Source organism: Paraburkholderia phymatum (assembly GCF_038900715.1).
Classification (GTDB): domain Bacteria; phylum Pseudomonadota; class Gammaproteobacteria; order Burkholderiales; family Burkholderiaceae; genus Paraburkholderia; species Paraburkholderia phymatum_A.
The window spans coordinates 113874-170107 of record NZ_JAYMRZ010000014.1; the positions used below are offsets into that span (position 1 = coordinate 113874).

At 60.1% G+C, this 56234-nt stretch carries 55 protein-coding genes and 4 pseudogenes (2 of these 59 cut by a window edge); 44 read left to right on the forward strand and 15 right to left on the reverse strand.

Going from position 1 to position 56234, the window contains the following annotated elements:
• From VSR68_RS24495 to VSR68_RS24505, 3 genes are all read left to right on the forward strand, one after another.
• A protein-coding gene (locus tag VSR68_RS24495; RefSeq protein ID WP_342942311.1) for a DUF4153 domain-containing protein crosses the window boundary here: on the forward strand, positions 1 to 766 show its end. 1151 nt of this gene lie to the left of the window's left edge; 766 of the gene's 1917 nt are visible here — the last part of the coding sequence; its start codon lies off the left edge, out of view; its stop codon occupies positions 764 to 766.
• Between the two features lie 85 nt (positions 767 to 851).
• Positions 852 to 1142, forward strand: coding sequence for a tyrosine-type recombinase/integrase (locus tag VSR68_RS24500; protein WP_342942312.1), 291 nt, complete (start codon positions 852 to 854; stop codon positions 1140 to 1142).
• Between the two features lie 420 nt (positions 1143 to 1562).
• Positions 1563 to 2405 (forward strand): N-formylglutamate amidohydrolase, encoded by an 843-nt coding sequence (locus VSR68_RS24505; protein ID WP_342942313.1) that lies wholly within the window; start codon positions 1563 to 1565, stop codon positions 2403 to 2405.
• A 730-nt stretch (positions 2406 to 3135) separates the two neighbouring features.
• Here VSR68_RS24505 and VSR68_RS24510 read toward each other — a convergent pair.
• From VSR68_RS24510 to VSR68_RS24520, 3 genes are all read right to left on the reverse strand, one after another.
• Entirely contained in the window at positions 3136 to 3789 is a 654-nt protein-coding gene (locus VSR68_RS24510; protein WP_342942314.1) for a hypothetical protein, read from the reverse strand.
• Positions 3790 to 3830: 41 nt separating this feature from the next.
• Positions 3831 to 4427 carry a malonic semialdehyde reductase gene (locus VSR68_RS24515; protein WP_342942315.1) on the reverse strand — a complete coding sequence of 199 codons (597 nt, stop codon included), beginning with the start codon at positions 4425 to 4427 and terminating at the stop codon, positions 3831 to 3833.
• A 94-nt stretch (positions 4428 to 4521) separates the two neighbouring features.
• Positions 4522 to 5352 (reverse strand): oxidoreductase, encoded by an 831-nt coding sequence (locus VSR68_RS24520; RefSeq protein WP_342942316.1) that lies wholly within the window; start codon positions 5350 to 5352, stop codon positions 4522 to 4524.
• Positions 5353 to 5501: 149 nt separating this feature from the next.
• Between VSR68_RS24520 and VSR68_RS24525 the strand changes: the two genes are divergently transcribed.
• Positions 5502 to 6410, forward strand: coding sequence for an AraC family transcriptional regulator (locus VSR68_RS24525; protein ID WP_342942317.1), 909 nt, complete (start codon positions 5502 to 5504; stop codon positions 6408 to 6410).
• Positions 6411 to 6669: 259 nt separating this feature from the next.
• On the opposite strand, the gene VSR68_RS24530 is transcribed toward VSR68_RS24525, so the two are convergent.
• A complete protein-coding gene (locus VSR68_RS24530; RefSeq protein WP_342942318.1) occupies positions 6670 to 7623 on the reverse strand; it encodes an amidohydrolase family protein in 954 nt (317 codons plus the stop codon).
• Between the two features lie 122 nt (positions 7624 to 7745).
• Between VSR68_RS24530 and VSR68_RS24535 the strand changes: the two genes are divergently transcribed.
• On the forward strand, positions 7746 to 8630 hold the full coding sequence (locus tag VSR68_RS24535) for a LysR substrate-binding domain-containing protein (RefSeq protein WP_342942319.1): 885 nt from the start codon (positions 7746 to 7748) through the stop codon (positions 8628 to 8630).
• A 462-nt stretch (positions 8631 to 9092) separates the two neighbouring features.
• Here VSR68_RS24535 and VSR68_RS24540 read toward each other — a convergent pair whose 3' ends face one another.
• Positions 9093 to 9572, reverse strand: coding sequence for a lecithin retinol acyltransferase family protein (locus tag VSR68_RS24540; protein ID WP_342942320.1), 480 nt, complete (start codon positions 9570 to 9572; stop codon positions 9093 to 9095).
• 364 nt (positions 9573 to 9936) lie between these two features.
• Here VSR68_RS24540 and VSR68_RS24545 point away from each other — a divergent pair, with 364 nt between their 5' ends.
• From VSR68_RS24545 to VSR68_RS24625, 17 genes are all read left to right on the forward strand, one after another.
• Positions 9937 to 11652 (forward strand): sigma 54-interacting transcriptional regulator, encoded by a 1716-nt coding sequence (locus tag VSR68_RS24545; protein WP_342942321.1) that lies wholly within the window; start codon positions 9937 to 9939, stop codon positions 11650 to 11652.
• Positions 11653 to 12054: 402 nt separating this feature from the next.
• On the forward strand, positions 12055 to 12291 hold the full coding sequence (locus tag VSR68_RS24550; RefSeq protein WP_342942322.1) for a phenol hydroxylase subunit: 237 nt from the start codon (positions 12055 to 12057) through the stop codon (positions 12289 to 12291).
• Positions 12292 to 12360: 69 nt separating this feature from the next.
• Positions 12361 to 13365 carry an aromatic/alkene monooxygenase hydroxylase subunit beta gene (locus tag VSR68_RS24555; RefSeq protein WP_342942323.1) on the forward strand — a complete coding sequence of 335 codons (1005 nt, stop codon included), beginning with the start codon at positions 12361 to 12363 and terminating at the stop codon, positions 13363 to 13365.
• A gap of 16 nt (positions 13366 to 13381) precedes the next feature.
• Positions 13382 to 13651, forward strand: coding sequence for an MmoB/DmpM family protein (locus tag VSR68_RS24560; protein ID WP_342942324.1), 270 nt, complete (start codon positions 13382 to 13384; stop codon positions 13649 to 13651).
• Between the two features lie 19 nt (positions 13652 to 13670).
• A complete protein-coding gene (locus VSR68_RS24565) occupies positions 13671 to 15191 on the forward strand; it encodes an aromatic/alkene/methane monooxygenase hydroxylase/oxygenase subunit alpha (RefSeq protein ID WP_342942325.1) in 1521 nt (506 codons plus the stop codon).
• A gap of 50 nt (positions 15192 to 15241) precedes the next feature.
• On the forward strand, positions 15242 to 15601 hold the full coding sequence (locus tag VSR68_RS24570; RefSeq protein WP_342942326.1) for a phenol hydroxylase subunit P4: 360 nt from the start codon (positions 15242 to 15244) through the stop codon (positions 15599 to 15601).
• A 12-nt stretch (positions 15602 to 15613) separates the two neighbouring features.
• Positions 15614 to 16687, forward strand: coding sequence for a 2Fe-2S iron-sulfur cluster binding domain-containing protein (locus tag VSR68_RS24575; RefSeq protein WP_342942327.1), 1074 nt, complete (start codon positions 15614 to 15616; stop codon positions 16685 to 16687).
• A gap of 33 nt (positions 16688 to 16720) precedes the next feature.
• The gene (locus tag VSR68_RS24580) at positions 16721 to 17065 is read left to right on the forward strand and encodes a 2Fe-2S iron-sulfur cluster-binding protein (RefSeq protein WP_342942328.1); all 345 of its coding nucleotides are present in this window, start codon (positions 16721 to 16723) and stop codon (positions 17063 to 17065) included.
• A gap of 28 nt (positions 17066 to 17093) precedes the next feature.
• On the forward strand, positions 17094 to 18023 hold the full coding sequence (locus VSR68_RS24585; RefSeq protein ID WP_342942329.1) for a catechol 2,3-dioxygenase: 930 nt from the start codon (positions 17094 to 17096) through the stop codon (positions 18021 to 18023).
• 43 nt (positions 18024 to 18066) lie between these two features.
• Entirely contained in the window at positions 18067 to 19521 is a 1455-nt protein-coding gene (locus tag VSR68_RS24590; RefSeq protein ID WP_342942330.1) for a 2-hydroxymuconic semialdehyde dehydrogenase, read from the forward strand.
• Positions 19522 to 19529: 8 nt separating this feature from the next.
• Positions 19530 to 20351, forward strand: a complete 822-nt coding sequence (dmpE, locus tag VSR68_RS24595) for a 2-oxopent-4-enoate hydratase (RefSeq protein ID WP_342942331.1) — start codon at positions 19530 to 19532, stop codon at positions 20349 to 20351.
• Entirely contained in the window at positions 20351 to 21139 is a 789-nt protein-coding gene (dmpH, locus tag VSR68_RS24600; RefSeq protein ID WP_342942332.1) for a 2-oxo-3-hexenedioate decarboxylase, read from the forward strand. The genes dmpE and dmpH overlap by 1 nt, the downstream gene beginning before the upstream one ends.
• A gap of 14 nt (positions 21140 to 21153) precedes the next feature.
• Positions 21154 to 21345 (forward strand): 2-hydroxymuconate tautomerase, encoded by a 192-nt coding sequence (locus tag VSR68_RS24605; protein ID WP_342942333.1) that lies wholly within the window; start codon positions 21154 to 21156, stop codon positions 21343 to 21345.
• A 36-nt stretch (positions 21346 to 21381) separates the two neighbouring features.
• Positions 21382 to 22341 (forward strand): acetaldehyde dehydrogenase (acetylating), encoded by a 960-nt coding sequence (locus VSR68_RS24610; protein WP_342942334.1) that lies wholly within the window; start codon positions 21382 to 21384, stop codon positions 22339 to 22341.
• Positions 22342 to 22351: 10 nt separating this feature from the next.
• Positions 22352 to 23359: a 4-hydroxy-2-oxovalerate aldolase gene (gene dmpG, locus VSR68_RS24615; protein WP_342942335.1), complete on the forward strand. Its 1008-nt coding sequence runs from the start codon at positions 22352 to 22354 to the stop codon at positions 23357 to 23359.
• Positions 23360 to 23408: 49 nt separating this feature from the next.
• Positions 23409 to 24317 (forward strand): SphA family protein, encoded by a 909-nt coding sequence (locus VSR68_RS24620; RefSeq protein WP_342942336.1) that lies wholly within the window; start codon positions 23409 to 23411, stop codon positions 24315 to 24317.
• A 50-nt stretch (positions 24318 to 24367) separates the two neighbouring features.
• Complete coding sequence (locus tag VSR68_RS24625) at positions 24368 to 25189, forward strand: alpha/beta hydrolase (protein WP_342942337.1); 822 nt, start codon at positions 24368 to 24370, stop codon at positions 25187 to 25189.
• 66 nt (positions 25190 to 25255) lie between these two features.
• Here VSR68_RS24625 and VSR68_RS24630 read toward each other — a convergent pair.
• Positions 25256 to 25429, reverse strand: a pseudogene (locus tag VSR68_RS24630) (IS6 family transposase); the annotation flags it as partial.
• A 126-nt stretch (positions 25430 to 25555) separates the two neighbouring features.
• Positions 25556 to 26800 (reverse strand): FAD-dependent oxidoreductase, encoded by a 1245-nt coding sequence (locus VSR68_RS24635; protein WP_342942338.1) that lies wholly within the window; start codon positions 26798 to 26800, stop codon positions 25556 to 25558.
• Positions 26801 to 26991: 191 nt separating this feature from the next.
• Here VSR68_RS24635 and VSR68_RS24640 point away from each other — a divergent pair, with 191 nt between their 5' ends.
• A complete protein-coding gene (locus VSR68_RS24640) occupies positions 26992 to 27636 on the forward strand; it encodes an XRE family transcriptional regulator (RefSeq protein WP_342942339.1) in 645 nt (214 codons plus the stop codon).
• 361 nt (positions 27637 to 27997) lie between these two features.
• Positions 27998 to 28480: pseudogene (locus VSR68_RS24645) on the forward strand (transposase); the annotation flags it as partial.
• 260 nt (positions 28481 to 28740) lie between these two features.
• On the opposite strand, the gene VSR68_RS24650 reads toward VSR68_RS24645, so the two are convergent.
• On the reverse strand, positions 28741 to 29757 hold the full coding sequence (locus tag VSR68_RS24650) for an IS110 family transposase (RefSeq protein ID WP_342942340.1): 1017 nt from the start codon (positions 29755 to 29757) through the stop codon (positions 28741 to 28743).
• A gap of 130 nt (positions 29758 to 29887) precedes the next feature.
• On the opposite strand from VSR68_RS24650, the pseudogene VSR68_RS24655 reads away from it, so the two are divergent.
• The 3 genes and pseudogenes from VSR68_RS24655 to VSR68_RS24665 all read left to right on the forward strand — a co-directional run.
• Positions 29888 to 30514, forward strand: a pseudogene (locus tag VSR68_RS24655) (transposase); the annotation flags it as partial.
• 589 nt (positions 30515 to 31103) lie between these two features.
• Positions 31104 to 31841 carry an IS6 family transposase gene (locus VSR68_RS24660; RefSeq protein WP_342942341.1) on the forward strand — a complete coding sequence of 246 codons (738 nt, stop codon included), beginning with the start codon at positions 31104 to 31106 and terminating at the stop codon, positions 31839 to 31841.
• A 288-nt stretch (positions 31842 to 32129) separates the two neighbouring features.
• Positions 32130 to 32387, forward strand: a complete 258-nt coding sequence (locus VSR68_RS24665) for a hypothetical protein (protein ID WP_342942342.1) — start codon at positions 32130 to 32132, stop codon at positions 32385 to 32387.
• 162 nt (positions 32388 to 32549) lie between these two features.
• Here the strand turns inward: VSR68_RS24665 and VSR68_RS24670 are convergent, their stop codons facing one another.
• Positions 32550 to 33659 (reverse strand): porin, encoded by a 1110-nt coding sequence (locus VSR68_RS24670; RefSeq protein WP_342942343.1) that lies wholly within the window; start codon positions 33657 to 33659, stop codon positions 32550 to 32552.
• 200 nt (positions 33660 to 33859) lie between these two features.
• Positions 33860 to 34543, reverse strand: coding sequence for a nitroreductase (locus VSR68_RS24675; protein WP_342942344.1), 684 nt, complete (start codon positions 34541 to 34543; stop codon positions 33860 to 33862).
• Positions 34544 to 34889: 346 nt separating this feature from the next.
• Between VSR68_RS24675 and VSR68_RS24680 the strand changes: the two genes are divergently transcribed.
• The 4 genes from VSR68_RS24680 (at position 34890) to VSR68_RS24695 (ending at position 39459) form a co-directional block, all read left to right on the forward strand.
• On the forward strand, positions 34890 to 36008 hold the full coding sequence (locus tag VSR68_RS24680; RefSeq protein ID WP_342942424.1) for an iron-containing alcohol dehydrogenase: 1119 nt from the start codon (positions 34890 to 34892) through the stop codon (positions 36006 to 36008).
• Positions 36008 to 37444 (forward strand): amidase, encoded by a 1437-nt coding sequence (locus VSR68_RS24685; protein ID WP_342942345.1) that lies wholly within the window; start codon positions 36008 to 36010, stop codon positions 37442 to 37444. Before VSR68_RS24680 ends, VSR68_RS24685 begins: the two co-directional genes overlap by 1 nt.
• Positions 37434 to 38318, forward strand: a complete 885-nt coding sequence (locus tag VSR68_RS24690; RefSeq protein ID WP_342942425.1) for a tryptophan 2,3-dioxygenase — start codon at positions 37434 to 37436, stop codon at positions 38316 to 38318. The genes VSR68_RS24685 and VSR68_RS24690 overlap by 11 nt, the downstream gene beginning before the upstream one ends.
• A 94-nt stretch (positions 38319 to 38412) precedes the next feature.
• Positions 38413 to 39459, forward strand: coding sequence for a glutathione S-transferase family protein (locus tag VSR68_RS24695; RefSeq protein WP_342942346.1), 1047 nt, complete (start codon positions 38413 to 38415; stop codon positions 39457 to 39459).
• 121 nt (positions 39460 to 39580) lie between these two features.
• Here the strand turns inward: VSR68_RS24695 and wrbA are convergent, their stop codons facing one another.
• Together wrbA and VSR68_RS24705 are read right to left on the reverse strand one after the other, a co-directional pair.
• Positions 39581 to 40207 carry an NAD(P)H:quinone oxidoreductase gene (gene wrbA / locus VSR68_RS24700; RefSeq protein WP_342942347.1) on the reverse strand — a complete coding sequence of 209 codons (627 nt, stop codon included), beginning with the start codon at positions 40205 to 40207 and terminating at the stop codon, positions 39581 to 39583.
• A 26-nt stretch (positions 40208 to 40233) separates the two neighbouring features.
• The gene (locus VSR68_RS24705) at positions 40234 to 41184 is read right to left on the reverse strand and encodes a ring-cleaving dioxygenase (RefSeq protein ID WP_342942348.1); all 951 of its coding nucleotides are present in this window, start codon (positions 41182 to 41184) and stop codon (positions 40234 to 40236) included.
• Between the two features lie 259 nt (positions 41185 to 41443).
• On the opposite strand from VSR68_RS24705, the gene VSR68_RS24710 reads away from it, so the two are divergent.
• The 4 genes from VSR68_RS24710 (at position 41444) to VSR68_RS24725 (ending at position 45362) form a co-directional block, all read left to right on the forward strand.
• Positions 41444 to 42355: a LysR substrate-binding domain-containing protein gene (locus tag VSR68_RS24710; RefSeq protein WP_342942349.1), complete on the forward strand. Its 912-nt coding sequence runs from the start codon at positions 41444 to 41446 to the stop codon at positions 42353 to 42355.
• A gap of 872 nt (positions 42356 to 43227) precedes the next feature.
• Complete coding sequence (locus VSR68_RS24715) at positions 43228 to 43647, forward strand: hypothetical protein (RefSeq protein WP_342942350.1); 420 nt, start codon at positions 43228 to 43230, stop codon at positions 43645 to 43647.
• A 282-nt stretch (positions 43648 to 43929) separates the two neighbouring features.
• On the forward strand, positions 43930 to 44331 hold the full coding sequence (locus VSR68_RS24720; protein WP_342942351.1) for a CPBP family glutamic-type intramembrane protease: 402 nt from the start codon (positions 43930 to 43932) through the stop codon (positions 44329 to 44331).
• A 749-nt stretch (positions 44332 to 45080) separates the two neighbouring features.
• The gene (locus VSR68_RS24725; RefSeq protein ID WP_342942352.1) at positions 45081 to 45362 is read left to right on the forward strand and encodes a hypothetical protein; all 282 of its coding nucleotides are present in this window, start codon (positions 45081 to 45083) and stop codon (positions 45360 to 45362) included.
• Between the two features lie 530 nt (positions 45363 to 45892).
• Here the strand turns inward: VSR68_RS24725 and VSR68_RS24730 are convergent.
• From VSR68_RS24730 to VSR68_RS24740, 3 genes and pseudogenes are all read right to left on the reverse strand, one after another.
• Positions 45893 to 46093 (reverse strand): hypothetical protein, encoded by a 201-nt coding sequence (locus tag VSR68_RS24730; protein ID WP_342942353.1) that lies wholly within the window; start codon positions 46091 to 46093, stop codon positions 45893 to 45895.
• Entirely contained in the window at positions 46080 to 47048 is a 969-nt protein-coding gene (locus tag VSR68_RS24735) for a branched-chain amino acid ABC transporter substrate-binding protein (protein ID WP_342942354.1), read from the reverse strand. Before VSR68_RS24735 ends, VSR68_RS24730 begins: the two co-directional genes overlap by 14 nt.
• Positions 47045 to 47320 (reverse strand): annotated as a pseudogene (locus tag VSR68_RS24740) (4-hydroxyphenylpyruvate dioxygenase); the annotation flags it as partial. The gene VSR68_RS24735 and the pseudogene VSR68_RS24740, both read right to left, overlap by 4 nt.
• Before the next feature lie 401 nt (positions 47321 to 47721).
• On the opposite strand from VSR68_RS24740, the gene VSR68_RS24745 reads away from it, so the two are divergent.
• The 9 genes from VSR68_RS24745 to VSR68_RS24785 all read left to right on the forward strand — a co-directional run.
• Entirely contained in the window at positions 47722 to 49197 is a 1476-nt protein-coding gene (locus VSR68_RS24745) for an ABC transporter substrate-binding protein (RefSeq protein WP_342942355.1), read from the forward strand.
• 94 nt (positions 49198 to 49291) lie between these two features.
• Positions 49292 to 50452: an FAD-dependent oxidoreductase gene (locus tag VSR68_RS24750; RefSeq protein ID WP_342942356.1), complete on the forward strand. Its 1161-nt coding sequence runs from the start codon at positions 49292 to 49294 to the stop codon at positions 50450 to 50452.
• Positions 50433 to 50804, forward strand: a complete 372-nt coding sequence (locus VSR68_RS24755; protein ID WP_342942357.1) for a (2Fe-2S)-binding protein — start codon at positions 50433 to 50435, stop codon at positions 50802 to 50804. Before VSR68_RS24750 ends, VSR68_RS24755 begins: the two co-directional genes overlap by 20 nt.
• Entirely contained in the window at positions 50801 to 52198 is a 1398-nt protein-coding gene (locus VSR68_RS24760; protein ID WP_342942358.1) for an NAD(P)/FAD-dependent oxidoreductase, read from the forward strand. The genes VSR68_RS24755 and VSR68_RS24760 overlap by 4 nt, the downstream gene beginning before the upstream one ends.
• On the forward strand, positions 52195 to 53364 hold the full coding sequence (locus VSR68_RS24765) for an FAD-dependent oxidoreductase (protein ID WP_342942359.1): 1170 nt from the start codon (positions 52195 to 52197) through the stop codon (positions 53362 to 53364). Before VSR68_RS24760 ends, VSR68_RS24765 begins: the two co-directional genes overlap by 4 nt.
• Positions 53361 to 54302: an ABC transporter permease gene (locus VSR68_RS24770; protein ID WP_342942360.1), complete on the forward strand. Its 942-nt coding sequence runs from the start codon at positions 53361 to 53363 to the stop codon at positions 54300 to 54302. Before VSR68_RS24765 ends, VSR68_RS24770 begins: the two co-directional genes overlap by 4 nt.
• A complete protein-coding gene (locus VSR68_RS24775; protein WP_342942361.1) occupies positions 54299 to 55186 on the forward strand; it encodes an ABC transporter permease in 888 nt (295 codons plus the stop codon). The genes VSR68_RS24770 and VSR68_RS24775 overlap by 4 nt, the downstream gene beginning before the upstream one ends.
• The gene (locus VSR68_RS24780; protein ID WP_342942362.1) at positions 55183 to 56199 is read left to right on the forward strand and encodes an ABC transporter ATP-binding protein; all 1017 of its coding nucleotides are present in this window, start codon (positions 55183 to 55185) and stop codon (positions 56197 to 56199) included. Before VSR68_RS24775 ends, VSR68_RS24780 begins: the two co-directional genes overlap by 4 nt.
• Positions 56196 to 56234, forward strand: partial view of an oligopeptide/dipeptide ABC transporter ATP-binding protein gene (locus VSR68_RS24785; RefSeq protein ID WP_342942363.1) — the 5' end (the start) only. 945 nt of this gene lie beyond the right edge of the window; the window shows 39 of its 984 coding nt (coding positions 1-39); the start codon lies at positions 56196 to 56198; its stop codon lies beyond the right edge, outside the window. The genes VSR68_RS24780 and VSR68_RS24785 overlap by 4 nt, the downstream gene beginning before the upstream one ends.

Here is a 56234-nt window from a genome sequence, read left to right on the forward strand (position 1 = left end):
TTATGCGTGGGCGGCGCACGCGCGCACTGACACCCTCGCCAAGATCGCGCCTGTCAACGTGGTCGCGGCGTGGGTATCAGTCGCTGTCCTCGTCGCTGTATTCACGCCGCTGGCTGACCCGGCACGTCTGTCGGTGGACGACCAGGTAGAGCGTCTCCTCGCGGGTAGGGTTGAGCCCGAGAAATTCGATTACAACTTCTTGCGGTACAGATCCGCGAGATACGGTCTGCAGGCGCTCGCGCGCCTGCAGGGAGAGACCAAGGCACCCAATGCCGCGACCGTTCGCGAACTGAGCGCACAGGCTGCACGTCAGCCTGGTGGTCGAGGCCTGTTGGGCGCAGCCCGACCGAATGCCGCGACGCTCGCGCTCAACATCGTGTCGCGCACTCCCGGTCAGCCGGTTCCTGCGTCATTTCTCTCGACGGACTGGAAGCGGGTCACGCAAAACTGGATGCTTCCCGGTTGCCTGAACGTTGCGTCGGTGAGGTGTGACGCTTACCTCGTCGACCTGACCGGCGATCACAAGTCAAACGTTGTGCTCTTCCCGAACAGCGGAAGTATTGGATTTGTGTTTGACCAGGCCAGCGATGGCGAGTGGCAACTGGTGGGCAAGTTTTCGATCGCACCGGATTGCGCTGCGCTTCGTGATGCCTTGGCGAAGGGGGCGTTTCAGCTCGTTGAGCCGCGATTGCGAGACATTCAGGTCAATGGTCAACGCGTCGAAGTGGAGACGATGCCGGCGCGCGGCGCGGTGTGCTCCAGATAGCACGTACTTGCGTACGAGCGGTCAAGGTTAAAGAATGGCTTGCAGCCAAAGACGACGATGACACACTCATCGCGTTTCGGCAGGGATGGATCTTGCCGTAAGCCGCGCGAGCGTTGAGCAACCCAGCCTCCTCAAGAAGCACGTCTCACCACACATCTTGAGACATACAACTGCGATGCACTTGTTGCAGGCGGGCGTTGCGTTCAACGTGATCGCCTTGTGGCTCGGTCACGAGAGCCCGATGACAACCCATCGCTACGTCGAAGCAGATCTCGCGATGAAGGAGAAAGCGCTCGGTCGACTGGAAGCGCCCGACGCCAGGATTCGCCGGTATCAGGCATCGGACTCGCTGATTCGGTTCCTGCAGACGCTGTAACTATGCGTAGGCTTCCGCCAGCCGCGACCGCACCACGCAAGGGGCTGGCGGCACCCACGATGATCACCTGTGCATAGTTGCGACCTGAGCATAGGGGGCGAGAAGGATTCCACAAAGTGGTCCAACGTGGGTGCGGCGGGTCACGGACACTGCAAGAAAATCAGACGCCGATTGGTTGAGCGATTGAAGTGCGGGGCTTGTGAGAATAGCCGACGCGGACATCGACCGGAGTTCCCCGCATTGGGTATTTGGATTCGCTGCGGGGCATTGTATTTTTTCTCAATCCTCCGGCGATGCTTACGGATTGCAAATAAGCGACTTGCCAGACGGCACATAAAGTCCAGTCGCGAATATCGCATCAGGCGCGCGGATCCATGCCACCGTCCAGGGTTCCCCGACTTCACGCATGAGGGTAAGCAGATGTGCGACCTCGCTTACGAGCATCTATCGCGTACCGACTCGCCGGTACTGGTGGCCACCCCTCATACCGGTTCCATCGTACCGGCTGAACTGCTTGAATATCCCGCGTGGGTTCCCGTCAATGGGCGACTCGCCGATCCTGCCGGGGTGCAGCTTCAAAGGGCGGCTAAATCGAACTCTGTATCTTGCATTTCCGCCGTCTATCATCCATGCGCTATCGATCTCAACGTCGCAAGCGGCGTGGGTCTGCCGAAATCCCTTGTCTACGGGTCTCTGTGCCGGACGCAAACTTCGTGCGGCGAAGCGCTGTATCCGCCCGGTTCCGAGCCCACGGAAGCCGAAGTCGGCCGCCGTGTCTCCGCTTACTGGCGACCATTTCATTCCGCACTGGCTGCTGAACTTCTACGTTTGAGGCGCATGCACGACAACGTCCTGCTGCTCGTATCGCATGCGAGTGCATGGCTCTCTCCCTATCGTGCCTCGTCCGGTGTGTCTGACTGCAACGTCGGGACGAATGTCGGAGGCTCGTGTGACAGGCGACTCGTTTCTGCGTTGACTCGATCAGTCGAAGCTCATGCCCGTTCGTGGGTAGTGAACGGCAACATCGCGGATGCATTCGCTGCCCGGCGCTATGGCTTGCCAGCCAGCGGAATTCACGTGATAGAAGTCGAGATTGCCGCTCGATGGAGGGCTAAACTGAATTTGACGGATGGATCAGGTCCGGCACGCGAAGATCCGGCAATGGGCAGCCTCATCGCCAATCTACGGGATGCGATGTCATCGTTGTCTCGTGCAGATTGTCTTTCGGAGACGGCTTTCGCGTCGCCCGGAGAAGCAGACTAGCGACACCCGAAAACAGCGCACCAAAAAAATGACCTCGACTTTCTGAACAAGTCGAGGCCGCAAACATCGCCACCCTGACCCCCGTTGCGGAGACAGCCCATCTCCAACGGCGGATGACGTTGACCCGCGGATACCCATGAAGCCGCCGGCGTTCGGAGGTTCATCGGCTTGACGCGAACGTGACAGCCTGCGTGTCAATCCATGACGAGGACACTGGGCGTGATTTCAGATGCTGGTACGCTCTCTTCTAACGCATTCGGTTCGTCACTGCGTACCGCCGTTGCCGGCTCCGCTCGACAGCCTGCCTTGCAATGGATTTCATCGCGTCCATGCCTAGCGACTCAGCATAGTACAAAAAACAGGTACCTTAAGATAAGAAAAGTTTTTATCTTAGTGTGTCACGAACGCGGGCGAGAGCCTGCGGTGCTGTACTGGAGATGGGAGTCGGGCGGCCTTCCGAAATCGGCTTTCAGGAGCAGATATCAAACCGCCCAGTGCGGCTGCGGGCAAAAGACGTGGTCGTGAGTGACTGTGGAAAAGACATCATTTAGATGTCAAGTACGTGTTGAGAAGATGAGCGCAAGCAAACCGTCCGACGACGCATCGTTAGCTATACGGAACATCTCTTGTTTCCTTCCTTTGGGTCGAGTTCATGCACGACCTGCTGGAAGGCGAAATTTCAGGGGAAGCTCATTCTCGACCAAATGGTTTTTAACTCATTCCATGCCCCTCAGCTCTTGGCGTCAAGGGTAACCATTACCCACGGCAAGAACGTTTGCGTCAGCGGACCAATACATAGTGCAAACAACACCGTGCCGATATTGAAAAGCCCCATACCGGCCAGTAATAGACCCCCGATCAAGACCGTCACCTCAAGCACGGTACGCACGAGCCTCAACGACAATCCTGTTATGCGGTGAAAACCCGTCATGAGGCCATCACGGGGTCCCCGACCCAACTGTGCCCCGATGTATAGCGCCGAACCCAGCCCACATAAAAGAACTCCACCGATCGTGAACGCGAGGCGCAGACCAAAATGTTGAGGCGTTCCCAGCACCTGCATCGTGAAATCGGCTACAGCTCCAATAGTCACTGAATTGGCAATGGTGCCGAGGCCCGGCATCTCACGCAAAGGAATCCACAGCAACAGCACTGCAAGCGAAACACCGATGACGATCGAGCCGAAACTCAGATGGAGGTGTTTGGTCAAGCCGATGTGGAGTGCGTCCCAGGGTGCCAGCCCCAGGTTGCCACGAATCATCATCGCCATGGAGATGCCATAAAAGGACAATCCAACCATCAGTTGCACAAGCCGCCGCCCCAATTTCCCAGCGCGTAGCTGTTCAAGAGGTCCAAGTTTGGAAAGTTCAGTAAACCTATTCATATTCTTCCTCGTGGCAGCGCTATCCGCACTCACCCAGGTTTTTAAACCAATTTGTTTACCTCATCGAACTCGAACCGTGGGGCGCGCGGATACAGCGTTTGAGGATCACCGTAGCCCAGCGTCGTAATGAAGTTAACCTGTGTACGGCTCCCGGTGAAGAATTCCGCGTTCACACCTGCCTCATCAAATCCGGACATGGGATTTGTGTCTAGTCCAAGCAGTCGCGCAGCTATGATCAGATAAGCGGCTTGGAGCGTCGAATTGCGGAAAGCTGAATCCCGGATGAGCGCCTGATCGTTACCATACCAACTGCGAGCGTCGGCGTGCGGAAACAGCCGGGGCAGGTGTCGCACGAAGTCCTCATCCATACCGAAGATCGCAGCTGCAGGGGCGGCGCGTACCTTGGCTGCGTTGCCGGCATGGCATAGCGCGGCCAGTCGTTCTTTGGCGTCGCTCGTAACACACCACACGACGCGCAGAGGTTGCTGATTGGTCGATGTCGGTCCCCACTTATAAAGACTGTATAGCGCCTCAAGCGTCTCACGGGTGACAGGACGGTCAATGTAGCTGTTGTGCGTCCGCGCCTTGCGAAACACTCGATCCAGCATGTCATCGCTCACCAAGGAATTGAACGCCATATAGCAGTACCCTTTTTAACAATAATGCGAAGAGGTGCGGGCCACCTTGGCGGCAGCCCGCACGTTTTTGTCCTATTGCACCCGTGTGCGTTACTCAGCCATCCGTCGAACGCGTGACAGTCTCCCATTCACGGATCTCATCTTCGAGCGACGCCAACTTGCCTCGCACGAGACCCAGTGCATCGCTGCCGAGCAGGAGGTGCTTCGGTGGGGTGTCCGCCTCGATTGCTTCCAACATAGCCCTGGCTGCTTTCTGCGGGTCACCCAGCTGCTTGCCGCTTTTCTCCTCGCGGGCCTTGCGAATCGGGTCAAAGATCGCATCGTAGACCGGGATCGAACGGGGTGTCCGCACCATCGAGCGGCCGGCCCAATCGGTCCGGAAAGAGCCGGGTGCCACGGCGGTCACAGCGATGCCGAAAGATTCGACCTCTTTGCCAAGCGCTTCGGAAATGCCCTCCAGCGCGAACTTGCTGCCGCAGTAGTACGTAATACCTGGCATCGTGATATACCCGCCCATCGACGTAATGTTCACGATATGCCCACGACGGCGCCTGCGCATGAACGGCAGAACTGCCTTCATCATCGCGACCGCGCCGAACACGTTCACATCGAACTGCCGACGCAGATCCGACAATGGCGACTCTTCCATGACGCCCTCGTGCCCATAACCAGCGTTGTTGACCAACGCATCGATGGGTCCCACGTTGGCGTCGATTTCCGATACTACGCCGTCGATGGCGTCAAAATTCGTCACATCAAGAACCCGTGCAAACGCGCGTTCGGATAGCGATTCGAAATCGCTCTTCGCCTGCTCAGTCCGCACAGTCCCGACGACCTTGTAACCTGCGGCTAGCGCCTCTTGTGCCAGTGCACGGCCAAAACCGCTGCTGACGCCCGTAATGAGCAGAGTTTTACCGGATTCCATCGGAACATCCCTCCTCGTGATTGAAAAGTAGATGCTAATCTTGCAATCAAGGCTAGGAAATCCCGATTTCGCTAATTTTCTTGCACAAAACTATGAAGGCAAAATTCCATACTGCGCAGCCCGAACACTGCAATGGAAGCCAGAATCGCATGGCAGCACTGCTGCGCGCGTTGGCGCCCGACGAAGGCTATAACCTGACGGCACTGCCCAGCGTCCGTATCCTGCGTTCGGACCGGGCACTATCACGCACGCCGGTTTTGTATGATCCTGGTATCGTGATCGTGTGCCAGGGCCGCAAGCGAGGTTATTTCGGTGACCAGCTCTATCTCTATGACGAGCATCACTACCTCGCTGTGTCCGTGCCGGTGCCATTCACAATGGAAACCGACGCAACGGCAAAGCGCCCGCTACTTGCCCTGTACCTTCACCTCGACTTCAGCATGGCCGCCGAGCTCGCGGCGCAGATCGATCGCGAAGGCGAAAAGGAACACGTGCAAGCGCCGCAGAGCATGATGTCAACGCCGATGGACGAAGCAATGCAGTCGTCTGTGTTGCGCTTCCTCGAAGCACTGCACAAGCCGCTCGAAGCCGCCGTGTTGGGCCCAGGATTGCTGCGCGAACTGTACTTCCGTGTCTTGACGGGAGCACAGGGACGCTCGATGAGAGAGGCCTTGACGATGCGTGGGCAGTTCGGCCGAATCGCTCGATCCCTGCGCCTCATTCATACCCGCTATGCGCAGTCACTCGACGTGATGCTGCTCGCGGAGGAAGCAGGCATGAGCGTCCCGAGCTTCCATAGCCACTTCAAGGCTATTACACAGGTATCGCCCATGCAGTACGTGAAATCCACGCGCTTGCATCAAGCTCGCCTGTTGATGGTGCGCCAGGGTCTGAGCGCGGAGGCAGCGAGCATTGCCGTCGGTTATACGAGCCCTTCCCAGTTCAGCCGGGAGTTCAAGCGCCTCTTCGGTTCGACACCAGCTGCGGAGACAAGGCGTATGCGCGAAAACTTTGCCATTCCGGCATTTGTCGATGCGACGTATGTTTCGTCACACTGAATCTCACTTCCGGCGCTTGCCTTGAACCTTGGGCCATCCTGACAAGGCAATATCCGCTACCAACGCCCAAGGCTCACTACGCCGAACGCGGCTACGGCGGCACTGTGGACGCTACAACTATTTGAAGAAGATTTCGGCCGGAAAGCTCGACCGAGTCGAGGGTGGCACCGTCAATCTCAGGATACGTGCGCACAGTTGTGATTTGCAGAGGAGGTGGCAAAGCTTTACATAGCGACCCGCACCAGTCCTCGGGGACGTGTCACCGCGCCAGCTTCGCAAGGCGAGGGAACAGTTCGAGCGCACTGTCGCGGTTGATCGCCGCATGCTGTTCTGACGATAGCCCGTCGTAGGCATCAAACATCTCGGTGAACGACGCGCCCACCGACGCCGGCGCATATGGATAATCGCTGCCATACAGGATGTGTCCAGGTTTCGCGAACGCCGTGAGGCTCGGCAGCGCCACTGGACTCGAAGACAACGCCATGTCGAAATAGAAGCGCTGAAAGAGCACAAGGAGGTCATCCGTCAACGGCACGTCTGCACGCACGCTGGGCGCCAGTTCGGCGCAGCGGTATGCCACATACGGCAGAAACCCGCCCGCATGGGACAGGATCACGCGCACGTTCGGATAACGGCCAATCACGCCGTTGAGCACGAGCTGGACCGCGGCGCGCGTCGTGTCGAATGGATAGTCGAGCATCGGTCCGGGCATGCCCCTTAGCGTCTCGATGCCCGGCTTGGCCGGATGAACGAATACGACAGCACGGCGCCGGTCGAGCGCGGCCCACATGGGTTCGAATGCGGGATCGCCAGGATACTGGCCACCGTAGTTGCTGAGCAGGGCGACGCCGTCCGCGTTCAAAGCGTCGAACGCATGATCGATCTCGAGCAGCGCGCCGGTCATGTCCGGGAGCGGGATGGTGACGAAATGGCCGAAGCGCGCCGGATATCGGGCGACGATGTCGGCCGTGTATTCGTTCACTCGGCGCGCGATGTCACGCTTCTCATGGGCGGCCCATCCCTGCACGCCAGGTGCGGTCAGCGACAAGACGCCGGTGGCGATCTGCAGCTTGTCCATGAACGCGATAGCGCTCTCAGGACTCCAGGTAGGCATATGCCAGCCGGATGGATCGCCACCGTGCGACGGCAGCGCGTCGGCCCAGAACGGCGGGACGACATGTTGGTGGACATCAATACGGTTCTTCGCGGTCACGGTCGGCTCCTGTACGAATAACACTGGGGGTAGCGTCGTGACATCAGGATGCGCCGGCTTGCGTTTTCATTCCAATAGATTAAAGTTCGATATTAGTCACTTTAAGTAATCAATCGATTCACATGGACCTGCGTCATCTGCGCTACTTTCTCGCCGTCGCCGAAGCAGGGCATTTCGGGCGCGCGGCTGAGAGGCTGCACATCGTGCAGCCCGGGCTGAGCGTCCAGATCCGGGCGCTAGAGGAAGAACTGGGCGCCACGCTGTTCGTGCGAAGCACGCGCAAGGTGGCGTTGACAGACGCCGGCAAGCTGTTTCTGGTCGAGGCACGGCGGACGATTGAGCAAGCTGAGCGGGCCAAGCGCCTGGTCCAGCGCGCAGCGCGCGGGGAGACTGGTGTTGTACGGATCGGCTTCGTCGGCAATGCGGTCGCAGCAGGGACCTTGTCCGACGACTTGCTCGCGTTTCATCGCGCATGGCCGAACGTCGCGCTCGAACTGCACGAGATGGCACCCGCTGCCCAGCAGGAAGCGATCCTCGCGGATCGCCTCGACATCGGCTACTGCCCGGCGTTCGGCGTCGAATTCGATGCGAAGCTCGCGGTGCGCCTGGTCGGAAGTTGGACATGGGAGGTCGTGATGAACAGCAATCATCCGTTCGCGAACCGACGTTCCCTGTCCTCCGCCACGCTCGCTGACGAGCCGTTCATTCTCTATGCAGCCGACGAGGACGACGATGGTCAGCTCACGATCCTGCGTCAGGTGCTCGGAAAGGAACCTCGCATCGCACATAAGGTAAGCAGCACGCTGTCCGTCCTGGCACTGACGGGTGCAGGACTCGGCCTGGCACTCGCGCCCGCGCCGCTGAGCAAGATCGCAGCGCCGAATGTGGTCTACCGGAAACTTGCTGGGCGTGGCCCGAAGGCGGAACTGGTCGCGATCAGCCGGATCGGTGGAGAGTGGGGAGCCGTTCAGCGCTACCTTGAGATGCTGGGCAATCGTGCCGCGTGAACATCACCTCGCTGCGCTGATTGTCGTCACTAGCGAGCGATTGTCGTCGACGTGCAGATAAAGGCTGGTGATGCTGTGCGACGCATGCCCGAGGTTGGCGCGCACTTCTGCTGCGCCGGGTTCGCACAGTCGGGGCGGCCGCGCCGGCGAGACATCCTTGACGATCGTGTGCGGCGCGGCCCGCGTCAGCGGCCGATACGGAGCCTCCGGGTCTCTGCCGCTCCTCTCCTTTGCCCCGGGGCTGTGCTGCTGCCCGTCCTGCAGTCTGTCCCGCCGTAGTGCGCGCTGTCGGCGGGATATCCTGCGGCATTGGCGCGACGTAATCGTTGACCTGCTGCCAAAGGCCGGGCTCGAGATAGCGGGTGATTGCGGTATGGTCTTGCGGGGGCGCTGGGCACGCGTTCAATGCGGCACGGCGCGGTCATCCAGTGTGTAATGCATCGAAGCTGCGTGACGACTTCATCAAACTCGAACGGCCAAACGCGTCGTGCCCGCGAAGAGCGCTTTCGTTCCGGCATAGAGCAGGGCCTTTGCAACGAACTCGCGTCCGCGCTGCGCGAGGCTCGTCAATCGCTCGATCTGGCCGCTGCGGCTTTCGCCATACAGACACCATGCGCAAAAGTGCTCGCAGTTGTTGGTCATCAGCCGGTAGCGGTCTTCGCCGAGACGCTGATAGGCGCGGCGAACGGCATCCGCGCCGGCATAGCGCGCATCGGGCGCGCGCTCGACCCATATCGCGTGACCGCCAGCGAACTCGTCGCACGACACTTCTTCGACGGGCGCGCGTCGCAGCGAACGTGAAAGGCCCGCATAGTGAATCACCTTGCCATTGCCCGCATAGATGCCGTGATGCGTGTACCAGCGGCGTTGCGTGACGACATGAGCACCGACGACGAGGCCGGTATCGTCAGCCTGATCGAGTGTTTTCGTGGGGTCCGTCATCGCGTTCACCGCAGCCATAGCCAGTTTGCGCGATGCTCTGCATAGGCGGTGCCAATGGGCGTCCATCAAGCGCGAGCGCCCGATGCATGGCAGCCGGTTTGATCAATTGATCAAGCGGCGCGCGCGGTTCATGAGATCGTGAACGCGAGCCCGGCTTGTGAGCGGGAGGCGCGCCCGTTTTGACGAAATCGTTGAATCGGTTGGGACGCTTTGATCAAATGGTTAAACGCGTCTACGTGTAAACACTGGGCAGACCGTGCAGGGACGTTAAAGAACATCAGGCGTGCCCGCGCGAAAGCTGTTCGGCACAAACCTTGCCTACAATAGGCGTAAAAACGATTACTCGATCCAATAAGGAGACGTCGTGGGAGACAGCACCGCCCGATTTTCGGCGAGCATGCGCGAAGGTCTCGACAACCTGTCGCGTCGCCTGAAGTTCGTCATGCAGGAGGGGCATATCTGGCTCGACGAGAACCGTATGATCCTGCTTCATACGGCCGCGCTCGGCGCGTTGCGCAAGGAGCTCGTCGATACACTCGGACTCGAACGCACGCGCGGCCTGTTCACGCGAATGGGTTTTCAGTCCGGCGCGCGCGACGCCGAACTCGCGCGCAAGCTACGTCCGACGGCGAGCGACTTCGGCTTGCTCGAAATCGGTCCATGTCTTCACGTGCTCGAAGGCAATGTGCGCGTGACGCCAATAGATGTTCATATCGACATCGCGAAAGGCGAGTACTACGGCGACCATCTGTGGGAAGACTCGTTCGAAGCCGAAGTACACCGGCATCTGTTCGGTGTTGGCGACGAGCCCGTGTGCTGGATGCAAGTCGGCTACGCGAGCGGCTATACGTCGTCGCTGATGGGGCGCACGATTCTCTACAAGGAGACGGAGTGCGTCGGTTGCGGCGACCGCAATTGCCGTATCGTCGGCAAGCCGGTCGAGGACTGGCCCGACGGCGAACAGATGCTCAAGCTCTATCAACCCGACCCCTTGTTCGATACGCTGCTGCAGTTGCAAAGCGAAGTCGAGAGCCTGCGTTCGATGCAGGACGACACGGGTCAGCCCGAAGATCTCGTCGGCATCTCCGATGGTTTTATCGAAGCGTGGCGGCTCGCGCAGCGCGCCGCGCCGAGCGACGTGACGATGCTGCTGCTCGGCGAAACGGGCGTCGGCAAGGAACGCTTCGCGCGCGGTTTGCATCACGTGAGCCGCAGACGCGACAAACCATTCGTCGCGATCAATTGCGCGGCGATAGCAGAAGAACTGATCGAAGCAGAACTGTTCGGCGTGGAGCGCGGCGCGTTTACGGGTGCGCATCAGAGCCGCCCCGGACGCTTCGAGCGCGCCGACGGCGGCACGCTCTTTCTCGATGAAGTAGGCGAGCTTTCGGCGAATGCGCAGGCCAAGTTGCTGCGCGTATTGCAGGAAGGCGAGTTCGAACGCGTCGGTGATACGCATGTGCGGCGCGTCGATGTGCGCGTGGTGGCCGCGACCAATGTCGATTTGAACGATGCCGTGCGGCGCGGGACATTCCGCAAGGACCTGCTGTACCGGCTCAACGTGTATCCCGTCACGATTCCGCCGTTGCGCGAGCGGTGCGACGATATCCCGTTGCTCGTCGAGCGCTTTATCGCGAAGTACAGTGCGCGGCATGGCAAGCGCGTGCTCGGGCTGACCGATCGCGCGATAACGACATTGCGCGCTTATACGTGGCCCGGCAATGTGCGCGAACTGGAGAACGTAGTCGAGCGCGGTGTGATTCTCGCCGCGCCTGGCGCGCGCATTACCGAGTGCGATCTGTTCGCTTCGCCGCCTGCGGAAGTGGAGTGCGATACGGCTTCGCTCGATGCGAGCGGTCGTCCTTTGCGCCAGAACGCCAGTGCCGCCGACGCGCTCTTCGATCACATGGCGCGTGAGGGCATTCCGCTCGATCGCATTGAGAACATGCTGATCGAAACTGCCGTCGAGCGCGCCGCAGGGAATCTGAGCCAGGCGGCGCGGATGCTGGGGATCACGAGGCCGCAGTTGGCGTATCGGTGGCGCAATCGCGATAAGGCATCGGCTTCGGCCGACGAGTGACCCCTTATCTCGCTTGATCCCGTCATTCAGGCCGGTCCACGGGAGCCGGCCAATATTTCTTCAAGTGCTCGGGCACGCGTCTTTGCCACGCAGTGACAACCAGCACGTCACCACCCTCGCAGACATATAGCCCGAGCGGCGCGTTTGATCTTTTCATCAAGCGTATCTCTCCGCATCTTCATCTCACCACGCGCTAAACGGCCGTTGCGCCGCTCTGGCCGTGCGTCATTCGGATTCAATTGACCAAACGATGAAGCACGCGTCTCGTACTTGATGAATTGATCAATCGAAAAAGCAAAAAGCCTCGACGTACAACGCTATTCCAGATACCAACTCCTTGTCATGCCCGAAGAGACGTGCATGGCATACCTCCTGCATTAAAGGCTGCGACAGGAGGTCACGATGAATCATCCCCAACCGCTGTTCTCGAGTACTCGACGCTATGTGCGTATCACAAGCCGGCGCGACGACGGCTATGTCGAGTTCGACTTCTCTGTCGGCGATTCGGATCTCGCCGTCGAACTCATCATGAACGACACGATGTTCGAGCACTTCTGCCGCATCAACGAAGTACAGACGCTTGATGCCGAAGAAAGCGACTTCGAACGTTCGAGAGAACGCTGGCGCTTCGGAGGCTGAAGCCAAAAACAAACACCGCATATCAAGCGGATTCATTCGATATAGCACTGACAACACGGAGACAGTTTCATGCAGATCGAAATCAGGACGCTCAAGGTTCAGCCGTTGCGTCAAACCTATGGCCACGTCGCGCGCCGCTTCGGCGACAAGCCCGCGTCGCGCTATCAGGAAGCCACCTACGACATCCAGCCGACCGCGAACTTCCACTATCGCCCGACGTGGGCACCCGAGTTTCAGTTGTACGACACGGCCCGCACGCAGATCGTGATGAGCGACTGGTACGCGCTCAAGGACCCGCGCCAGTACTACTACGGCGCTTATGTCACGGCGCGCGCGCGTCAGCAGGAAGCGGCTGAGACAGCATTCGATCTGGCCGAGCGACGCGGCCTGCTGACTGGCCTCGCACTCGAATGGCAAGAGCGGCTGATTACGGGGTTGCTGCCGCTGCGTCATGTCGAGTGGGGCGCCAACATGAACAACATGCTGTGCGCGGATTACGGCTACGGCACCGCGATCACGCAAGCCTGCACGTATTGCGCGATGGACCGCCTGGGCATTGCGCAGTACATCTCGCGCATCGGCCTTGCGCTCGACGGCAACACGGGCTTAGCGCTAGAACGTGCGCGCGTCGCATGGCTCGAAAGCGAAACGTGGCAACCGATGCGCAAGCTGGTAGAAGACATCTTCGTCGTCGCGGACTGGTTCGAAACTTTCGTCGCGCAGAACCTCGTGATGGACGGCCTTGTTTATCCCCTCGTCTATCAGCACTTCGATGCGCGCGCGGCACGTGAAATCGGCGCGAATCTCGCGATGCTCACCGAGTTCGAGCAGCAATGGCAGAACGACCATGTGAAGTGGATCGATTCGGTGATCCGCACGGTGACAGCGGAATCGCCCGTCAATCAGCAACGTATTGCGGATTGGGCCACGCATTACCAGGCTCGCACGCTCGAAGCGCTGCGCCCGCTCACGGGCACGCTGCTCGGTGACGACGTCGGACGCGCGCTCGAAGAAGTCCGCACGCAATTCACCACCCGTCTCGCGAAACTCGGCGTCGTGCCGGTTAGCGCATAACCGATTCGAGTCCGTCATGCAGAACGTCTACATCGCATTGCAGAACACCGACGAAACGCGCGCCATCGTCGCTGCCATTACTTCGCAAAACCCTCAGGCCGCCGTCACCGAGTACCCTGCGATGGTGAAGATCGACGCGCCAGGCAAGCTCGTGATCTCGCGCGAACACGTGTCCGAAGAAATGGGCCGCGACTGGAACACCCAGGAACTGCAACTGAACCTCATCTCGCTGTCGGGAAACATCGACGAAACCGACGACGCCTTCACGCTGCACTGGCACGTCTGAGAACACCAGGAGACACACGATGGACGCACGCAAGAAACTCAATCTGAAAGAGAAGTACGCGCTGATGACGCGCGACCTCGGCTGGCAAACCACGTATCAGCCAATGGACGAAGTATTTCCGTATGACAAGTACGAAGGCATCGTGATTCACGACTGGGACAAGTGGGAAGACCCGTTCCGCATGACGATGGACGCGTACTGGAAGTACCAGGCAGAAAAAGAACGCAAGCTGTACGCGATCATCGATTCGTTTGCGCAGAACAATGGGCACATGAACGTATCGGATGCGCGCTATATCAACACACTCAAGCTCTTCCTGACGGGCGTCACGCCGCTGGAGTATTCGGCGCATCGCAATTACGCGCATCTTGGCCGGCATTTTCGCGGCGTCGGCGCGCGCGTCGCGTGTCAAATGCAATCGATCGACGAATTGCGCCACTGCCAGACACAGGTGCATACGTTGTCGCTCTACAACAAGTACTTCAACGGCTTTTCCGAGTGGCCGCACATGCACGACCGGGTGTGGTATCTGTCGGTGCCGAAGTCGTACTTCGAAGATGCCGCAACGGCCGGCCCGTTCGAGTTCATCACGGCCATCTCGTTCTCTTTCGAGTATGTGCTGACCAATCTGCTCTTCATGCCGTTCATGTCGGGCGCGGCCTATAACGGCGACATGGCGACGGTCACGTTTGGCTTCTCGGCGCAGTCCGACGAATCGCGCCATATGACACTGGGTCTCGAAGTGATCAAGTTCCTGTGCGAACAGGAACCTGTGAACGTGCCTATCGTCCAGCGCTGGCTCGACAAGTGGTTCTGGCGCGGCTTCCGGCTGCTGACGCTGGTCGGCATGATGATGGACTACATGCTGCCCAAGCGCGTGATGTCGTGGTCCGAGGCATGGAAGATCTATTTCGAGGATGCGGGCGGTGCGCTCTTTCAGGATCTCGAACGCTACGGCCTGCGTATGCCGAAGTATCACGAGATCGCGACGCAAACCAAGGACCGCATCACGCACGAAGCCTGGGGCACGTTCTACAACTACGCAGCGGCGGCGGATTTTCATACGTGGGTGCCGTCGGATGAAGAACTCGACTGGCTCTCCGCAAAGTACCCCGAGCATTTCGACCGGCTCTACCGGCCGCGTCTCGAGTACTGGCGCGAACAGCAGCAGGCGGGCAAGCGCTTCTACAACACGAATCTGCCGATGCTGTGCCAGACCTGCCAGATTCCATTGACCTTCAGCGAGCCCGACGATCCGACGAAGATCGCGTACCGTGAATCGACATATCACGGCATGAAGTTTCACTTCTGCTCGGATGGCTGCAAGGACATCTTCGATGGAGAGCCCGAGAAATATGTGCAGGCGTGGCTCCCCGTGCATCAGATCTATCAGGGCAATTGCGGCGGCGCGACGCTCGACGACGTGCTCGAGTACTACCACATCCGCAATGGCCACGAGAACCTCGATTTTGCGGGCTCACCCGATGAGCGCAACTGGAATGTATGGAAGGGCGCGGACCAGGAACAGGCAGAAAGCTGAAGCACTCAATGCAAGGCTTCAAGCACGATATCCAATGAAGGAGACATGACATGGCGACGATCGCCCTCAAACCCTATGCATTCGAGCCCGCCGACGCCGAAGCGAGGTTTCACGGCAACCGGCTGCTCTATATCGGCTGGGAAGACCACCTGATGTTTGCATCGCCGTTCTGCATTCCTGTATCGCCGGACATGACATTCGGTGCGCTCGTCTCCGATGTGCTGCCCGGTCTGTACGGCGTGCACCCGGACTTCGCGAAGATCGACTGGGACGACGCGCAGTGGCTGCGTTCAGGACAACCGTGGCAACCCGATGCTGCGTCGTCGCTCACCGATAACGGTCTGGTGCATAAGGATGTGATCCGTCTGCGCACGCCAGGGCTCACGGGCATCAACGGTTCGTACAGCTAGCAGGAGGCAGCGATGGACTACACCGTTCGTATCGAACCGCTCGGCCAGACTATCGACATCGCAGCGGGGCAGACGCTGCTCGATGCGTGTCTGCGTCAGGGCGTGTGGCTGCCGCATGCGTGCTGTCACGGCTTGTGCGCGACGTGCAAGGTGCAGGTCGTGGATGGCGAAATCGATCAGGGCAGTGCGTCGGATTTCGCATTGATGGACTTCGAGCGTGAAGAGGGCAAGTGTCTTGCCTGTTGCGCCACGCCGATGTCGGACCTCGTGATCGAAGCGGACCTTGAAGAAGATCCCGATGCGCAGAATTTGCCCTTGCAGGACTTCAAAGGCACTGTCACCGCGATCGACGATGTTACGCCGACCATTCGCGTGATCCGCATGGCCGTGCATGAAGCGCACCCTGTCCAGTTCCAGGCGGGCCAGTACCTGAACCTGAAGGTGCCTGGCTGCGACGATGCACGCGCGTTTTCGATTGCCAATGCGCCGCATGACGGGGAAATCGAACTGCATGTCCGGCGTGTGCCTGGCGGCGCGGCGACGGGCTGGCTGCATGATGAGTTGCAGCACGGCGCGCAACTCGAATTCTCGGCGCCGTTCGGACGCTTTTTCGTGCGCAAGCAGGCACAGGTGGCGACCATTTTTCTCGCGGGCGGATCAGGCCTGTCGAGTCCGAAGTCGATGATCGTCGATCTGCTGCATGAAGGCTCGACGCTTCCGATCAAGCTGATTCAGGGCGCGCGCAATCGCGAAGAGCTGTACTTCGCGGACTTCTTCGAAGAGCTCGCGCAACAGCACCCGAATTTCCGCTATCTGCCGGCGTTATCGGATGAACCGCAACACAGCGAATGGTCCGGCGCACGCGGCTATGTCCACGAAGTACTGAAGCAGCAATTCACCGATGCAGCCGGCGTCACGGATTTCCGTGGACATAAAGCCTATTTGTGCGGACCGCCGCCGATGATCGAAGCGTGCATCAAGACGCTGATGCAAGGGCGCCTGTTCGAAAAGGACATCTATACGGAGAAGTTCCTGTCGGCGGCCGATGCAGGCGAAGCAGCAAAGAGCCCGCTGTTTCGCATCTGACGTCGTCGCGACCCATTGAACGGAGCGGACGACATGACCTATCGGATCGAAGTCGAAAACACGGGCGATGCATTTGGCTGCGACGCGGATGCGACGGTGCTCAAGGCAATGGCGGCAGCGGGCGGGCGCGGCATTCCCGTCGGCTGTCGAGGCGGCGGATGCGGCGTGTGCAAGGTGCAGGTGCTCAGCGGCCGATATCACGCCTGCAAGATGAGCCGCGCGTGCGTGAGCGCCGACGACGAGGAACAGGGCACGGTGCTCGCCTGCCGTATCACGCCGTTGTCGGATCTGTCGCTGCGTGTAGTCGGAACGATGGCCCGCTGTATCGAGAAATCCCGCGCGAATGCACACATGCAAGCGCAAGCCCAGGCGCAGTAGACGGATCACAAACACCAGGAGATACATCATGGCATTACAAGGCGTGCTGAGACCCGGCCATATCGCGCTGCGGGTTCTCGAACTCGAACCAGCCGTGCGTCACTACACGGAAGTGCTCGGGCTGCATGAAACGGGACGCGATGCAAATGGCCGCGTCTATCTGAAAGCGTGGGACGAGCACGATCACCACAGCGTCGTGCTGCGCGAAGCCGATGAGCCCGGCATGGATTACGTCGGCTTTCGTGTCGACGGCCCAGCGACGCTCGACAGGCTCGCAATCGCGGTGAAGGATTCGGGGCTCGTCAGCGATTGCAAATGGATCGAAGCGGGTGAGCATTTGCAGACGGGCATGCGCTTTCGCTTCACGGTATCGACGGGGCACGCGATCGAACTCTTCGCGCACAAGGAGAAGATCGGCACGGCAACTGGTGATGTCAATCCCGACCCGTGGCCCGATGGATTGCGCGGCATGTCGCCGAGCCGCTTCGATCATTGCCTGCTGTATGGCGACGGATTCGACGACACCGTGAAGCTGTTCCGCGAAGTACTCGGCTTCTCGCTCACGGAACAGGTGGTTACGCCCGAGGGCTTGCAGATTGCCGCGTTTCTCACATGCTCGAACAAGGCGCACGACATCGCATTCATCCGGCACGGCGAAAAGAACAAGTTTCACCACGCATCGTTCGTGCTCGATTCGTGGGGCGACGTGCTGAGGGCAGCCGATCTGATTTCGAAGCGCGACGTCGCGCTCGATATCGGGCCGACGCGTCACGGCATCACGCGCGGCGCGACGATCTATTTCTTCGATCCATCGGGCAATCGTAACGAGGTATTTGCGGGCGGCTACATCCATTACCCGGACAAGCCTGTCATCACGTGGCACGAAAAGGATCTGGGGCGCGCGATTTTCTATCACGACCGCAAGCTCAACGATGCGTTCCTCACGGTGTTGACCTGATCTGCCGCCTCCTTGCGCACAACCTTTTGACAGTGGTGCATCCATGACTGAATTCAAGAACTTCATTGACGGCGAATGGGTCGCGACAGGCCGCACATTCGAGGACCGCAATCCCGTCGACAACAGCGTGATCGGCTTTGTTCACGAAGCGGGACAGGCAGAAGTCGATGCCGCCGTGCGAGCGGCGCAAGCGGCGTTGCATGGTCCGTGGGGCGGTTTCACGGTGCAGCAGCGCGTCGATCTGCTGTATGGCGTAGCCGACGAAATCAATCGCCGGTTCGACGATTTCCTCGCTGCGGAGGTCGCCGACACGGGCAAACCGCATGCGCTCGCAAGCCATGTGGACATTCCGCGCGGCGCGGCCAATTTCAAGGTATTCGCCGACATGATCAGGAACGTGCCGACGGAAAGCTTTTCGATGGCGACGCCCGACGGCGGACACGCGCTGAACTACGGCGTGCGCACGCCGCGCGGTGTGATCGCGGTGGTGTGTCCATGGAATCTGCCGCTGCTTCTGATGACGTGGAAGGTCGGGCCTGCGCTTGCGTGCGGCAATACCGTGATTGTGAAGCCGTCCGAGGAAACGCCCGCGACGGCCACGCTGCTCGGCGAAGTGATGAACAAGGTCGGCGTGCCCAAAGGCGTCTACAACGTCGTACACGGCTACGGACCTGACTCGGCGGGCGCGTTCCTCACCGCGCATCCCGGCGTGAATGCGATCACGTTCACCGGCGAGACGCGAACGGGCGAAGCGATCATGAAAGCGGCCGCCAACGGCGTGCGCCCGGTGTCGTTCGAACTCGGCGGCAAGAACGCGGGCATCGTGTTCGCGGACTGCGATTTCGATGCGGCTGTCGCGGGCATCGCGCGCTCCGCGTTCGAAAACACGGGACAGGTGTGTCTCGGCACAGAACGAGTCTATGTGCAGCGGCCGATCTACGAGCGCTTCGTCGATGCGCTGGCGGTGCGTGCCCGTTCGCTGCGCCCCGGACGGCCGCTCAATGAAGGCACGACGTTCGGCCCGCTGATTTCACAGGAGCATCGAAGCAAGGTGCTCTCCTACTACGCGAAAGCGCGTGCGGAGGGCGCAGTCGTCGTGACGGGCGGCGGCGTGCCGGACATGCCTGCCGGTCTGCAAGCGGGCGCGTGGGTCGAGCCGACGATCTGGACGGGCTTGCCGGAAACGTCTCCCGTGATACGCGAAGAAATCTTCGGACCGTGCTGCCATATCGCGCCATTCGACACGGAAGCCGAAGTGGTCGCCAAAGCGAACGACACACCATACGGACTCGCCGCCACCGTATGGACGCGCGATGCAGGTGTCGCGCATCGGATGGGCCGGGCGCTCGACGTGGGCATCTGCTGGATCAACGCATGGTTCCTGCGCGATTTGCGCACTGCATTCGGCGGCGCGAAGCAATCGGGCATCGGTCGGGAAGGCGGCGTGCATTCGCTCGAGTTCTACACCGAACTGCGCAATGTCTGCGTAAAGCTGTGAGGAATGCGATGACGACACAACTGAAATCAACGCTGACGCCCGCCGCCATCGAGCGTTACGGCGACGAGCTCTATCGCGCGCTGCGTGAAGCGCAACCCGTCGAGCCGCTGTCGGCGCGCGAGCCCGCGATCACCATCGACGACGCATACGGCATCCAGCTTCGCATGATCGAGCGGCGCGTGACGCTGGACGGCGAGCGCGTGATTGGCAAGAAGATCGGCGTGACGAGCCAGGCGGTGATGGACATGCTCGATGTACGGCAACCGGACTTCGGCCATCTGACTTCAGCGATGGTGTTCAATGACGGCGCATCGATCGGTCTTTCTTCGCTGATCGCGCCGAAAGCGGAGGGCGAGATCGCGTTCGTGCTGAAGCACGATCTCGCTGGCCCTGGCGTGACGAATGCCGACGTGCTGCGCGCGACGCAAGCCGTGTTGCCTTGCTTCGAGATCGTCGACTCGCGCATCCGCGACTGGAAGATCCGCATTCAGGATACGGTCGCTGACAACGCTTCGTCAGGCGTGTTCGTGCTCGGCGACAACGCGGTCGATCCACGTGAACTCGATCTCGCGCTCGTCGGCATGACGCTCGAAAAGAATGGCGAGATTGCCGCGACGGGTGCGGGCGCGGCGGCGCTCGGTCATCCCGCGAATGCCGTTGCGTGGCTCGCGAATACGCTCGGCCGCCTCGGCATGACGCTCAAGGCGGGCGAGGTGATTCTGTCGGGCTCGCTTGCCGCGATGGTTTCCGTGCAGGCGGGCGACGTGTTGAGGATGAGCCTGGGTGGCATCGGCGGCGTGTCGGTGCGTTTTGTCGAAGGAGAGCGGTGATGACGCTGAATGACGCAACGATTGAACGCCTTGCAGCGCGGCTCGATGATGCCGAATTGCATCGCAACGCCATCGTCAAGATCACCGACGAGCATCCTGAACTCGACTGGGCCGATGCGTACGCGATTCAGGATTCGTTGCGTGAGCGCAAGGCGGCGCGCGGCATGAAACTGGCCGGGCTGAAGATGGGACTGACATCGCACGCGAAGATGCGGCAGATGGGCGTGACCGACCCCGTCTACGGATTTCTCACTGACTACGGTGCGTGCATGGACGGTGCCGCGATCGACACGTCCTCGCTGATTCATCCGAAAGTCGAAGCGGAAATCGCCTTCGTGACGTCGCGCGAACTGACGGGCCCGGGTTGTCATATCGGCGCCGTGCTGGCCGCGACAGATTTCGTCTTGCCCGCCGTCGAAGTGATCGACTCGCGGTACGAGAACTTCCGCTTCGACCTGAAGAGCGTGATCGCCGACAACACGTCGGCGGCGCGCTATGTGATCGGCGGGCGGCATCGAAGCGCGCAAGGCATCGACCTGAAAAACCTCGGCGTCGTGATGGAGAAGAACGGCGAAATTGTCGCGACGGCGTCGGGCGCGGCCGTGCTCGGCCATCCCGCAGCGAGCGTCGCGATGCTCGCGAACATGCTGGGCGCGCGCGGCCAGTCGATTCCGGCGGGCACGCTGATTCTGACGGGTGGCGTCACCGAGGCCATCGCTGTCAATGCAGGCGACGTGGTGACGGTGCGCTTTCAGCACCTGGGATGCGTATCGATGCGCTTCATCTAGACACGGAGACGAACATGCCCATCATGAACGTTCATCTGCTCGAAGGCCGCACAGACGAACAGAAGGCACGCCTGATCGAAGCGCTGACCGAGGCCGCGATGAACGCCATCGACGCCCCGCGCGAATCGATCCGTGTCCTGCTGATCGAAATACCGAAGGCCGACTTCGGCATTGGCGGCAGAACCGCACAAGCGCTCGGACGCTGACTGGCGACGCATATCGACCTCGAAAAGGAAACATACATGACAACCTTGTCAAACGATAACAGGCTGCTGAAGGCGGCCATCATCGGCTCCGGCAACATCGGCACCGACCTGATGATCAAGATCTTGCGCCACGGGCGGCACGTCGCGATGGGCGCGCTCGTCGGCATCGATCCGCAATCGGATGGCCTTGCACGCGCGCAACGGCTCGGCGTGGCGACGACGGCGGGCGGTATCGACGGATTACTGGCGTTGCCGGGCTTCAGCGACATTCGCATTGCTTTCGATGCGACATCTGCGGGCGCGCACGGGCGGCATAACGAAGTGTTGCAGGCGCACGGCCTCAAGGTGATCGACCTGACGCCCGCAGCAATCGGCCCTTATGTGATTCCTGCCATCAACCTCGACGCCGAACTCGACGCGCCGAACATCAACATGGTCACGTGCGGCGGGCAGGCAACCATTCCGATGGTGAAGGCTGTATCGAATGTCGCAAAGGTGCACTACGCGGAGATCGTCGCATCGATTTCGAGCCGCTCGGCAGGACCCGGCACGCGCGCGAACATCGACGAGTTCACGGAGACGACCTCGAAAGCAATAGAAGTGCTGGGCGGCGCGACGCGCGGCAAGGCGATCATCATCCTGAACCCCGCTGAACCGCCGCTGATGATGCGCGACACCGTCTTCACGCTATCCGATCCCGCCGATCGCGATGCAATCGAAGCGAGCGTCAATGAAATGGCCGCGCACGTGCAGCGTTACGTGCCTGGCTACCGGCTCAAGCAGCGCGTGCAGTTCGATGTGTTCGACGAGCGCAATCCGCTCAACGTGCCGGAGCTTGGCTGGATGACGGGCCTGAAGACGTCGATCTTTCTCGAAGTGGAAGGCGCGGCGCACTACCTGCCTGCGTACGCTGGCAATCTGGACATCATGACGTCGGCGGCTCTTGCGTGCGCCGAACGTATCGCTGAAACGCGGCTCGCGCCGCTCGCCGTGTGAGAGGCACGAGATGAACGATCGCAAACTCTATATCTCCGATGTAACGCTGCGCGATGGCAGCCATGCTATCCGTCATCAGTACAGCATCGCCAATGTGAAAAGGATTGCGAAGGCACTCGACGATGCCCACGTCGATTCGATCGAAGTCGCGCACGGCGACGGTCTGTCGGGTTCGAGCTTCAACTACGGGTTCGGCGCGCATAGCGATATCGAGTGGATTGCCGCCGCGGCGGAAACCGTAGCGCACGCGAAGATCGCGACGCTGCTGCTGCCCGGCGTCGGCACCGTGCACGATCTGCGCAATGCGTACGATGCGGGCGCGCGCGTCGTTCGTGTTGCGACGCATTGCACGGAAGCCGACGTGTCGAAGCAGCACATCGAATACGCGCGCGAACTCGGCATGGACACCGTCGGCTTTCTGATGATGAGCCACATGACGACGCCACAGGCGCTCGCGCAGCAGGCAAAGCTGATGGAGCGATTTGGCGCGACGTGTGTGTATGTGGTCGATTCGGGCGGCGCGTTGTCGATGGAGGCCGTGCGTGAACGCTTCCGCGCATTCAAGGATGTGCTGGATGCGAACACGCAAACGGGCATTCACGCGCACCACAATCTGTCATTGGGCGTCGCGAATTCGATCGTCGCCGTCGAGGAAGGTTGTGACCGAATCGACGCGAGCCTCGCTGGGATGGGCGCGGGCGCGGGCAATGCGCCGCTCGAAGTGTTCATCGCGGCTGCCGACCGGCTCGGCTGGAACCACGGCTGCGATGTGTACGGCCTGCTCGATGCCGCCGACGATATCGTGCGGCCGCTTCAGGACCGCCCTGTGCGCGTCGATCGCGAAACGCTTGCGCTCGGTTATGCAGGCGTCTATTCGAGCTTTCTGCGTCACGCCGAAGCGGCCGCTGCGAAATACGGCCTGAAGACGATCGACATACTCGTCGAACTTGGACGCCGCCGCATGGTTGGGGGACAGGAGGACATGATCGTCGACGTCGCGCTCGACCTCGTGAAGTGATGCGCTAAAGCGCTGTATCTCTCACCAGAACAAATACCCGGAGACGTCAATGAAATTTCGAATCGCCGTCAGGCGAGGGACGCTGCTTGCCTACGCGTGCGCAACCGCGATGTTCTGCGCGAGCGCGCGGGCCACGGAGGGCGGCAGCGACACGATCGGAGAAGGTGCAGAAGGCTTCTTTGCGGGCGCACTGCCGCCCGCAGGGTTCTACGGCCTGCTGTACTACACGCACTATCACGCGAGTCAGTTCAACGACTCGCACGGCAACGGTTCGATACCCGGATTCAAGCTCGACGCCGATGTGCTGATTCCGCGTCTGATCTATATGTCGAACCTGTCGGTGCTCGGCGGCCGGTATGGCGCGTACGCATTGCTGCCGATGGAGCGTCTCTCGCTGTATGCAGGCGGTTCGTCTTTCGACCGGACCAATCTCGGCGACCTGATCGCAAGCCCCGCGATGATTGCATGGGGCAGCGGATCGTTGCGCACAGTAGCCGCGCTCGAATTCGTTTTTCCAACTGGACAGTACGACAGGAGTTCGCCGTTGAATACGGGCAAGAACTACTACACGATTCGACCTGTTTTCGGCGTGAGCTGGTTTCCGTATCCGGGGTTCGAAATGTCGGCGAAGTTCACGTATAGCTTCAACACGACGAACACAGCAACCAATTACCACTCGGGACAACTGTTTCACCTCGACTATGGCGCGAGCTATGCGGTGACGACGTCGGCGCGTATCGGCGTTGCAGGCTATTTCGTCAAGCAGACCACTAACGACGTGCAGAACGGACAGCCCGTGAATGGCGATGGATTTCGCGGGCAGGTCTTTGCGATCGGTCCTGGCTTTCGCTATGAGTTCAAGAAGGGCAGCATCGACATTCGCGTCGTGAAAGAACTGTTGGTGCGCAATCGCCCTTCGGGTGAAGCGGTCTGGGCGCGCGCGGTGATTCCTTTCTGATATCGAGAAGTGGCCGTCGCTCGTGCGCGGCTGAGATGGAGCCTATTGACATGACACAGCGGAACGATCCGGAACTTGGCCAGCGCATTCAGGCAGCGGGCCTCGATACGAACTATCATGACCTCGGCAGTGGCAGCCCTGTGCTGCTCATACACGGTTCAGGGCCGGGCGTGACGGCGTGGGCGAACTGGCGTCTCACGATGCCTGCTCTCGCGGATACCCGGCGCGTCATCGCGCCCGACATGGCGGGCTTCGGTTATACCGAGCGGCGCGCGGGCGTGCACTACGACATGGATTTTTGGGTCACACATCTGATAGGCCTGCTCGATGCGCTGGAGATCGAACAAGCTGATCTGATCGGCAATTCATTTGGCGGCGCATTGGCGTTGGCGATGGTGGTGCGTTATCCACACCGCGTGCGCAAACTGGTGCTGATGGGGGCGGCGGGCGTGAAGTTCGAACTGACTCACGGGCTCGATGCGGTATGGGGCTATGAGCCTTCCGTCGAGAACATGCGCAGCATTATGGATATCTTTGCGTTCGACCGTTTGCGTATTACGCCCGAGCTTGTCGAATCGCGGTACCGCGCGAGTGTGCGGCCCGGGTATCAGGCGTCGTTCGCGTCGATGTTTCCTGCGCCGCGGCAGCGCTGGATCGATGCGCTTGCATGCGACGAAGATGCGCTGCGCCGCATTCGGCATCCAACACTGATCGTGCATGGACGCGAGGATCGTGTCATTCCGCTAGAGAACTCGCTGCGGCTCAATCAGCTAATCGGGCCTTCGCAATTGCACGTATTCGGACACTGCGGGCATTGGACACAAATAGAACATGGCGACGCGTTCAATCGCCTCGTCGATGATTTTCTTTGAAACCCGATAGAGGGATCTGGTGAAAATAGGTGGCGCGCCCAAGATGCCTCTTATGGATATGGATACCACCCAACGCAGGATCGTCGTATGAGCAAGCGACAGCCCTCGCTCGGCTATCATCTCGACGAGATCGCGCAGGCTGAGTTTGTACCGCAGATACCAGCGCACACAAAGAATGATCACGTCGCGGTCAAAATGACGACCCGCAAACAGACTGTCCAGATTCTTCCGTTTGCTCATCGCGGGCTGTCAAATTGGTCAGCCCGCCACTCTAACCGATTCATTGATCGCTATTTGCACCACAGCCCATATGAGTTGAACTAGGAGCGTTGAAAGAATGTTACTGAAAGCGAAGGCTTTGCTTCGTTAGCAGAATCGGTCCCAGCGGTAGGGCATCGTATTGACTCTGGGTGTCTTGCCGCCAACCAAGTCGGAAATGACACGTGCGGAACCGAAGGACATCGTCCATCCCATCGCCCCATGGCCGCAGTTGAGCCAGAGATTCTCGTGATTGCTACTGCCGAGAAACGGAAGGTTGTCGGGCGTCATAGGACGTTGGCCTACCCATTCGAGCGGTCGGTAGTTCGCAACTTCGGGCATGATGTCTGACGCAAACCGCTTCAGGTCAGCAAATCTCTTAGAAACCCGTTTCGGATTCGGGATGCCGATGTCAGCGAAGCCAGTGAATCTGACGCGGTCACCGTTGAATGAAGTCCAGGCAATTTTGTGCGGAATTGAAACCGCGCCGACCCGAGGAAGGCGCTCGAACTTTCCCGCGTAAGTGACGGAGTATCCGGAGACCGCGTGGATGGGGAGGTGGTAGCCGATAGGCCGGAGCAACGTGCTGGACGCGAGTCCCGCGGAGACGACCACACCGTCGACCTCGTAGCGCTGTTTTTCGGTGACCACCGCCTTGATGCGTTTTCCCGATACCTCAAAGTTTTCAACGCTCTCAGAGAAATGGACCTTCGCGCCGAGTGCAATTGCCTCTTGAAGTGCAGCTGCAGCAAACTGCGCCGCGTCACCGGTTCCATCGGTCGGGCTAAACACAGCTTTTGGGAACTGCAAGCGGGACTGTTTCAGGACTGGCTCACACGCGAGCACTTCGTCTGCGTTGAGGGAACGGAAGGGTTCACTGGCTTCGTTCAGCAATTCTGCGTCGTGTGAGCCGGGAGCCGTATCGGCTCCGTAGAGGTACAGGATGCCGTCATGTTGCCCCCCGTAGGTAGCGAGAGGGATGTTGACTTGAGCGAAGAGTTCGTCGCGCGAATACGCCGAAAGGGCCAGCGCGGCTCGAGAATTGGCGAACCAGCGTTCTCGCGTGCTTTGTCGGCTGAACAAGTAACCCCATTTAAGGAGTGATGGGCTCAGCGGCTGGCAGATGCCAATGCCGTCGCCAGCGCCGAGCGCTGCTTTAACCGCCATCCCCACGACGCCTGGTTCGGCCCAGCTAAAGCAATGTCCGGGCGAAATCAGTCCAGCATTGGCGTGACTGGCACCCGTTGATGCACCTCCTGCGCTCTCGAGCACGAGAATGTCATGACCTTCCCGGCTTAGAACCAAAGCAGTTACGGCGCCCGCGATACCCGCGCCAACAACCACAATTCGCATGGTGAATGGACTCCCGATAAAACGTATACTTGCGTCAACGAAATTAACAGCGCCAGATGGCATCCGCAGACAAGATAGCATATTTTGCGTATTCGCAAATTCACAAAGCATGTTTTCTTCGGAAGAATGTTCCGTCTGAACGACGGGACGAAAGGCGGGCTTCGTTATGAGGGTTTTCTGTGGCGACAGCATTGAATAGCAAATCCGAAGGGCACGGAGGGCTGGCGCCCGATGAACTGGGCAAGCGGTTGCGGACGGCGCGCAAAAGGCTTGGCTGGACCCTGCAGCAACTGGGGGAAAAAAGCGGGGTGTCCATCACGACAATTTCGCGGGCCGAGCGAGGTCAGTTAGCGCTCGGCTATGAGAATCTAGCGGCGCTAGGGTTGGCCCTCGATGTTGACTTGAGCGCGCTCGTTTCGAAGGACCAGGATGAGGCCGGTCGCGCGACGGGGCCGGTGGTCACTCGAAGCGGAGAGGGTGTCGCGTACAAAGGGCTCTCGTTCACCTACGAATTTCTGGCGGCAGGCGTTACCGGCAAGCCCTTCGAGCCGGTGTTGGGAACAATCCACGCCAGGGAGTTCAACGGGGAGGCAGACTATGCGCGCCACCTCGGTCATGAATTCGTGTATGTCGTGACCGGCGAAATTGAGGTCTATTTCGAGACGGGTGAAAGGGTGCGCCTAAACAAGGGCGACAGCCTTTATTTCAATAGCCGAATCGGCCACGCTTACGTCACCGTTAGCAAGCAACTGGCGAAAGTCGTCGGGGTAATTACCAACGAAAGTGACCAAATCGCGTTCGCGCGGCAGGGGCATCCGAGGGTAGCCCAGGACTGATACGGTCTCACGCGCTGCAGCGACGACGCCCATCGTACCGCTATCGGTACAGAACTAGAATTTGCGTATCCGCAAAACGCTGATATCGCGCCTGACATTGCGGATTGTACTAATTTTGCGTATGGGCAAAATTTTCGTCGAATGCAGCCGGTCTTATGGCTTTGCGCCGCGTTGCCCGGTACGAGTTAGAAGGAGTCCTTTAGAACGTGCCACGCACGTTTTCAGTAAACGCCAGTGGCTGCCATGGTCACGTGCGAACAGTCCGACAGCGCTAGCAGGCTGCGGAAGTACCGCTGAAACGCGTCATCGCGCAGGGTTCGTGAAGCGTTGATAGAAGGAGCCCAACTACCCCATGGAGATTATGCGCGGCGCCGACACATTCACCGAGAGTCTGTTTTCCATGCGCAAGCTGGACGACTTCATTCCGCCGTCACATCCGCTGCGTGCGATTCGCGTCATGGCGAACGAAGCACTCGCGAAGATGGATCGGCTGTTCGCCGACATGTACGAAGCCGACATAAAGGGCGGGCGGCCGAGCATCGCGCCGGAGAAGTTGTTGCGGGCGATGCTGATCCAGGTGCTCTACAGCATCCGCTCGGAGCGGCAATTGATGGAGCAGGTGCAATACAACCTCCTGTTTCGTTCGTTCATCGGCCTAGCGATGGATGACGTGGTGTGGGTGCCCACGGTCTTCACGAAGAACCGCGAGCGGTTGATCAAGCACGATGCCGTGATCGAATTCTTCAACGAAGTGGTGGCCATCGCTCAGAAGAAGGATCTGCTCTCGGGCGAGCACTTCAGCGTAGACGGCACGCTGATCCAGGCGTGGGCGGGACACAAGAGCTTATATGGACGCCTCCCGGTTTGCCAGATGATTTCGGTGTGACGGTGTAAAGGTCAGGCTGCAGACTTATATCCGGCCTATGAGGCGGACGCATGTCCGCTGGCCCTGATGGAATTCGCCGGGGAAGGCCTCATCTTTGTGGCGCCCTCGAAGGGCATGCTCTTGTTCAGGTTTGCTTCCCCGCGGTCCGACCTGTTCTGCCATCACGCGTACATCTACCTGCGCAACCTATTAGCGACCGCTCTCCGTTAAGTGGTGAACTACGCGGGATGCGCGGTGTAACCGGGTTGGTACACGCGATCGTGGGCAAGCAGTGCCCAGATCGTGCGGGCGATTTTATTGGCGAGCGCTACCACCGCGACGTTGAACGGCCGTCGCGCGAGCAGGCGTTGCGACGTTTCGCTTAGATGTTTGCTGCATGCGAGCACGGCGCGCGCTCCGTGAATCAGCAAGGTGCGCAGATACACGTCACCGCGCTTGCTGATGCCGAGCAGCTTAACCCGCCCGCCAGTGCCGCTCTGTCGCGGCACCAGCCCTAGGAATGCAGCAAATTCGCGTGCGCACCGAAACGCGCGTGCGTCGCCGATCGTGGCCACGGCTGCGCTCGCGCTAAGCGGTCCGACACCGGGGATCGCCATGAGGCGCTTAGCCGCTTCATTACCTCGTTGCCAAGCGGCAAGCCTGCGCTCAATCTCGGCGATGTCCTGCGTGAGCGCGTCAACACGCCGCAATTGCTCGCGAAGCGTATCAATCACGACCGCCGGTACCGTGTCGGCCAGTCGCGTGAGCGCTTGCGCCACCTCGCCCAGGCTGTGCCGATTCGCCGGCACAGCCGCGCCAAATTCGTAGAGTAGCCCATGCATCTGATTGATTTGCATCGTGCGTACTTTGACCAGTTGCTCGCGCACGCGGTGTAGCGTCAGCACGCTTTGTTGGGCCTCGCTCTTTACCGCGACGAACCGCATCTCGGGTCGTTGGGCCGCTTCCCAGATCGCTTGCGCATCGGCAGCATCGGTCTTGTTGCGCTTCACGAACGGTCTGACAAATTGCGGTGCGATGAGCCTGACTTCATGCCCCAGGCTGATTAATTGGCGGGCCCAGTAATGGGCGCTACCGCATGCTTCCATGGCGATGATTGCCGGCGGACGATTGGCAAAGAACCCACGTAGTTGGGCTCGCTTGAGTTGGCGGCGACCGATCTCACCCGTCTCCGTGTCAACCCAATGGACTTGGAACACGCGCTTGGCTAAGTCTAGGCCGAATGTCGTAGTTTTCATTCCAATCCTCCTAACTGTCGGTGGCCGTTTTCAACACCAACCACCAGTTTGGCACTCCGCTGTCGCCAGATATAGCGAGAGCTCCGCCGTGTCCGCTGGCTTGGCTTACCGACGCGGGGAGGGAGGCGTCCATACCATCTTCGTTCGCAAGGACGATGACGATCGGGATGACGAAGGCGGCAGCGCGGGCGACTTTAAAGGTAGCAATCGCAGCAACGAGACGCATCAGTCCAGTACCGATCCTGATGCGCGGCTCTACCGGAAAGGCAAGACGGGCAGCGAATTGCGATACATGGGCCATACGCTGACCGATAACCGGCACGGTCTGGTGGTCAACGCGCGCGTGACACGCGCTGACGGGCATGCTGAGCGTGAAGCGGCCAAGATCATGATCAACGACGCGCGGCAAGCACTACAGGATGCGCGCGCAGAGATCACGTTGGGCGCGGACAAGGGTTACGACGCACAGGAATTCATCGAGGCCTGCCACGAGATGAAGGTCACACCGCACGTAGCGCAAAACACCTCGGGGCGGCGTTCGGCGGTGGCCGATACGATTGCCTCGAGCGCGGGCTACGCCATTTCCCAGCAAAAGCGCAAGCTGATCGAACAAGGCTTTGGATGGGCGAAGACCGTGCGACGTATGCGCCAGGCGATGGTGCGCGGGTTGAAGAAGGTGGATCAGATGTTCGTGTTGAACATGGCCGAATACAACCTCGTGCGCCTGCGATCCCTGGCACAAGTCCGTCCGTGGTGACGGAAAACGCGGAAATGAGGCCGGGAATTGGCCTCAAAACGCTTGAAGGGACGTTGAATTCGCATTGAATCTGCACAATGCGAAAAATCTTGCGACGAGAGTCGCGTAATTGGAGCGGGGCCTCTTTAATTCGGGTGTACTTCAGCAGCCTGCTAGCAGTCCCTTCGTGGAACTGCAGAGGCTCTGCACTTCATGACACTCTGGTGCAGACACACAACAGACGCGCGCGACGATGAGGTCCTTATGTATGTCCGGTCCGGCACGGCGCGGATAGAGTACCTGCATGCTGCCCTCCTGAAACATAAAGAATGTCAGCGGCGATAACCCTCGTTATCTGATTCCGGTAAGCGTGCTCCGGCAGGGCGACACGTGCCCTCGGGCACAATTCGGGATACTCGCAGGGGTGCGGGTCCAACTCTCAAACGGGCTCAGTGCACCAGAAATGGGTCGACGTCGGCGACCGCTGCTTCGTGATCGCATTCCTTGCCAGGCTCGCCTGAAGCGGTCGTGTGCTTAATCCTTCGGGGTCGGGCAAAACCCCGATGAATGGCATTGTCACGTTGCTGAGCTGGTCGCGTAACATATCGTGATGAAAAAGACGAAATCGCTCTACCACGGCCATCGCTTCCCCGCGACGGTCATCAGTTGCGCGGTACGCTGGTATTTCAGGTTCCAGCTCAGTCTGCGCGATATCGAGGAGCTGCTGTTCGAGCGTGGCGTGGTCGTCAGCCATGAATCGATCCGGCGATGGATAGACAAGTTTGGGGCTGGTTTCGCGCATCGTGCGAAGGCTGCCCGTCGCCAGCTGGGCAGCACTTGGCATCTCGATGAGGTGTTCGTGTCATTGCGCGGTGAACCTTATGTGCTGTGGCGTGCCGTCGACCAGCACGGCATCGAGCTCGACATCCTGCTACAGAAGCGGCGCGACAAGGCCGCCGCGAAACGTTTCTTCAAACGTGTACTGGCGGCCTGTCCCGAGGTGCCGAAGAAGATCGTCACTGACCAGTTGCGCAGTTACCCCGCAGCAAAGGCCGAAATCCCGGAACTGGCGAACGTGAAGCATGTGTTCGTCAAGGCCGCTGCCCGCGTCAACAACCGTGCAGAAAACAGCCATCAACCCACGCGTGAACGCGAGCGACGTATGCGTGGTTTCTGCCTGCCTGGACGCACGCAGGCGTTCCTGTCGTGTTTCGGTCCGATCCGGCAACACTTCGCGCTTAAGCGTCATCTGCTGCGCGCTTCGCTTTATCGAAAGCAGCTAGCGACCCGGTTCGAAGCCTGGCGGCTTTTCACCGGTCTCACCCAAAATCCGTCTGCTGTTTTCTGAGCGATTGTTTCGCCTGCACACGATTCGTCCGGTGATCGGCAACGTGACAAAGCCATACGTTGCAATAGCGCAATCGTGCCCGGCTTGCCGTCGGCAAGCCGGGAAGCACGAACAGTTGCCGAGCATAATGTGAACGCTTCATGCGCGCACGAGTCCTTTCCTACGAGGAGTCTTTCGTTGGTTCGACGTCAATGTTTGGCGTGCTCCGGTGATTCCGTTCAGTGCAGTGATGTCTTTTGGCGATGGCGGACTGAAGTTTTTGCCTGGCGATCGTCGAACTCATGGGTCATGGCGGCCGGCGTTTTCGCGCACGTAGGCATCGCGCACGTCGCTGACGGCATGTTCTTCACTTGGTCGGCCACCGCGGGTAACCGCATTGTCGCTATGGGCAGCCACAACGACGGCTACAAGGCGTCGTATAACAACGAGGAAAATCTCAACTCGATCAAGGGGCGCCGAGCGGTGGCAGAAGCCTATGCCGCGCATTGCCTCAGTTCGTCGACGAAGACGTCAATGATCCTGACCGTGTTTTCCTGTCCGATCTAGTCATCGACAAAGTCGGGAAGTAGTGCGACTTGCTTGCGGTCATCGCCGCTCCAGCTGCAATGTTCGGGTGCTGGCAATGGAAAAGTGAAGGTGCCAGCGTGCGGGATCCGCCGCGGAACGTAAAAAAGAGACACTGGCGTCCTAACGTTGCCCTCAGCGTTCTCAAAAGCTCGTCTTCAACCCAACGCGCACGACGAGCTGATTTGGACCGCTCGACGCCCCGGACGGATCGAGCACGCCACTGATCAAAGCGTGCGCACCCGAGTTGGTACGTTGGTAGACCGCCTCTGCGTAAGCGATGGTGCGCTTGGAAAGAATATAGTCTGCGATCGCGCTGACTTGATGCGCGTGATTGTTAACGAGGAAATCGTTGCCCTTCATATACATATACCCTGTGCTGACGAGAAAGTCCGGAGCAAACCAGTACGTCGCGCCTATTTGCCCCTCGGCTATCGCACCCCCATTGAACGAATTTCGAACGGTAGTCACGAGAGCGGTCAATGTGATTTTCTCGAACTGGTAATGAGCGCCTACGCCCCAATTACGCACGCCTACCTGAGGCTGCCCGGCCGTGAAATACTTGACCTCCGTATACGCGGCACCGATGCCGAAAGGGCCGCGCTCATAGTTCAGTCCCGCGCTGACAGTATTGCCCGAACCCAACGATCCCGGAACACCTCCGAAGCCATATAGGGCGCCGAACGAGAACCCTGCGTACTCCACGGACTGATACTTCACCGAGCTGTTGACAGGGTGTCCGCCCGCCATGCGGTCCCAGTCGAAGCTCCCCGCGAACGGTGGATTGGCGGGAATCGCAATCTTGTTGAACGGACCCGCTCTAAATCCGTAAAGTCCAACGCTATACGCCGGATCATTGCCCTTGCTGAGCAATGAATCGACCATGAAGTCATACTGGTTGCCGAATGTCAGCGTGCCGAACTGGTCGCTCGCAATGCCGACATACGCATTACGCCCAAATAGCCCCTGCCACGGAATGATCGATCCATTACCGACGATAAACTGGTCAACCAGATTGAAAATTGCATGCATGCCGGCGCCGAGATCTTCTGTTCCGCGCAGGCCGAACAGATTCGGAACGAGGATGCCATCGTCAAACTTGAAGTTGGCATGACCTCCTTCGTTGCTGATGTACGAGATCCCTGTATCGAGCAATCCATAGAACGTGACACTTCCTGACGACTGCGCATGCGCAGCCGATTCCATTCCGATAAGAGAAATGACTACAGTGCCGTGCAAAATACTCTTCTTCATTGAAAGAGATCTCCGTTGCAAGACTGTTCGCGCGTGTTCGATCAGGCATTGTTGTTTTCGCGGGTCGTGGTCCCGGTCGCGGTCGCGTTCGAGCCCTCGACCAAGGAACACACGGTCGTGAATTTTCTTGTTGAAAAAGCAGGTACGACGGCGAGCACCGCGCTATGGTGCCTACCCCGACATGCAGAGGGCAGCGCGTTTCAGGCGTCGATAAACGACACGAACTCGTCGACTTCCAGCTTGTGAAGCACCATGTTGTTCTCGGGAATGCTGTTGTCTGCGTAACCCAGCGACATTCCGGCCACCACCATTTCTCCTTCGGGAATGCCGAGGCCAGCCCGCAGGACAGCGGATTGCAGCGACCAGATTTGCTGAGGACATGTGTCCAGCCCTTCGGCTCGCGCGGCCAGCATGATGTTTTGAAGGAAGCAGCCGTAGCACAGGAAGCTTGCCCATTCCAGGCGCCGGTCCATTGTGAAGATGAGCCCGACCGGCGCATCGAAGAACCGGAACTGACGCTCAACGTCCCGTCTGCGTCCGACTATGTCGCTCCTATGCACACCTTGTGCATCGCCCAGCATGCCGCGAAATGTATTGAAGCGGGACGAGAAAGGCGCCGGAAGTTCTTTGGGAAAGAATGGATACTCCGGAACGAGTTTCTCCGGACCAGCGCGATAGGCATCAACGGCTGCATCGGTGATCTTCTCGCGTGCTTGTCCCGTCAGTACATAGCATCGCCAGGGTTGGGTGTTGCTTGAACTGGGCGCGTACTTCGCAATCGAAAGAATTTCTCTGACCGTTTCGATCGACACAGGCCGATCCAAAAAGCCGCGTTTGCTTTGGCGCCCGCGAATCAGCTCTTCAGTGAACTTGGTCGCATCCATCTCAATGTCTCCAGTGTCATAGTTGGGTTGCATATGGAGAGCAAATCATAGACACCTCTCTTGTGTTGAGAAGTTAGCAATGCTTGCAAGCTACGTTCGAGATAAGTGAACGATTCCCGCCGAAGCGTCGTTGCGGAATGTTTGACACGCGGCGCCAAGGGTAAACATGAATGATTTCATCCACCAGATAGCCGGGCGCGAATTCGTCTTATCGATCGTGTGCGCAGCGTCCATAGTTATGGACGCTATGTTCAGGAAAGCGCCGTTCACGCGCGAACTCAAACCGCCTATCTTTTCACTCGAGATCGAAGCATCGATCCGCAAACGACATTGCAGGAGTGAGTGGATGAACCAGTTGAAATGCTTGCCGCAGGACGGGATTATCTGGGGGCACGATATCCTGAGGACCGTCGCTGCTTCCCTTGGAGACTACGGCATCAGCCGTCCGATCATCTTTACCGTGGAGTTCCTGGAGGCATTGAGCCGCGAGTACATACACCCTGGGGTTCGGGATGCCGTGGGTGTCTTCACCGATCTGCCGCCGCATGTTCCCGACTTCGCGGTGCGAAACGGTCTGGGTGCCTGTATCGACCGCGGCGCGGATTCGATCATCGCTTTGGGCGGCGGGTCGGTTCTCGATGCCGCGAAAGCGGCTTCCTACCTGCATTTCCAACAGACAGGTCGCCATCTTCCCATTGCCGCATTTCCAACGACCTTGTCCGGTTCCGAGTTCTCCCACTACTTCGGAGTGACGGAAACGGACGGACCGCAAAAGTTCAAGCGCAGCTACGCCGTGCGCGAAACCGTTCCCCGGCTGGTTGTGATCGATCCGCGCCTGGTCGTCGATACGCCGCGTGCGCTGTTGTTGAGTTCGGCCATCAAAGGCATCGATCATGCTGTAGAGGGCATGCGCAAGGTCGAAACTGATCACCCGCACGCAATTCTGGCCGCACGAGGCGTAGAGCGCTTTCTCAACGTTCTGGAGAAGTGGCCACAGAAGCTCGACACACGTCAGGCAATCGAGCGCGGATGGGTCTGCGCTGACGATCTCCTGCAGCTTCAACTCGGCGCGTGGCAGTGCTACTTCTTTCCCGCGTCGGTCATCTATGGCTTGAGTCATCGCATCGGGCACATTCTGGGCGGCACGTTCGGCCTGCCGCACAGCATGACCTCCTGCATCACGTTGGCGCCAGTCATCCATGCCTGCGCGGGCGCCTATGGCGACAAGTTCGAGATCTTCGCTGCGGGCCGCGGCAACAAGACGGCGGCCGCTTACCTCGCTGACCGTATAGCGGCCGTCGTGGCCTCGCTGGAACTACCGAGCCGGCTCAGCGCGCTCGATTTCGACAAGGCGAAGCTGCCTGAGGTGGCGGCGTTGCTCAGGGAGAACTATCCATCGGAAGTCGCCGATCTCGGCAAAAACGCGGGCGAGAGGCTAGGCACCCTACTGGAGAGCATGTGGTAATGACCAGGCTCCGTCCGTCATCCAGCGCGGTGCCCGTCCTCCCGGGGCTTCGCAAGGCGCTCGATGCGCTTGCCGCGAGACAGACCACGGCGATTGCGTTGACCGAGCAGGCGCTCGAAGAAGCCGAAGCCAGCAAACGATCCTTCAATGCCTTTTCGACAATCGATTGGGACCGTGCGTTGAAGGCTGCCGCTCAGAGCGATCGCCGCTACGGAGAAAACAGGCAGCGATTGCTCGAAGGGCTTCCCCTCGCCATCAAGGACCTGATCGATACCAAGGGCATCGAAACCCGCTATGGTTCGGGGGCTTACGTCGGTCATGTGCCTGGCGTCGACGCCGATGTCGTGAAGGCTCTGGTGGACCAAGGCGCAATCATCATCGGTAAGACGACGACCCACGAATTCGCGTGGGGTGTGACAACCGCCAGCGCGCAGTTCGGCGATACGTTGAATCCGCTGGACCGCACGCGCATTCCAGGCGGTTCCAGCGGCGGTGCTGCCGTTGCGATTGCGCGTGGTGCCGTCAGGGCGGGAGTGGGCACCGATACGGGCGGCTCCGTGCGGATTCCTGCGGCGCTATGCGGAGTCGTCGGGTTCAAGCCAACGCACGGAACGATCTCCACACGTGGCGTGTTTCCGCTGGCGCCCACTTGCGACCACGTCGGCCTGCTTGGAGAGCAGGTCGATGACGTCGTGATACTTGCAGACACTTTCGGCATCGATCTGCCCGAGAGCGATGCGTGGATTTCCGCCCGGCTGGGCGTTATCCGCGAGATCGCGCCCGTTCCGCTGAGTCCGGAAATCGCTTCGGCATTCGATAGCGCGATCGAACGGCTCGAACAGACCTTTGCATGCGACAAGCTCGACACGTCCCGTTTGTTCGATACCGTTTATGAAGCATTCGCGAACATCGTTCTGATCGAAGGCGGCGTCGAGCACTTCCGGTGCAGCGACTGGGACCGCATCGTGCGGCACTACAGTCCGGAAACCGTCGAGCGCCTCAGGCGCGCTGAAGCGATGGATCTCCGCGCGTATGTCTCGGCCCAGCAGAGCAGGCGCGAATTTGCGGCGCGACTGCACCACGCGATGTCGACGGTCGACTATCTGGTACTGCCGACATGCCCCTGTACTGCGCCGCATGTCGATGCCGGCACGGTCAGCATCGGCGATTGGTCCGGCACGGTCCGTCAAGCACTGATGACCTACACCGCGCCGTTCAATGTCGCGGGGTCTCCTGCGATCTCGATTCCCTTGCCACGGGGTGACAGCGTGCTTCCCGCGGCGTTGCAGATCGTGGCGAAGCCCGGTGACGACGGTGCGCTCCTGCAGATCGCGCAGCAGATGGAGTCGATGCTGAACGCAGGCGCCACCCCAACAGAACTGATGGACGTCAATGCACAAGGAGGAAGACAAGGTGAACGACAAGATCAACGATAGCGTGAAGCACGAGTGCCCGGAACCGGACAGCACTTCAGCCGGGCAAACGCCCTATAGTGCGTGGATACAGACTGACGTGCTCCACGCGTTGCAACGTCCAGTAAGCGATCATCCCGGAGAACATGCGTGGATCGTATCGGTGCAGGTGTCCGAGCTTTACTGGATGCTCATCATCAAGGAGCTGCAGACGGCGCAAAGGCAATTGCGCGCCAATGACCTGACGCAGGCTCAACGCACGCTGAAGCGCGTCGTCGCCCATCACGAGCCGCTTAACGCGACGTGGCGCTCGATTGCGTGGATGACGCCTGCCGATCTGCTCGCTATTCTGTCCCGCGCGGTGGCGACATACGGCAAGGATACGGCGCTTCAGGGCTGGACCTACCGGCAGATGGTCTATTTGCTCGGCATCAAGCAGGCAGAGCATCTGAAGCATTTCACGCCGCAGCCCCAGCGTTGGGTGCAACTCAATCAGGCGCTCGCCGAACCGAGCCTTTACGACGACGTGCTCGCCTATTTGAACCGTAACGGCTTTGCGGTGCCGAAAGATGTGCTTGAACGTGATTTCACCGCGCCTTATCAACCCAGCAAGGCAGTCGAGACGGTCTGGCGCGACATCTATGCCGATCAGGGCCGGAACCTCGAACTCCAGCAACTCGGCGAGACGCTAGCCGATATCGCGGAGGGATTCTCCACCTGGAAGTACCTTCACCTCATGGCAACACGCCGGACTTTCGGCGCGAGACCGGCCTACTTTGGAACCGAGGGAATCGCGTGGCTGAAGCCGACCATGGACGAAATTCCGTTTCCAGAACTCTGGTCGGCGCGCGGCTTCATTGGCGATCCGCCTGCCGCGTGCCCGCACGCGAAGAAGTAAGGCAGCGCAACGTGCCTGGCCGGCTTGCATTTGAGCGAGCCGTAGTGACGATTTGCGCTCTTTGACCTATCGGAGTGGGAAGGGGACTACAGCGATGAGCAATAACGATCTGATCAAACTGGCGGCCGATGCGCGAGCTGCCATTGCGGACCCGGCGCGGATAACCATCGTGGGTGATGATGCGAACCCGCGCTTCGAACTCTTTCACGCGGCGAGTTCATTGTGCTCTCAAAAGGTGCGCACGGTTCTCTTCGAGAAACAACTGGCCTATCGTTCGAACGACATGATGATCCTGAGTTCGATGGGCTCGGATGGTGTCGTGCCCGCCGAGCATTACTATGCGCCGTATGTCCGTCTTCGTCTGATCGCGGGCGGAGAGATCGGCGGAGAGTTCGTTACGGGCTATAGCGGGCGGACATCAGTGGAAACGGAGGGTTTCGACCCTTGCACGGTGCCGTTGCTCGTCGATTACCAGGCCGGCCGGGTCATCGCGGATTCGCAGCGGATCTGCTGCTATCTCGATGCCGTCGCGCGCGAGCCGATTCAGCTTTTGCCCGACGATGTGACGGCGCGTGCCGAGGTGCTGCATCAGGTGAGCATCGTCGACAGGATTCCGAATGGGGCGCTGCTGTACGGCTTTCATCCCGATAGCGACTTGAGACCCGACGCGCTCAAAGCCGTCATGGAAACAGTCTATGACTATAAGGTCATGGCGCTCGAGGCGATGAGCGTCGTCAATGCAGGGGACGCTGAGCTGATTGCCGCCTATCGCGCGAAAATCGCTAAGGAACGTGGCGGCAAGTCGGTATGTCACGATGCGGCGTTTCAGCGTGCCGCACGCGCATACGTCGCGGTTCTGTTGAAAGATCTGGACGGTGCGCTGGGTCCTGGCTCGTTCCCCTATCTTCATGGAACGTCGTTCTCGCTCGGCGACGTGCTATGGGGCGTCAATCTCGTCCGCCTTGCGTACCTTGGGCTTGCGTCGATGTGGCAAGAACTGCACAACGTCTCGCGTTATTTCGATGCGCTCGTCAAGCGGCCGTCTCTGCACAAGGAAGCGATTCAGGCGACGCTCGGGTCGCTGCCGTATTCGAGTTACATGGATAACATTGCAGGCGGCAAGGCGGTGCTAACGGCGTAGTGTGGTGTTTTGCAAGCCGGCACCGGCGTTGGCCGGTGTCGGATGAATAAACCGGATGAACTGAATCAAATGAAAAAGGCGGAGCCGTGAGACTCCGCCTTTGTTCTTTCTCTAGCGTTCCTCAAGCCGCCACGGTGTCTTGCGTGTAGTGCAACGCCCTTGCGACCGTCGCCACTCTGCGGCCCTGGTATCGTGCAACTGCGAGGTGATCCTCGTCGGGCTTCACGGCGTCGAGGTTCGAAACATGGGTCGCGCCGTAGGGCGTGCCCGCCTTGAACATCACGGCGTCGGCGTAGCCAAGCGGCACAATGATAAGGCCCAGATGCGCCATCGGCGTATAGATCGACAGCAGGGTGGCTTCATTGCCGCCATGCCGCGACGATGTCGAACCGAATACCGAGCCGACCTTTCCATTCAGCTTTCCCTGGAACCACAGGCCACCCAGTCCGTCGATGTAAGCCTTCAGTTCCGTCGAGATCGATCCGAACCGCGTCGGCGTGCCAAACACGATTGCATCGGCCCACTCGGCATCGGCCTCTGTCGGCGCTTCGTATTTTTCGTTCATCGCCGTGGCGTTCTCTAGCCAGCCCGGCGCCTGCTGCATGACTTCCGGACCAACAACCTCGCGCGCGCGTCGCATGCGAATCTCTGCGCCTGCCTCGATGGCACCTTCGGCGACAGCGCGAGCGAGCGTCTCAGTCGAGCTGTTGCGTGAATAGAAAACGACGAGTACTTTAGGTTTCTGCATGACATGTCCTGACAAGATGAACGCGATTAGACGGAGATGGGCTCGAGCCGTCCGAGCAACTCGTCCTTGCGGTTCACCAGCCACGGCGGGAGCTGGAATTCCTCGCCGAAATGTCCGGGTTCTTCATCGATTGCGAAGCCGATGTCGGTCGTGGCCGCTTCGAAGATCACGCCACCGGGCATCTTGAAGTACATCGAGCGGAAGTAGTTGCGATTGACGGATTCCGAAGTATCGATGTAGCCCATTCCCATGAACTTTTCCTTCAGGACCATCTGCTCGTTCTCGCTGTCCACAGCGAACGCAACATGATGAATCGTGCCTTCGCCGTATATCGACGACCCCTGGTGCCGGTCCGGTTCATGGAGAAACTCGACGACCATGCCGGGGCCACCCGTATGCGTTTCAAAGCGGTAGTACGGTCCCGACTGGCCGACCTGCCGGAAACCGAGCGCTTCGTTCATGAAGAGAATCGACTCATCGACCTCGCGCAATGACAGCGTGATGCTGTGGACGCCGCGAATGGCGCATGCTTCAGGGATGTCGCTCGCTACGCAGGCCGGCCGCGTGTCGAGATCCGTTTCGACGAGATCGAACTCGATACCGCACGGATGATAGAAGCGCTGACGTCTTTCATCGAAGCGTTCGGTTATCGCGGCATCGTATGAGATCTTCAGTGCGTCGAACCGGCCACGCCAGAATTCGAGCGATCCTTTGGGCACAGAGTAGTTGATGACCCGCACCTGCCCCGACCCTTGGCGGGCCTTGACGCTTTTCTGCCTGAATGGAAACGAAGTCACCAAAGTACCCGGATCGCCGTTCGCGTTACCGTAGTAGAGGTGATAGATCGGATCCTCGCCGTCGAGAAGAACGGTCTTCTTCACGAGGCTCTGTCCGAGCAGCTTTACGTAAAAATCGACATCCTCCTGAGCGCCGCTCACACCAGCAGTCAGGTGATGAAATCCCTTGATCATCGACATTGTCCACTCCATTTATTAGGCATTGAACTATCAGACGAAGACAGCGCACGGCCGCCCGTCTGCTACAGCTTAAGCGCTCCGAATCGATTGCGAACCTGGCCTGCCGTGTACACAGAGTTCGGCAAACTCGAACGATTGCGCTTTATGTCACCAAGGTTTGTCCGAATGCCGTGAGAATTTTTTACGGAGTAAGATCGGGCATCCAATCCATCCTCACAACCGTTGCCATCGCCGGCAATGCTCCACACTACCCTACGCAATGCTGGATCTGAAGGACGTCTATTACTTCGTTCAGGTAGTCGACCGTGGGGGGTTCACCTCGGCGGGCGAGCTGCTTCGTCTTCCCAAGTCGACGCTGAGCCATAGAGTCAAGGAACTGGAAACCTCGCTTGGCGTTCGGCTCATCAACAGGACGTCGCGCCAGTTTGCCGTGACCGAGGTGGGCGAGGAGTTTTACCAGTACGCAATAGCCTTGCTGCGAAGCGCGGAAGTCGCTGAAGAGGCGATGCGTCAGCGTCTTGCGGAGCCGAGCGGCGTGATCCGCGTGACGGTGGCCGCCGAGATTGCGCAGTTCGCACTGCGCCATGTTTTGCCCACCTTTCTCTCGAACCACCCGAAAGTGAGAATCATCGAAACGGCGACTGACAGGATGGTGGATATCGTCGGAGAAGGTTTCGATCTGGCGATCAGAGGCCACACGGGGCAGCTTCAGGATTCCAATCTGGTGCAGCATCCGCTCGCGAAGGCGCCGTGGTATCTATTCGCGGGTCCGGAATATCTTGAACGGACGTCCCAGCCGGAACAACCGGAAGATCTGGCGTCGCATTCCATCATCGCTTTGGCCAGCAAGGGGCCGCAGCAGTGGCAGTTGCAGGGTCCGGACAATCGCACCGTCACTGTACCGATCGAACCGAGATTCCAGAGCAACAGCCTGATTTCACTGAAGGAAGCCGCTTGTGCAAACGTCGGTGTCGCGGCGCTACCGGGTTATATCTGCCAGGCGGAGCTGAAGGCCGGCGCGCTGCGGCCGGTACTGCCGGAATGGATTGCCGCAGATGCACGCATAACGGCGCTGATTCCATATCGTACGGGTCTTTTGCCTGCAGTGCGGAGGCTGGTCGATTATCTTGCCGTCGTGTTGCCGAAGGTAACGGCTTTTGACGGAAGGTGAGTCAGAGACATCATCGACTGGCGCCATGATGCGGAGATCGCTTCGCCTGCTCTTGCCTACGATGTCGCCCACCGAGCCTTGCCTCGATCCCGGATCGATGCCGGTCGGCACGACCTTCGCGTCACGCGATTCGGTTTTCTTCTGCTTGACAACCTTTCGCTGATCACATGGGGCACCACTGTGGAACCGTTGCGAATCGCGAACACGACCGTCGAACGCAAGTTTACGGGCTGATTGGAGCGAGCAGTGAATACGTCCGTTCGAGCGACGGCATCCGCGTGATGCCCGACACTTCGATGGCCAACTCGGGCACGTTCGGTGCCGCTTTCGTCGTCGGCCCTAGTCCGACTCCACGCAACGGAATCGACGCCAGACTCGACTGCCACGTCTGCACGCGCGCAGCGGGTCGGGGGAACTTGATACGGGCAGCTACTTCGTCACGCTAGCGGGCCCGTTCAACGATTACAGATGAACGATCCGCGAGGCGGACCAGCACGCCCTGGTCAAGCAGCTTCCCGAACTGATGGTCTCCAACATCTCCACAGTTGGGGGTGAACGGCAGCGCGACCATCATTCGTCTGAGGTGGGCGACACATGAGCGTAACCGCGCCTGTGGCTTGCCACCTCACCGTCGAGCGAACAACGCGGCGGCGGTGCGATGCCGCGCCGGACAACCATTTTCGCCAGAGAACAGTCATTACCGGGCGGTGCGTTGTGAGTCCGCTTCGGGGCGGCTGTTGCCGGGCGCGGTCAATAAGCGGTGCGACAAGGCCGACGGCACTGTGCCAGACCGGGACCGGCCAGAGGCGGTCGGTCGACATAGCGCGTAGACTGTTGACGATCAAAAATGCAATCCTCCGCGTTCAACTAACATGAACAATCCAGAATCTCTGTTTCTGCCGGTTAGCGATGGCTCGGACGCTGCCGCAATGGTCGAGCATGCTATTGCCTGCATCGACGCATTCACTGATGCTTTCAACCGCCGCGATCTTGAAGGCACGGACGCCTACCTGCATTTTCCTCATGTGATCTTGTCTGGGGAGAAACTCGTAGTGTGGGAGCGACCGGGGCAACTGCGTGCGTCGTTTTTTGAAGAACTGGAAGCGACGACCGGATGGAGTCGGACTATCTACCACCACAAGAAGGTCGTGCTGGTAAGCCCACGGAAGATTCACCTGCTGGTCCGTTACTCGCGAAATCGTGCAGACGATTCAATCATTACCATGCACGACAACCTTTGGGTCGTGACTGAAGATGCTGGCCGTTGGGGTATAAAGGAGCGCTCGTACTAGGCGCAGCGTCTGCTTACGGCTGAGCCGGAAGACCTCCAGGTTTCATTATGCCTTCTGCATGAATGTGGTCGGCAGCTTGCGTGAGGCAGAGCGCGGCCACGGATCGGTCGGTCGACAAGGTTACATAAATTGATAACAATTCCGCCAGTTCGGCCGCCGCCGCGTCTTGCGATTTTCGTAACCAGATGGAGCTTTAGATTGCCTTCTAGCCGGGATTTCGACACGAAAATGCGCCTGGTCGAGATTCCTAGATGGGGATTAATAGTTGGCGGAGCGACTGTCATGTTTTTCGGTCAGATTGCGCTGATTCTGCTTGGGTCGTGGCTTTGGGGAACAGCGCCTCGGCATGAAAAACCGTTCTCGAACTATTCCATTGAGTTCCAACTGTTTGTCACTGTCGTTGTCATGCCGTTCGTCGAAACGCTAGTTGGACAATGGCTTCCGATTCGAGTGGTAAGCGGAATTCTCCGGCAATCGTGGTGGCTCGCTGGGCTTGCTTCAGCTATTGCATTTACTTGCCTGCATGGCTATACCGATCGTGCTGTCCTAAGTATCTTCTTGGGCGCGACGGTGCTCGCCGCAGTGTTCGTCATAGAAGCTCGAAGGGACGGGCGACCCGTTCTGAGCACCTATCTTACTCACGCTCTGGCTAACGCTTTCGTGCTGGCGCTGCGACTCCTATAACCAAGGTAAATGTTCACCGCGCAAAGGCGCGATCGATTTCAATTGGATGTGTGGTCGATGCCGCGAGGCAAATCCGTGTCCCTAGCCAATCGAGTGGCCGCTTTTGGAATTGTCGAATGTCCCTTGTGGGTCGGTTACGGGCGTACGCTGATCCAGCTAAATCTGTATCCCTCACACCCTCTTTCTTCTCATAGAGCAGGTTTCCGGAGCATTGGGAACAAAAAATGTTGCGTGGGGGCGCACAGGAATCAGATGTGTTTGTTCCGCCGTGCCAGCGAACTGCGTTGCATAGCAACGGTGATCGATGCGGGCATCACTTCGGCCGTTCGATGGTGGTACCAGGCGTAAAAGGTAACCTTGGTGGCACGGGCGACTGACCGCGGCGGCGGCGCGGGCACGGGTGGCGTGCCGGCAATGGAGCGCGCGCGCCAGGAACGGTTGCAATGGCAGCAGCACGGACACGACGGAGACGACGCTGCGCCAATCGGCCCGTCGCCTATCAGATTAGTCAGGTGATCCGCAAGCGCAATCGAGGAGCATTTCGGCTGTGGCAAGACTGACAACCACCTTCGATGCCCTCCGTTTCTGGAGGGCATTCTTGTTCCAGAATTGGCTCAAGATTGGAATCCAGACAGATCGGCGCAAGACACGATCTGTTAGCAAATGCAACGGAATGTATTCGGTGCGGCCTGGTTGGCCGATAGCCGTTATGATCTTGGCTCCCTGCTATAAACACCATGGACGTACCTGTGAAGAAGTCCCTCCTCCTCGCCTCCCTGATGGCGGCTATGGCGCTCGCCGCATGCAGCAAGAGCGACGATGAAGCTGCCGCGCCCGCCGCGTCGGACACCAGCGCCACGGCATCGAGCCCCGCCGCGAGCGAAGCCCCCGTCACCGCGGTTGCCTCGGCGCCTGCTGCGACCGCTGCGACTGCCCCGGCCCCGGCACCTGCGGTTACGGCCCCGGGCGCCTCGGCCTCCGCTCCCGCTTTCGTCGGCCATGCCAATCTGCCGCACGGCGCAAGCCAGTAACGGTCCAAGGCTGCCTCGAAAGCGGTTACGGGTGCGGCGTCCACACGAATGCGGGACACACCGAAAACGTCGCATCGCAAGCGCTTCCCGCGACTGTTCCTGCGTCGTTGCGGTGCCGGAGGCGGGGCCGCGATCGTCGCTGTACGTTTCGTCCCATTGATTTGGCAATTGCATGTTTTCCCACTATCGGTCTTTTGGGATTCGACGATAGAGGCTCGAGCGATGTCGCGGTTCTTTGGCAATAGGATCCGGCTAGGGCCGTTTGGATTCACGGCGTCCTGAACAGCGGCGGACGGTGGCTGTGACCACTGTCGGCCGCGGGAGTCAGCATTGCAGCCGTAGAAGATTCTCGTGGATGCCTTGCAGGTCGGCCGCGTTCGGCCATGAAGGGACAACCATCATCGCCCTTTTGCGTGGACTTCAGGGGCCGTTTCAGGACCGCAAGCGGACTGCGGGCTCCTGATCGGGTTCGCGCGTTGACGACCAGCGGCCTTGACTGCCGGTCGCCGCACAGCGAAAGCAAGCCGTTTTCAGTTTCCGCTGGACGGGTGTGAGCCGGTAACGGTGCTCACCGGCTGGAACTTGCCGCCTTTCGCTTCATACAGCGTAACTGCGGCCGCGCGAAGATCTCCTTTGCTGTCGAAAGCGATTTTGCCCGTCACGCCGTCGAACTCCACCTTTTTGATCGCGGGTAGATAATCGGCCGGCGCGGTCGAATCAGCCAGTTTCATCGAGTTGATCAGCGCCCAGGTGGCATCGTACGCATACGGTGCGAACAAAACGCGAGCCGAATTTCTTGTACTTCGCGGCAAAGGCGGGTCCATTTTTCATCTTCTCGAGCGGCTGACCTGACTCGGCTGACACAGTGCCTTCGGCTGCAGTCGGACCGGCCAGTTCGACGAACTTGTCGGTTTCGATCGCCGACCCAACGAGCGGAATCCTCATCGCAAGGTTCATCATCTGCTTGCGAAGTGGGCCAGCTTGAGCATCGACGCCGCCATAGAACACGGCCTGCGCATCTTTCGACTTGATCGACGTGAGAGTGCCGCGAAAATCCACGGTCTTGTCGGAAACGAATTCACGATCGACAACATCAACGCCTGCGGCCTTCAGGTCCTTGACGACGACATCTGCGAGTCCCTGACCGTAGGACGTGCGGTCATCGACAACGGCTACGCGCTTATATCCTTTCGTGCGTCCCATGTACTGGGCGATAACCCGGCCGACTTCGCTGTCGTCACCAATCACACGATGCGCCGTGGCGAAGCCTTGCCTCGTCAATTCAGGGTTGGTTGCCGATGGCGAGACCTGCGGTATGCCCGCGCCCGCATACACTTTCGATGCGGGAATCGTCGCGCCCGACGTGATGTGGCCAACGACGCCGTTCACTTTCTGATCGGCGAATTTTTGCGCGACGGTCACGGCCGTTTTCGGGTCCGCTGCGTCATCTTCGGATACGAACTGGAAGTGGACCGCTTGCCCCTTGATCTTGATGCCAGCGGCGTTCGCGTCTTCGATTGCGAGCTTGACGCCGTTTTCCGCGTCCTTACCCACGTGCGCAACCTGGCCGGTTAATGGGCCACCATATCCAATGACGACCGTCTGGTCAGCGTGAGCAACTTCCGACATCAGAAGAGCGCAACTGACGATAAATGTGGATTGAATTCCTGGTTTCATGATTGTCATCCCTGGTCCGATGCCTGGAGAACGCCACGCCTGATCTGGTCGCGCTCCATCGACTGAAAGAGCGCCTTGAAGTTGCCTTCTCCGAACCCGTCATCGCCCTTGCGCTGAATGAACTCAAAAAACACCGGGCCGAGCAGCGCCTGCGAGAAGATCTGTACCAGCAGCCGCTTGCTGCCATCCCTGGTGGTGCCATCGAGCAGCAGCCCGCGCGCTTGCAACTCGCCGACATTCTCACCGTGACCGGGCAGGCGTTCTTCCAGCATTTCGTAATAGATGCACGAATAAAAACTTACATTGCCGTGGTCACCGATTAGTAGGTCGCGCATCACGCGCTGCGCGCCGAGCGGGTTGTTTTACTGAGATGCGGCGAAAAACTCATTATCGGCGCTAGCCGATATACCCCATCCGGTGGACTCCGGTTGCGCGGCTATTTCCCCTTGGGGATTACCCGACATATAACCTTCAGGAATAGCCAATGCCAATACCGGACTTTGACATCCAAATTTGGCGGTCCTACCGTAAGGTCGCTGACAACCGATGCTGTTGACCCATGCGTTTCGACCTAAAAACGGACTACATGAACAGTCGACTCTTCTTCCCGCTACTCACAATGCTCGTTGTTGCGAGCGCAACCTATCCCCTTGCGGCGCATCCACAGGCAGATCCACGCCCGGTGATTCGCGTAAGCTCTGGCGCCGAGGACATCGCGACGCTCGATCCGGATCGAGCGACCTCGACCAATGACGTTACCGTCGTTGCCGAGATATTTAGCGGCCTCGTCCGTTTCGCGCCTGGCAGCGCAGAGCCGAAATCGCTTGAACCCGACCTCGCCGAAAGCTGGCAAGCGTCGAACGACAGCAGGGTCTGGACGTTCCATCTGCGTCACGGCGTCAAGTTCCAGGGCGAGTGGGGGGAGTTGACCTCGGCCGACGTCGTCTACTCGCTCAAGCGTGCCGCGGACCCGAAGCGTTCGAGCTTCGCGGCGGACTTCTCGGCGATCGACAAAGTCGAAGCGCCCGATCCCTATACCGTGCAAGTTACGCTCAAGTACCCGGACAGCACTTTCCCCGGACGCGTGTCGAACTACCACGGCGGATACGTCGTCAGCATGAAGGCGGCTGAAAAATACGGCAGCCAGTTCGGCAACCATCCCGTCGGCACCGGCCCGTTCGCGTTCAGCGAGCATGTGACCCAGCAGTACGTCAAACTGGTCGCGAACGACCAGTACTTCCGTGGCAAGCCCAAGCTCGCCGGCATCACCTATCGGATGATCCCGTCGGACAGCGATCGCGAGCTGGCATTCGGTTCCGGCGAACTCGACGTCATCTACGGCAAGCGCGAGCGACGCTGGGTAGAACGCGAGCGCAAGCGCAGCGGGGCACACGTCGACATTTTCCAGCCGGCGGAATTCCGCACGCTGTTCATCAACCGCACGATCAAGCCGCTCGACAACATCAAGGTGCGCGAGGCGATCGCCGAATCGATCAACGTCGACGAGATCATGCATTACGTCGGTGCCGACGTGGCCATCAAGGGGTGCTCAGCAGTTCCGCCCGGTTATCTCGGAGAGGATTGCTCGGGTGGCGGTTATACCTACAACGCCGCAAACGCACGCAAGCTGCTCGCCGAAGCCGGGTATCCGAACGGAATCGCGATCAAATCTATCGTGTCGAATATCTCCGCGCAGCAGCCGATTATGGAAATCATCCAGGCGCAGTTGGCCAAGGCCGGCATCACGCTGAACATGCAGGTCGTCGATCATTCGACCTATCAAGCGCAAAGCCGGAAAGATCTGAGCGCTCTGGTGTTCTACGGTGCGGCGCGCTATCCGAGCGCCGATATCTGGCTGAGCGAGTTCTACGATTCGGCTTCGTCGGTCAATACGCCGACCGCGATATCGAACTTCTCGCATTGCGCGGTTGCGGATGCCGACATCCGCGCGGCGCATGTGGAACCGGACCCAGGCAAGAAGCTGGCCTTGTGGAAGAGCGCGCAGCAGACGATTCACGACGATGTGTGCACGGTGCCGCTGTTCGGCTTGCTTCAGGTATGGGTACATAGCGATAAGGTGCAGTATGGATACGACCTGAAGGGCTCGCTGAACCTCGCCCCGCTCGTTACCGAAAAGACCACGCTAACCGCTCATTGAAGGCTTTGATGCGTGCAACAGTCCGGCTCGATTCACACGTTGGATAGGGCTCGTGAGACTCCGCGCCGGACCCGGTCATTTTCCTGATACCACCATGAAACCAGATAGCATCACTGAATATCCGAATGACACGCGATCCTGCGATGCGATCGTCATCGGCGCAGGCGTGGTGGGGACCGCGATCGCATACGGTCTGGTCCGGCAGGGTCTGCGCGTGCTCGTGCTCGACGGCACGGATGGCGACTTGCGCGCGGCGAAGGCGAACTTCGGCCTCGTGTGGGTGCAGGGCAAAGGCTTCGGCCAGCCGGCGTATCAGCAGCTTTCGCGGCGGAGCGTGGCGTTGTGGCCCGCCTTCGCGCGCGAGTTGACTGCGGCGACTGGTATTGAACTCAACTACCGGGCTGAAGGCGGCATTCACATTTGCGTCGGCGAGACGCAATGGGAGCAACGGGCCGAGAAGCTCTCGCGCCTCGCCGATCAGTTGCCGGGCCATGAACGCTGCACGGAAATGCTCGATCGTGCGCAACTGCAACGCCTCTTCCCAAAGGTGCAATTCGGGCCCGAGGTCAGCGGCGCGAGCTTTGGGCGCATGGATGGTGATGTCAATCCCCTCCGTTTGCTGGCCGCCTTGCAGCGCGGGTTCCAGATGCGGGGCGGAAATTTACGGACCAATAGCCCTGTCTCGCAGATCGCGCCGCTCCGCGGCGGCGGCTTCTCGGTTCAGGCAGGGACGCAGTGGTTCGAGGCGGCCCGGGTCGTTGTCGCGGCTGGCCTTGGTTCTTCAGCGCTCGGCCCCATGGTCGGGCTGGACGTCCCGCTGCGGCCGCAGCGAGGGCAACTGCTTGTCACCGAACGGCTGTCCCCGATCCTGCCATTGCCGGCCAGCGGCCTGCGGCAGACGGCAGAGGGCACCGTGATGATCGGCGTCACTCAGGAAGAAGTCGGCTACGACCTGAGCACGACGACGGCTGCTGCGGCACACATGAGCCGTCAAGCCAGCCGTGTGTTGCCCGCGCTCCGGCAGGCGCAGCTCGTGCGGCATTGGGCTTGCCTGCGTGTGATGACGCCCGACGGCTGCCCGGTCTACGCCGAATCCGCCGACCACCCCGGCGCCTGGATCGCCTCGTGCCACTCCGGCATCACGCTCGCCGCATTCCATGCGGGACCGCTTGCCGCCGCCTTCGCGCAAGCACGGATTCCAGACGAACTACAGATCTTTCACCATGGACGCTTCAATGTTCCGCAAACTGCATGACCCTGACGAGAAGGCGCCCGGCTTGACCGTGACGATCGATGGACAAACGGTAAGCGCTGAACCGGGCGAAAGCGTGGCCGCCGTTTTACTGCGGCTTGATCCTCCCATCTCGCGTACCACACCCGTGAACGGCAGTCCGCGCACACCGTATTGCATGATGGGCGTGTGTTTCGAATGCCTCGCCAACGTCGATGGCGTGGCCTCCGTGCAGACCTGCCTCGTGCAGGTGCGCGACGGGATGTGCGTGGAGCGGCAACACGGCCGACGCGTGCTCATGGCGACGATGCGTGACGATGCTGCTGCCGACACCGTTGCCTCTCGCGGCCATACAACGGAAGGAGCGCCGCGATGAGCCGCGCAGTCGACTTGCTGATCGTCGGCGCGGGACCGGCCGGCATGAGCGCGGCGTTGCGGGCGCGCAGCCTGGGCTTGAGCGTGCTGGTCGTGGACGATCAGCACGCTCCGGGCGGACAGATCTGGCGCGCGGTCGAAGCTCGCGCAGGGACTCGCACAGGGGATTTGCTGGGCGACGAATATGCCGCCGGTCTTCCGCTTGCCCGTGCGTTTCGTGCGAGCGGTGCGCTTTACGAACCGGGCACGCAAGTGTGGCAGATCGAGCCCGGCTGGCAGGTCTTCATGAGCCGCGCACAGCAGGCGGAGTGCGTGCAGGCCGCCAACGTGCTTCTCGCCACAGGCGCGCAGGAACGTCCCGCGCCGTTTCCGGGCTGGACGTTGCCGGGCATCTTGACCGTGGGAGCCGCGCAGATTCTCCTGAAGACGGCGCGCGAGATTCCGAAAACGCCGCCGTGGATCGCGGGCAGTGGCCCGCTGGTGTTGCTTTACATGGTGCAGTTGCTGCGCGCTGGTGGCCGTATCGCCGGTTGGCTCGATACGTCGCCCGCTGGCGGCTGGTCGCGTGCATTGCCGCACATGGCGGCGGCATTGCGCGGCTGGAACGACGTGCTCAAGGGCCTGAGCTGGAGGCGCGAATTGCAACGGGCCGGCTTTCCCATCGTCCGGGGCGTGACGCAGCTGCGCGGGGAAGGCGGCGAGCGTCTGGAGCATCTCGTCTACCGCACGGCCGATGGAAAATCGCAGCGAATCCCCGTAGACCTGCTGCTCGTACACGAAGGGGTAGTGCCTTCGATTCATATGACTCAGGCGCTCGGCTGCGAGCATGTCTGGCGAACTGATCAACGCTGTCTCGCACCGAAGCTCGACGAATGGGGGCAGACGAGCAGGCTTGGGATATTTTCGGCCGGCGATGGCGCAGGCATCGGCGGGGCGAGCGCGGCGTGCACGCGTGGCGAGCTGGCCGCGCTCGGCATCGCGGTGTGCGCTGGCAAACTGAACGAAGAAGCGGCGCGGCGCCTTGCCCAGCCCTTACGACGAAAGCTGACGGCGCAACTGTCGATTCGTCCCATGCTGGATGCGTTGTACCCGCCGCGTGCGGAACTGTTCGAACCCGCGGACGACACGGTAGTGTGCCGTTGCGAGGAGCTGACGGCTGGCCAGATCCGTGCGGCCGCCCGGATCGGCGAGCCGGGACCGAATCAGATAAAGGCTTTCACGCGCGCGGGAATGGGGCCGTGCCAGGGGCGCCAGTGCGGCTACACCGTCGCGCACATCCTGGCCCAAGCGCACGGCAAGCGCGTCGAGCAAATCGGTTTCTATCGGATTCGGCCGCCGTTGAAGCCGTTGACGCTCGGAGAACTGGCATCGCTCGACACAGGGAGCGAGACGTGACGAACCGGGCAGTATTCGACGTCGCCGTGATTGGGGGAGGACTGCACGGACTGTCGGCGGCGTTGCATCTCGGGCGCGCCGGCAAGCGCGTCGTGGTGCTGGAACGCGCCTGGGTCGGCAGGCATGCGTCCGGGGCGTCCGCCGCAGGTGTGCGAACGCTGAACCGCGACGTGCGCGAACTAGACCTTTCTCTCGAATCGATGGAGATGTGGCAAGGCATCGCGTCGCTCGTCGGCGACGATTGTGGCTTTCACGCGCGTGGTCAGATTTGTGTGGCGGAAGACACCATGAATCTGTCGAAGCTCGAGGCACGCGTCGTCGAGCTGAGCGCCAAGGGATATACCCATGAAGCCATCATCGACGCCAAAGAGCTGCGCAGACAGGTTCCCGCGATCAGTGCGCATTGCGTCGGCGCATCCATTGCGGTGGACAACGGGGCCGCAGATCCGCATCGCGCGCTGGCCGCGTTTCGGCGGAGCGCGCAGGCGGCCGGTGTCGTGATCCGCGAAGGGTGCGGCGTGCGCCGCATCGAGCGGCGCGGATCGGATTGGGCCATCGATACCGACCGTTCGCCGGATGGCCCGGCGCAGCAAGCCGAGCCGCTAGTCGTGCCCATCGTCGTGAACGCGGCGGGCGCGTGGGCCGGACGCATCGCGGCCATGGTCGGCGACGTGATTCCGCTCGGCACGAAGGCTTCGATGATGATTGTGTCCGAACGCATCGCGCCGATGATCGAGCCCGTCGTGTCGATCATGGGCCGCTCTCTGTCCTTCAAGCAATCGGACCAGGGCACGCTCGTCATTGGCGGCGGCCTGCAAGGTGTGCCTGATCTCGACCGTGAGACATCGGAAGTGCGGATGGGCATCTTGTGCAAAGGCGCCCGCGCCGCGACCGACCTGTTCCCCTGCGTACGCGATGTTCGCATCGTGCGCGTCTGGTCCGGCCTCGAAGCCAAAACAGCCGACATGCTGCCCGTCATCGGTCCCGCAGTGAACGCACCAGGGGTGTTCCATAGCTTCGGCTACTCCGGACACGGTTTCCAACTGGTTCCCGTCGTCGGCGCGGCGCTGACGGATTTGATCGTCAGCGGGACAACCCGCCGCGCCATCGCGGCATTGAGTGCTCGACGCCTGATGGTTGCATCGCCTTCGGAGGTCTCCGCGTGATTCGATATACCGTCAAACGGCTGCTGCTTGCGATCCCCACGCTGCTGGCCATGCTGACCGCGGTGTTCGTGCTCGTTCGCCTCGTGCCGGGCGATCCGGCCGCCGCGATGCTCGGCGACCAGGCGAGTGCAGAGGCGCTGTCGGCGCTGCGCAACCAGCTGGGTTTGAACTTGCCGCTGCATACGCAATATCTGCACTTCCTGACCGACGTGCTGAGCGGCAATCTGGGCAATTCGCTTTCGAACGGCCAGAGCGTCTTGCGGGAAGTCGCGGCCGTGCTGCCATGGACGCTGCAGCTGACCGTCGCCGCGATCGTCATCGGCATTGGCCTTGGCTTGCCGCTCGGAATCTGGGCCGCGCTGCGGCGCAACGCGTGGCCCGACTATCTCACACGTCTTCTCTCGTTGGCCGGCTTGTCGTTCCCCGCGTTCGTCTCGGGCATCCTGATGCTGCTCGCATTCGCCATCGAACTCGACTGGTTCCCGGTCATCGGCAGCACGACGTCGGGCAATCCCTGGAACCAATGGCGCGGCCTCGTGTTACCGGCCTTCAACCTGGGCCTGATCATGACGGCCTATGTGACGCGCGTGACCCGTTCGTCGATGCTGAACGTGCTGGGCGAAGACTACATCCGCACGGCTCGCGCCAAAGGGTTGCGGCCAGGCCAATTGATTCTGCGGCACGGGCTGCGCAACGCGCTGATTCCCATTCTGACGGTCGTGGGCCTCTATTTCGGCACGCTGATCGGCAACTCGGTGCTGACGGAGATCGTCTTCAACCGGCCCGGCATCGGCAAGCTGATCCTGGGCGCCTTGAACGCGCGCGATTACACGCTGCTGCAAGGCCTGATGATCGTTTTCGCGTTTTGCGTCATCGTCGTCAATCTGTTGACCGACCTTGCCTATGCATGGGTCGACCCTCGGGTGAAATACAAATGAGCATCGTCGCAACCTCATCTCCTACCACCGCGTCCTCCACCCGCTCCGACGGGCTGTGGCGCACGCTGCTCGGCAACCGCATCGCATGGATCGGTTTGATTCTGCTTGCGATGGTCGTCCTCGCTGCGATTTTTGCTCCATGGATTTCGCCGCATGATCCGATTCAACAAAACATAGCCTGTCGGCTGGACCCGCCTTCGGCGCAGTACTGGCTGGGCACCGACAGCTATGGCCGTGATGTGCTCTCGCGCCTGATCTACGGCGCCCGCATTTCCCTGCTGGTCGGCTTTCTCGCCGTGTTGATCGCGATGGTGGTGGGCTCGTCGCTCGGCATATTGGCGGGATATCTCGGCGGCTGGGTCGACCAGCTCGTGATGGGGCTCGTCGACGTGCTGCTGTCGTTTCCCACGCTACTGCTCGGCCTCATGGTGGCGGCCATGCTCGGCGCCAGCCTCGAGAATCTGATCGTCGCGATCGCGATCACGGAGATCGCTCCCTTCGTACGCGTCGCGCGAGCACCGACGATCGCGCTCAAACAGCGCGATTTCATCGAAGCGGGCCGCGCGCTGGGCTACGGGCCGATCCGGTTGATGGCGGTGCATATCCTTCCCAACATGATCTCGGAAGTGATCGTGCTGGGATCGATGTGGATGGCCACGGCGATCCGCACGGAAGCTTCGCTCAGCTTCATCGGTCTCGGCGTGCCGCCGCCCGTTGCGACGTGGGGCGGCATGATACGCGATGGCTTCGACAATATCCTCGACTCCTGGTGGCTGATCGTTTTTCCGTGTCTCGCCATTCTCCTGACGGTGCTGGCCTTGAACCTACTGGGCGACGCGTTGCGTGACGCGCTCGACCCCAAACTTCGCGGAGAAAAGCGATGACACAGCATCCAGCCGTTCTGGAGCTTCGCGAATTGCGCACCGAATTCCGCCTGCGCCAGCAATGGCATGCTGCTGTGCGCGGCGTGTCGCTTTCGGTGGCACGCAACGAGACGGTCGCGCTCGTCGGCGAGTCGGGCAGCGGCAAGAGCGTGACTGCGCTATCCATCTTGCGGTTGTTGCCGACTACGGCAGCGCGTCACGCCGGCGGCCAGATCCTGCTCGACGGGCGCGATCTGTCGACGTTGTCCGAAGCCCAGCTCGCGCGCGTGCGCGGCAATCAGATCGCCATGGTGTTCCAGGAACCCATGACTTCGTTGAACCCGACCATGAGGGTCGGCGATCAGATCATCGAAGCGATTCGTCAGCATCAGGACGTCCCGTATGCCGTAGCGCGGGAGAGGGCGCTCGACGCATTGCGGGAGGTGGGCATTCCCGGCGCGGAGAATCGCTTTGACGACTATCCGCACCAGTTCTCGGGCGGCATGCGCCAGCGTGCGATGATTGCGATGGCGCTGGCGTGCAAACCGGCGCTGCTCGTGGCCGACGAACCCACTACGGCGCTGGACGTCACGATCCAGGCGCAGATATTGGCGCTGCTAGCCCAGCTCAAGGCGGCGCATGGAATGTCCGTCCTGTTCATCACGCACAACCTGGGCGTCGTCGCGCAAATCGCCGACCGGGTGGCCGTCATGTACGCGGGCGAGATCGTCGAGCTGGCGGATGTCGACGCGCTCTTCGCCCGGCCCACGCATCCTTATACGCAGGCGTTGCTACGCGCGATGCCGCGCGTCGATCTCGATATCGACGAGTTCCGGGGGATTCCCGGGCAGGCGCCCACGCTCGCGACGATGCCGTCCAGTTGCGCGTTCGCGGCGCGCTGTCCGCATCGGCAGGCGCGATGCGAACGCGAGCACCCCGATCTGTTGCCGGTGCCAGGCAGTGCCTCCGGACACACGGTGCGTTGTCCCGTCATGCTGGAACAGTGTCGAACGAATCTGGATACGTCGCTATGAGCGAACTTTTGCGTGTGGACAATCTTGTCAAGCAT

Excerpts from the sequence above, each read along its gene's own strand:
- VSR68_RS24500 (WP_342942312.1), top strand. The coding sequence starts at position 852 with ATGGATCTTGCCGTAAGCCGCGCGAGCGTTGAGCAACCCAGCCTCCTC.
- VSR68_RS24505 (WP_342942313.1), top strand. The coding sequence starts at position 1,563 with ATGTGCGACCTCGCTTACGAGCATCTATCGCGTACCGACTCGCCGGTA.
- VSR68_RS24510 (WP_342942314.1), bottom strand. The coding sequence starts at position 3,789 with ATGAATAGGTTTACTGAACTTTCCAAACTTGGACCTCTTGAACAGCTA.
- VSR68_RS24515 (WP_342942315.1), bottom strand. The coding sequence starts at position 4,427 with ATGGCGTTCAATTCCTTGGTGAGCGATGACATGCTGGATCGAGTGTTT.
- VSR68_RS24520 (WP_342942316.1), bottom strand. The coding sequence starts at position 5,352 with ATGGAATCCGGTAAAACTCTGCTCATTACGGGCGTCAGCAGCGGTTTT.
- VSR68_RS24525 (WP_342942317.1), top strand. The coding sequence starts at position 5,502 with ATGGCAGCACTGCTGCGCGCGTTGGCGCCCGACGAAGGCTATAACCTG.
- VSR68_RS24535 (WP_342942319.1), top strand. The coding sequence starts at position 7,746 with ATGGACCTGCGTCATCTGCGCTACTTTCTCGCCGTCGCCGAAGCAGGG.
- VSR68_RS24540 (WP_342942320.1), bottom strand. The coding sequence starts at position 9,572 with ATGACGGACCCCACGAAAACACTCGATCAGGCTGACGATACCGGCCTC.
- VSR68_RS24550 (WP_342942322.1), top strand. The coding sequence starts at position 12,055 with ATGAATCATCCCCAACCGCTGTTCTCGAGTACTCGACGCTATGTGCGT.
- VSR68_RS24555 (WP_342942323.1), top strand. The coding sequence starts at position 12,361 with ATGCAGATCGAAATCAGGACGCTCAAGGTTCAGCCGTTGCGTCAAACC.
- VSR68_RS24560 (WP_342942324.1), top strand. The coding sequence starts at position 13,382 with ATGCAGAACGTCTACATCGCATTGCAGAACACCGACGAAACGCGCGCC.
- VSR68_RS24565 (WP_342942325.1), top strand. The coding sequence starts at position 13,671 with ATGGACGCACGCAAGAAACTCAATCTGAAAGAGAAGTACGCGCTGATG.
- VSR68_RS24570 (WP_342942326.1), top strand. The coding sequence starts at position 15,242 with ATGGCGACGATCGCCCTCAAACCCTATGCATTCGAGCCCGCCGACGCC.
- VSR68_RS24575 (WP_342942327.1), top strand. The coding sequence starts at position 15,614 with ATGGACTACACCGTTCGTATCGAACCGCTCGGCCAGACTATCGACATC.
- VSR68_RS24580 (WP_342942328.1), top strand. The coding sequence starts at position 16,721 with ATGACCTATCGGATCGAAGTCGAAAACACGGGCGATGCATTTGGCTGC.
- VSR68_RS24585 (WP_342942329.1), top strand. The coding sequence starts at position 17,094 with ATGGCATTACAAGGCGTGCTGAGACCCGGCCATATCGCGCTGCGGGTT.
- VSR68_RS24590 (WP_342942330.1), top strand. The coding sequence starts at position 18,067 with ATGACTGAATTCAAGAACTTCATTGACGGCGAATGGGTCGCGACAGGC.
- dmpE (WP_342942331.1), top strand. The coding sequence starts at position 19,530 with ATGACGACACAACTGAAATCAACGCTGACGCCCGCCGCCATCGAGCGT.
- dmpH (WP_342942332.1), top strand. The coding sequence starts at position 20,351 with ATGACGCTGAATGACGCAACGATTGAACGCCTTGCAGCGCGGCTCGAT.
- VSR68_RS24605 (WP_342942333.1), top strand. The coding sequence starts at position 21,154 with ATGCCCATCATGAACGTTCATCTGCTCGAAGGCCGCACAGACGAACAG.
- VSR68_RS24610 (WP_342942334.1), top strand. The coding sequence starts at position 21,382 with ATGACAACCTTGTCAAACGATAACAGGCTGCTGAAGGCGGCCATCATC.
- dmpG (WP_342942335.1), top strand. The coding sequence starts at position 22,352 with ATGAACGATCGCAAACTCTATATCTCCGATGTAACGCTGCGCGATGGC.
- VSR68_RS24620 (WP_342942336.1), top strand. The coding sequence starts at position 23,409 with ATGAAATTTCGAATCGCCGTCAGGCGAGGGACGCTGCTTGCCTACGCG.
- VSR68_RS24625 (WP_342942337.1), top strand. The coding sequence starts at position 24,368 with ATGACACAGCGGAACGATCCGGAACTTGGCCAGCGCATTCAGGCAGCG.
- VSR68_RS24635 (WP_342942338.1), bottom strand. The coding sequence starts at position 26,800 with ATGCGAATTGTGGTTGTTGGCGCGGGTATCGCGGGCGCCGTAACTGCT.
- VSR68_RS24650 (WP_342942340.1), bottom strand. The coding sequence starts at position 29,757 with ATGAAAACTACGACATTCGGCCTAGACTTAGCCAAGCGCGTGTTCCAA.
- VSR68_RS24660 (WP_342942341.1), top strand. The coding sequence starts at position 31,104 with ATGAAAAAGACGAAATCGCTCTACCACGGCCATCGCTTCCCCGCGACG.
- VSR68_RS24665 (WP_342942342.1), top strand. The coding sequence starts at position 32,130 with ATGGCGGCCGGCGTTTTCGCGCACGTAGGCATCGCGCACGTCGCTGAC.
- VSR68_RS24670 (WP_342942343.1), bottom strand. The coding sequence starts at position 33,659 with ATGAAGAAGAGTATTTTGCACGGCACTGTAGTCATTTCTCTTATCGGA.
- VSR68_RS24675 (WP_342942344.1), bottom strand. The coding sequence starts at position 34,543 with ATGGATGCGACCAAGTTCACTGAAGAGCTGATTCGCGGGCGCCAAAGC.
- VSR68_RS24680 (WP_342942424.1), top strand. The coding sequence starts at position 34,890 with ATGAACCAGTTGAAATGCTTGCCGCAGGACGGGATTATCTGGGGGCAC.
- VSR68_RS24685 (WP_342942345.1), top strand. The coding sequence starts at position 36,008 with ATGACCAGGCTCCGTCCGTCATCCAGCGCGGTGCCCGTCCTCCCGGGG.
- VSR68_RS24695 (WP_342942346.1), top strand. The coding sequence starts at position 38,413 with ATGAGCAATAACGATCTGATCAAACTGGCGGCCGATGCGCGAGCTGCC.
- wrbA (WP_342942347.1), bottom strand. The coding sequence starts at position 40,207 with ATGCAGAAACCTAAAGTACTCGTCGTTTTCTATTCACGCAACAGCTCG.
- VSR68_RS24705 (WP_342942348.1), bottom strand. The coding sequence starts at position 41,184 with ATGTCGATGATCAAGGGATTTCATCACCTGACTGCTGGTGTGAGCGGC.
- VSR68_RS24710 (WP_342942349.1), top strand. The coding sequence starts at position 41,444 with ATGCTGGATCTGAAGGACGTCTATTACTTCGTTCAGGTAGTCGACCGT.
- VSR68_RS24715 (WP_342942350.1), top strand. The coding sequence starts at position 43,228 with ATGAACAATCCAGAATCTCTGTTTCTGCCGGTTAGCGATGGCTCGGAC.
- VSR68_RS24720 (WP_342942351.1), top strand. The coding sequence starts at position 43,930 with ATGTTTTTCGGTCAGATTGCGCTGATTCTGCTTGGGTCGTGGCTTTGG.
- VSR68_RS24730 (WP_342942353.1), bottom strand. The coding sequence starts at position 46,093 with ATGAAACTGGCTGATTCGACCGCGCCGGCCGATTATCTACCCGCGATC.
- VSR68_RS24735 (WP_342942354.1), bottom strand. The coding sequence starts at position 47,048 with ATGACAATCATGAAACCAGGAATTCAATCCACATTTATCGTCAGTTGC.
- VSR68_RS24750 (WP_342942356.1), top strand. The coding sequence starts at position 49,292 with ATGAAACCAGATAGCATCACTGAATATCCGAATGACACGCGATCCTGC.
- VSR68_RS24755 (WP_342942357.1), top strand. The coding sequence starts at position 50,433 with ATGTTCCGCAAACTGCATGACCCTGACGAGAAGGCGCCCGGCTTGACC.
- VSR68_RS24760 (WP_342942358.1), top strand. The coding sequence starts at position 50,801 with ATGAGCCGCGCAGTCGACTTGCTGATCGTCGGCGCGGGACCGGCCGGC.
- VSR68_RS24775 (WP_342942361.1), top strand. The coding sequence starts at position 54,299 with ATGAGCATCGTCGCAACCTCATCTCCTACCACCGCGTCCTCCACCCGC.
- VSR68_RS24780 (WP_342942362.1), top strand. The coding sequence starts at position 55,183 with ATGACACAGCATCCAGCCGTTCTGGAGCTTCGCGAATTGCGCACCGAA.